Here is a 57,671-nt window from a genome sequence, read left to right on the forward strand (position 1 = left end):
AGTTGGCCAAATGGAATCGTATATTTCTGGCTAAGTGGACAGTTACTATGCAAGGCACAACGCAGGGAGCATAGCCGTAGCTATGTGACCGGAGTTGTAACGCCGCAGAGTGACTGTTCACTTAGTCAGAAAATATGATTTCATTTGGTTAACTACTTAACCGCTACTGAACTGTCAGCCCCTTCTCTTTCGGATTTCCAAGATCCCGCAGGGTATTTTCCAGCTGTTGCAGCCGCAGAGAGACCTGGCTCTGGAAAGCGCCCAGCTTTTTACTGAGTTCATCCTGGGTTTGCGCAGAGGCTTTTATTTGCTGCTCGACACTCTGTTGTGCAGATAAAGTGCTCTTTAAACCATCAATTTCAGCTTTCAGTGCTTCAACACGGCTAACCATATCCGAATTGGCAACCAACTGCTCAGTGGTCACCGCCTTAATGACCTGGTCCAGCTCATTCAGCTTTGAGACCGCCTGCTCGGAGGACTTTTTAGCCGCATCAAACTGTTTGACAGCAAAGTCGACTTTCTTTGCCCCCTGGTCAATCTTATCTTTATTCTCATTAATCCATTGACGGTTTCTTTTGTTAGCAACATCCCAGAGCTTGCGAATTTCAGAGTTCACTTCTTTAAGTTCTGAGCGGAAGATGGAGTCACTCTGGTTAATGGACTCACCGGTTTGAGAAACCTGCCCGGTCACCAGGCCCAGTTGATCCCGGGTTGCCTGAAGCTCCTGCCGGGTCTCCTTCAGGGCCTTGTGCAGCTCAGTCACCTGCCAGTAACCCCCGGCAGAAACACCGGCCAGAAGCACAAACAGAACACCCGAGACCAGATAGCCCATACCGCTGCTTTTACCGTTGGCTGCGGATTTACTGAAACTTTTTGGCCCGGAGCCTGTGGGACGGTGCCTGGAAGGACGCTGGTCAGCGGTTATGGATAAGTCCTGGTTTGACTGATAAATCTTGTTATCCTCTTGCATACTCACTGCTTTCCATCAAAAACACCGATCAATTTGTGTATTTTTTAGACTCGGACGAAACGGTGTTCCCGGCTCCTGACTGTTCTGAAAAAATGAGGGACCATTGTAGAAGAAAGAAATCCTGCCCCCAACCTTTTTATTCAACGTAAAGGAGTGCGTTGGACTTGAAATTTCTGCGGCAAATCTCAAGATACATTCCACATGGATTCGTAGTAGCCACAATGCTACTATCGCTTTGCGAAAAATCAGGTCTCTGAACGAAACCAATACTATTCCAACCACAGCGGGAGAACACAAATGGCTTTTCAACTGCCTGAGCTGCCCTACGAGCGCAATGCCCTTGAACCACATATCTCCAGGGAAACTCTGGATTACCATTACGGCAAACATCACCACACTTACGTTGTCAAACTGAACGGTCTGGTTGAAGGCACCGAGCTGGAAAACAAGAGCCTGGAAGAGATCATCAAGACGTCTGAAGGCGGCATCTTCAACAACGCTGCCCAGGTATGGAACCACACCTTCTACTGGAACTGCCTGAGCCCCAATGGTGGCGACAAGCCTTCCGGTGAACTGGCAGCAGCTATTGACAAAGCCTTTGGCTCTTATGATGAGTTTGTTGCCAAATTCTCTGACATGGCCGTTAACAACTTTGGTTCCTCCTGGACCTGGCTGGTAAAAAACACCGACGGTTCCCTGGAAATCGTCAACACCAGCAACGCCGGTACACCAATCACTGGCGACCAGAAGCCTCTGCTGACCTGCGACCTGTGGGAGCACGCTTACTACATTGACTACCGTAACGTGCGTCCAGACTACCTGAAAGGCTTCTGGGCCCTGGTGAACTGGGAATTTGTTGCGGCTAACTTTGCGGCTTGATCAGTCAACTGTCAGATACCCAATTAAGTTGGGAAACACACCTGACCAATTGGCAAATAAACCTGTTGAGTTAGGAAATATTTCCGAGACAGGGGTCTATACCGCCTGATAAGAACGCTTATCAGGCGGTATCTAGAATACTTAAAAGAGATAATAGCAACTTTCCTTAATTCCAGATCGTAAAGAAAATATCCTCTTGGGAAAAGCAAGGTCGTTGCACTGGCTCAGACTATATCCCCGGACTTTTCATCACTGAAGCGCCTTCATTACACGGTAACCAGAAACACTCTGTTCCCGGCAATCTTCCTCTTGGCCCTTGACGACGAATCACCTTAATTGTGAAACCCTGATTTTCAATGCCTCCGTACCGGGAATCTGGCCAATCTGAGAATGCTGCAAGGAGCCTGTATTTCCATCCATAGCCTAAGCATTAAGAGCAGAGCAACCTTTGCTTTGCAGGTTTGGATAGAAATAGATAGCAAGCTGGCGCAGAGCAAACTCTGTACTAACCTCAATGAATCTGAAGACCTGCAAAATGGATTTAGTGAATGTTTCATCTATTTTTACGGTTCGCAAGAGTATTGGGATAAGTAATATGCAGACGACAAATTCCACACAAACAGAATCCAGTAAACCCTGGTCGATAAGAAATACTGATTACAGCGACACGGGATTTTTACTGGGCTGTGCTGCGGGTTGTTTCCTGGGGCATTCTGTAGTCGTTTATAGCGGTGCTGGATGCCTTGCTGGCGCAGCCATTAATACGCTCTGCCAAAACGATTATAACGATAAACATTGTAAAGATCTTAAAATTATAATCCTTGGATCAGAAGAGCCTGTCAGCAAAAGATCAAACAGTATTCCTGTTACTAACCAACCGAAGCATTGAACAAAACCGGGGCGCAATTCCACTCACTTTTGGATAGGAGCAATTACCGTGTAGGGCAGTCTATTCTCGGACGCCTTTATGAATCAGGGCTTTTAATGGCTGCCAGATGTTTGTGGTTGCCATCCATTGAATTCTGGTGAACAACCTTCTTTGCCTGGTGCAAAGTGGTCAGGCTTGTTCCTTACTTAGGGATTTGAACAACAATAATCTTGTTCCAGGTTTTGTTTAATGGAATTTTCTCTGCTGATTTTTGTCCTACCCACAATTGAGTCTTAAAGCAGGCGAAGTGATGAACGCGGCAGGTTTTGCATTTAGTTGTCCTATTTGTTTCGAGGACGGCCATATTGGAGGCCCGCCTGGCGGGAATTCGCTGGTCAAAACCTCTTGCCCGGCATCCCACGTTTTCCACCTGAAATGCATCACCGAATGGCTTGAAAGTGATCAGCAGAAGATAAAAAGACTTGATGAACGCCAATGCAGTCAATGCACGGAACGGGCACTGCCATTGCTTCTTTTGGACAGGAGCAACGTTATTGACAACGAATCAGCTTATTGTGAGTCACTGATGTTTAATGTCTGCCGTACCGGAGATCTGGCAACATTGAAGATGTTGCTGCGCGAAGACGAGACCCTGGCAAACCGGACTTACCGTTCGGTGCTCACCGGTCATTCTGAACACCTGTTAGTTGTCACCATCAATTACGGCCATTCTCATTGTGCCCGGGCTTTGATCGACTACGGTGCCGATGTCAATGCCGCTGGTCACAATGGTGAGACGCCCCTGCATGTCGCCATCCGGAGGGGCCGCGCCGAGGTCGTCGACATGTTGATCAGGGCCGGTGCCGATGTCAATGCCGCTGGTCACAATGGTGAGACGCCCCTGCGCATCGCCATCCGGAAGGGCCGCGCCGAGGTCGTCGACATGTTGATCAGGGCCGGGGCGAATATCAATAACGTACTTCGCACCGCTGTCCGGGAGGGCAATGTTCGACTCCTTCGATACCTGATCAGCACCCAACCCAGTCAACCAGCCCTTAATACCGCCCTGCGCGATGCTGCCGAACGGGGGCAGGCGCTGTGCCTTTACATCCTGATCATAGCGGGAGCGAACGACCTTAACGGTGCCCTTTACGCTGCCGCCGAGCGGGGGCATACACAGTGCCTTGATATTCTGATCACAGAGGGAGCAAACGACCTTAACGGTGCACTGTACATTGCTGTTCTGACGGAAAACATCGCGGGCCAGGTTGTTCTGACCCAACAAGGAGCAAATATTGCTACCGTACTGCACACTGCTGCCAGACAAGGTTCCTGGGAATTTTTCAACCTCCTGAACGACCCGACACACATCAATGACACCGATGCAGAAGGTCAAACGCCGCTGCATATCACCGTTGCCAACGGGCATTGCAAATGCGTGGAAAAGCTGCTTGAAACCGGGGGAGTAAATATCAATAGCACTGATAGCCTGGGCTATACGGCTCTCCACCTCGCTGCCCGCAATGGCAACACAGAGATCGTCAACGCCTTGCTGGCCGCTAACAGCATCAAGACCAATGCCCGGAATAAAGATGGCTGGACGGCTCTCCATTTAGCGGCCCGCAGAGGCCACACAGAGACTGTCAAGGCGTTACTGGCTGCTAAAGGCATCAATGTTAATAAGAAGGACCACGATGGCTGGACGGCTCTCCACATGGCTGCCTGGAATGGCCACTCAGAGACCGTCATGGCGTTACTGGCAGCTGACGGTATCCAGATTAATGAGAAAGATCTCGATGGCTGGACGGCTCTCCACCTCGCTGCCAGATACAATCATCCAGAGTCCGTCAAAGCGATACTGCAGGCTCCGGGTATCCACGTCAATGCAACAAATACCAATGGCTGGACGGCTCTCCACCTCGCTGCCAGATACGGCTGTCCAGAGTCCGTTGAAGCGTTACTGGTCGCTTTCGACATCCTGGTCAATGAGATGGATAAAAATGGCGATACGGCTCTGAGCCTGGCTACAAGGTTTGGTCACACCGCCAGTAAGGAACTCCTTATTGAAAATGGGGCAATGAATCCACCGTTCTGCCATCTACTATGAGCGATAAAATTCGGAATTATTAATTAAACGGCTAAGATAGCCTAATCAAAAACGCCTCGTTCAAAATACTGTTTTAAGGAATTTTCTCTAACGATTTTTGTCCTAACCACATCCCTTATTGCACAGAAAGCTTCAACCATGCACAGCGTCAGCGGCAACACCACAGATTTTTCCTTTAATTGCTCTAACTGTATAGGCGACGACAGACATATCAGAGGACAACATGGCGGACATTCACTGGTCAGAGCCTCTTGCCCGGCGTCTCACGTTTTCCACCTGGAATGCATCAGCAAATGGCTGGACAGTGATCAGCAAAAGGTAAAAAGGCTTGATGAACGCCAATGCAGTAAATGCATGCAACCGGTACTGCCATTAACTCGTCTGGACGGTAGCAGAGTCCTTGACGATGAATCGCCCTATTGTGAATCCCCGATGCTTAATGCCTGTCGTACCGGGAATCTGGAAACGCTGAAAATATTGCTGGCCGAAGATGGGACTTTGGCTAACCGGACTTACCGTTCGGCGCTCACCGGTCATCCTGAACACCCGATAGCTGTCGCCATCAATTACGGCCATACAGATTGCGTCCGGGTCCTGGTCGACTGTCATCCTAATGTCAATGCCGTTGGTCACGATGGTGAGACACCTCTGCAAAATAACACCATCCGGCAGCGCCACACCATTGACTTGCAAATGCTGCTGACCGGGGCTGGAGTGAATATCGATAACGTACTGCACGCAGCTGTCCAGAAGGGCAATGCCGAACTCCTTGATTACCTGAACAGCACCCAACCCGGCCAACGTGCCCTTAACAACGCCCTGAATGAAGCCGCCGGGCAGGGACAGACGCAGTGCCTTGAACCCCTGATCAACATGGGAGCAAACGACCTAAACGGTGCCCTGCGCGAAGCCGCCGAGCAAGGAAAAACCCAGTGCCTTACCACCTTGATCAACATGGGAGCAAACGACCTTGACGGCGCCTTGCGCGAAGCCTCCAGATGGGGGAAAACGCAGTGCCTTGAACTATTGATTAGCAAGGGCGCGAAAGATCTTTACGGAGCCTTGTATATTGCAATCCTGACGAAAAATATTGAGGTACGGCGCGTTCTGGTGAGTAAAGGAGCGGATATCACTACCGTACGGAGCACTGATAACAAAGACAATCCTATGAAAAGTTTCATTAGCCGGATCATCTTTAGTTACATCAATACCAACGATGAAGCAGACATAAAACCACTGCATTGCGCCGCTGCCAGGGGCTATACCAAAGGCCTTAAAAAGCTGATTGAAACCAGGGGAGTGGATGTCAATGCCACTGATTACCATGACCATACGGCTCTTCGCATCGCTGCCTGCTGTGGCCACACAGAGACCGTCAAGGCATTACTGGGCATTTCCGGGATCCAGGTCAATATTGAGAATACTTCCGGCGAAACGGCTCTCCACTTTGCTGCCTGGAGTGGCCACACAAAAACCGTCAAGGCATTACTGGCCGCTGACGGCATCAAAGTCAATCTGCAGAATTGCATTGGCTGGGCGGCTCTCCATTTTGCCGCCAAATTCGCCAGTCCAGAAACCATCAAGGCGTTACTGGAAGCTGACGGCATCAATGTCAATGAGAAGGATGACGGAAACTGGACGGCTCTCCACGTAGCTGCCGCATACGGCAATGCAGAGAACGCCAAGATGTTACTGGCTGCTGGCGGCATCAAGATCAATGAGAAGGATGACGAAGGCTGGACGGCTCTCCATTTAGCGGTCTACGACGACGAAACAGAAGTCGTCAGGAGGTTACTGGAAGCTGACGGCATCAAGGTCAATGAGAAGACTAACGATGGCTGGACGCCTCTGCACCAGGCTATCAGATACGCCAGTGCAGAAACTGTCAAGGTGTTACTGGCTGCTGACAGCAGCGGGATCAATGAGAAGAATAACAAAGGCTGGACGGCTCTCCACCTGGCTGTTGGATTCGCCAGTGTAGAAATCGTCAAGATGTTACTGGCAGCTGACGGCATCAAGGTCAATGAGAAGAAAAACGATGGCTGGGCAGCTCTCCACTTAGCTGTCCATAGAGGTGACACGGAGATTATCAAGTTGTTACTGGATGCTGACGGCATCGAAGTCAATGTGAAGACAAACAAAGGCTGGACTGCTCTGCATCAGGCTGCCAACAATGGCAACACAGAGATCGTCAAGATGTTACTGGCTGCTTCAGGTATACAGATCAATGAGCAAACTAACGCAGGCTCGACGGCCCTCGGCCTGGCTACCAATTACGGCTACACCGATTGCGCAAAACGCCTTGCTGAAAGTGGGGCAGTGGATAATCCATCGCCCTGCCCGCTACAGTGAGCAATGAAATAGTGGAACTCCGTTATTGAACACTTAGCGTCCTTTTTCAGTTCCATAAACACAGACTCCACGATAAGGGAGCAGTCATGAATATCCCGCAAAGCAATCGTATTACCAATTACCTGTTTGCCACAGATCATAATGTTGTTTTTCAGGAAAGCACCGGAAACTTACTGCCACCTAATTTAAAACATGAAATGCTGAAAATTTACCAGCAGAGCCCTGCCCGCTTCAGTGAAAATAATCACAGCATTCCCATTAATTTAAGAAATATTGAACTGATCCATGTATTGCCAATTCTGGCTCAAACCGATTACTTTTTTGAGAAACTAAATAGCCATGCCCTGGAGTTCTGTAAAAACATCAACAAAGTTTATTCAATAGATATACAAATGGCCCTCTGGGATACAGGCCCCTTCAAAACATTATCAGATATCGGGAAATTCATGGAATCCATTATTGCCAAGCACAATGTTAGAAGTGATATAACTCATAATGAAAAAATAGCATTCAAATTTGTGCTAACCGGTTTATTAAAAATGGATCATGACTTGGATGTTTACAACTCAATCCGAATATTGAACACATTATCGAAATATTTTCACCCCGACAAAAGTATCAGACACTGTGAACTCTACTCATGCATCTTAAGCAAAGGACCACGACTTGCCATGGTGATATATGATGTGTGGAACTTAAATAATACACCGAAACTCTCACTTCTAAAAAATGAGGTTTTTGGTATGTCTGTTTACCGGTTAATTACATTAATTGCCCAGCTAAATGAAAGTAAAAATGAAATCCCAGGAGTTGCAGATCGATACCAGCTTCGGCAAAAGATACAATTAAGATTAGAAACACTCAAATGCATTAGCCTGAAAGAAACCCTGTTAAAGACACTTATCAAATACAATGAACTAGCAATACTGGAAGCATTGATGAATCGTGAAGACTTCAACATCAATGAACTGCGTATTAGTGGAGAAACACCACTGATCTATGCCATTAAACATAGAAGCCAATGGATTATCGATTTTTTAATAAAAAAGCAAGATGTCAATGCGCTTGGCCTGGAAAAAAAAACACCCCTTCAAATAGCCATTGATTGCTACAGTAAATATCTTGATGAGAATGAATCCGTTGATTATTGCAACCCCTACAAACCCGTCGTTGAATCTTTATTAAATTGTCCTCAACTCGACGTTAATGCTCAGGATTCACTGGGCATGACCGCTTTATGCCATATTGCCATGCTACCAAAAACCGATTCTACATACTTTTCGTTTATCGAGAAGCTGATTGCCAAGGGTGCCAACATTGAAAAAGCTGTTTATGGTTATGGAACAGTGATTAGTTTATTAGGGCAAAGTAAAACATGACCAACTCCAAGGTTAAAGATTATGTGTGATGTCGCCAACCTGTCAGTATGGCAAACCAGAATAAAGAATCCAGATGAACCAGAGGGAGGGGCGCACTGTTCGCACCGAGGTTTGGCGATTTCGCTCTTGATGAACGCCATATACCCTTACGGGTAAGGTTTTTGGGAATCGGCGTCAGGTTCATCTTGATAAAGTCTTTATGCGTATAATCGGGGTAAACTGACCTGGGGAAGCGCTTTTTCCTGATATCCTGCACATAGCGGACGTCAGGGTCACACCAGTAACCACACTCAAGTGCTGCCCTCCTCAGTGTTTCTGCCGGTAGTTTCTGGTGAATTATCTCCTTCATTGCTTCCGGTTGCATGCCAAAAGCGGTGCCGAATAAGTCTGCGGCAATTGCAACCAACTCCCCGGCCAACTGATTCATCTGCTCTGAATTGGTGTAATCCAGTTGGCCAGTGTCGTGGCGAACTCTCAGCCAGTTGATCGCCAGCCCGTAAAAAGTTTTCCCGAGTTCAGAGATTCTGAGCAGTTGCTGACTCTCGGCACTGGTTACATCAACGTGACACCTGGTAACGAAAAGGTCGATGGTGTGTTCATTAAAGGAACGTATATCAGCCCAGTCTCTCATTCCTACGGGGGCTGGTGCGATATTTGGATAATCCTGACGCCACTGGCCCATGTTGCCGGGACAGCGCTGCTTGCTAAAAAAAGGGGTCGGTGACCAGGCTCTGCCTTCAACCGTGTCATGAAACATGGATAATGCATCCGGTGCCTGCAAGTTTTCCCGCCACAGGCGGCCAGCATCTCTGGCAAACAGTCCGAGCCCAGCGAGTGATGCCTCAACACCGAGACCATCAACACCTTCAGTCTCGTAGGGATAATGGTGATAGAGCGCGCTGTTTTCTTCGTCATCAAATACCTGGAGAAAAGCGGAGTTGTCGGGTTCAAACGCAATCATTGCCAGGGTTGACTCAGGAACACCGGCCCGCTGCAACTTACTCAGGGCATCGGTCAGGCGAAAGATTCCCATGGGTTTAAGCAGTGCACTTTCCAGTCCCAGTTCCGCTTTATGCCGGCGAAAAAATTCAAGGTGTGGTTGCTCTCGAATAAAATCTCCCCAGGGCTCTCTGCCACCGGGCAACTGTTTCAGGAACTTATAACGCCGATAACCGTTTGGCGTTGCTGCACAGGGAAAAGCTAGGCTGCGCCCGTAAACCGTTATGTGGCTATTGGCAAAGAACGGTTTTTCCCAGGGTTCAGGAAGCCTGGGAATGTTTTTTTCCGTATGTCTGGCGGCAAATTTTTCAACCACACACAAAAAGGCGGCGCTGCAAGCCCTGGGCGCTGGGATACTGTCAGCCCCGAGTGCAAGACCAATGAGATGCCAGGGATAGTAAGACTCATCAGGTGTATCTGCACTGCCCCGTTTAATAAACATTGACTTCCTGTCGGCCCGTGTTTTGGTCAGATACGCAAGCAGAAAATACTGCATGTCCGGCACCATAACTCTGATCACTTGCGCAAGATATTCAATCGGTAGCTCTGAGCGCTGTACAAGCCTTGTTAATTCCAGCCCTGCTTGGAAATTCCAAAAAATATCGGTGTTACTTGCCAAAAAGCTGATAACACGTTGAAAAAAATGGTTCGTTGATTCCAGAGTGTGGTGGAAATTTGCCTCCTCGCATCTCTCGGGCAAAGGCGAAGCACTGGGAAAGGCAGTCGGAGTGAATGTCAAGGATGGTCGTTGGTAGTAGAGGTGCTTAAATAGGTACAGATACTCACTGAACCAGGTAACACTCAATGGGTGACCAAATGCAATCAGGCTTTGTATGCAGTCGATAAGGCTCTCCCCGGAGGTTAGCTTTAGCAGGCTACTGCGCCGACTTCTGACAAGGTTCTGGTCAGGTGAGATCAGTGGTAAGTCAGATACCTGATACGGGTGTTGATGATACAATCGCATCAAGGGAGTAGCACCACTGTCGTCCTTCATATTCGCCAGATCTCTGGCGGGCAGCAACTGGAACAGGTCATCATAGGCGACCCCATAACGGTTGAGAAAGGTAAAGTGTACTCCTTCACAATAGTCAGGCAGTGCTGTAGCCAGAACGTGCAGTATGTTTGCTCCCTGATTAAATCTTTGATTGAGAATGGCCTGCCAGGAGTCTACCAACGTCTCCTTCAGCAGACCGAACATCTGCTTCTGGCCCAGAATAAAGGCGCACAAAAATAATCGTTCTCGCTGTGCGGCGTCCATGTGCTGCAATTCTTCTTTGATCAGCTGTTGATATCGTGAAGCGTTAACCTCGAGTTGATAAAGATTTGCTATAAAACGTTCTGAGTTGAGATCCGTTATGATGGATTGACTGATATCCTGTTCAGTCCGGGAGTCGCTCAATGTGTTACCCAACACCGCAAAAAGTCCGGTTATCAGATAGTGTGCAGCACATTGGGAAAATAGCAGATTGGGATTGTTGCTTAATGGAAAATAGCTATTATAGAATTCCGGGTTGTTGTTAAAACTGTGAACGGCCTCCTTGATCTCAGCGTGAGTTAAATATTTTTCCACCGTTTGCGTACTGGTAGAATCAGCCATGTAAATCATTCTTACGGCATTTATGTCCAGAAACGCCATCACAGCCTCATCGTCACTGTTGTCCAGCACCTGCCTCAGTAACAATGGAGGAACCCTTGGGTCGAATTTATAGAACCCGAGCTCTTTCACCACACCCACACCCTCATCAGCCAGTACTTGCAACACCGATAGATTGCCAGGATAGACACAATCATGAATCAGGCTTCTGACAACTTCTTGCAAGACCGCCCGCGAGGATTCAGAATTTTCAACGCGTGACAGCTCCTTTTGAAGCCGATCCATCTTTTTCTTAAAATTGGACCTTAAAGGCGCATCCAGCCTGGCCACGGCATTTTGAATGATCGTCAGGCGGTTTTGCTGGTCATGGTCAGCTGTGTGGATACGACGTTTTTTCAAAGGAGGCTCAAGCTGGTGATCAAGACCAGCTTGCTCGATTTTCTTTTTTTGCCATGGTTGTTGAGAGCGCAGTTTCCTATTAGATACGTCTCTAACCTGCCTTGTCTGGATTTGGTCCTGCCTGGCCGGACCTGGATTTATCTGAAGATCTAATCTCTCTGGCTTGACGTTACGACTGGAAACAGGCTTTTTCGATAATTTATTCCATGCTAATGAGCCCACATAGAACGTTGTCTTGACCGGGGTAGCAATGGCATAGAGAGTGTTCCAGAATGCCCAGGAAAAAAAACCACCATTTTTGACGTTTTCCAGATTAAACCCGGGAGGAGGATAAAAAGGGGGCAATGGAGATTCAATTCCATTCATAGGGCGGATCCGTACTTTATCGTTTTAAATAAAGTACTGACAAAAAAGTTATGGTTTAGTTTCATTTCTTAACCCGGATATTAATTAATCCCCCCAAAACAAAGGTACTTGGTTTCCAGGTACTCTTCCAGACCTTCCTGTCCACCTTCCCGACCAAACCCAGACTGTTTAACTCCACCAAAAGGTGCCAGCTCTGAGGAAATAATGCCTTCATTAATGCCCACCATGCCATATTCCAAAGCCTCGGCCACCTGCCAGATACGAGTAATGTCCCGACTGTAAAAATAGGCTGCCAGACCATAAATCGTATCATTGGCCTGATGTATCAGCTGTTCATCAGTGCTGAATCGCACTATTGGGGCAACAGGGCCAAACAGCTCTTCCCGGAGAAAGCTCATGGAATGCTGAACATCGGTCAGAACCGGTAAATGATAACTTTCTGATCATTGGATGATGGGTAAAGATATCACCGACCTTTTCCGGTGAATGATGCACAACAACCTGCAATACATCTTCTGGCATACCCGCCTGTCTGGCCAGTTCATACCATCGGTACAAAAAATGTGAGCGCTCTTTTGCGGGTCGTTTTTGCCAGAGTTTCTGAGCCAGGCGGGACTTCCTGATACATTCGTCAATCTCTGTTTCAGACTGCAAAGGGATATAGCCCACCACCGAGCCATCAGCAGGATTATCGATGGCCAGAGTGAGCTCTCCGGGTTCACACAGAATACTGAGCAATGATTTATTTTTGATGTTATCCATTCGCCAGTACCTCTCTACTTATTATGGCAGGAATAGTTCTTGATCCCTTCAATAGTAAACCAAACGTGCCTCTGAAGCAGTGACAAATACCTTGTTTTAATTGTTTACCATCAATGGAGTTTGAATGTCTTCTAAAAAGCTGCTCAGCATATCGACAACATTTTGCTGCAACGGAAATTTCTCCATCTTGCGTATGCGTTCAACCATCCCTTCAATGGTACCGGGCAAATCTGGATTATCGGTTTTGATAAAGCGTAAGCAGGCGATCAAATCATCAAGAAAATAAGGATCGGTGTGTTTACATCTTTTTATAACATAAACCTGATCCAAAATGTGATAGTTAAACATCCTAATGTCCAGATAAGCATTATATTTGCTGTTCAGCTCACTTGCCCAGGGAATATCTTTGTTCTCAAGAGCTTTTTTCAGGAGTGTATCAACAGCCTTTTGGCTCGTACAACCGCTGCTTGCCAGCCGTTGTTTACAGGCGTTTTTGGCCATAAGATAAATGTAGTAATAACGCGGATCAAGCTTGCTTGCCAGCTTTTCCAACACCCTGTTATTCGCCGTGTCGGTGTCATCACTGGCAAACAAAGGGAAGATCAGTTCAAGCAGAAAAAACTGACGTTCATCTACTGCCTTATTCATCGCCACTTCGAGTTTCCCAAAATCTATCGATGCCTGGTAGTTGGTCTTCAACTGGCCTGCCCACTCTAAACCTTGAGAACCAAGGGTACTGACAGCTTTCGTCATTGCAGCATCGACGGCAGTTTGATCCCAGACACCGTGACTCAGCAGCGTGTTGATAAATATCATATAATTGTCAAAAAGATTGCCATAGTTCCGATCAAAAAGCTTCGAAGAGTGATCCTGCGGTTGCATCGCAACGGTTTTTAAAACTTCACGCAGGATCACCGTACAAGACTTGTTATCTTTATCGTATAAATTCAAGATACGTTGCAACTGATAGCTTTTTTTTGGGGCCTCATAAGATTTAAAGAGTTGTTCCTTCAATTGCGTACTATTAAGAGAGATGCCATATTGCTCTTTCATGGCTTTTGCATAATCGAACCTGCCTATTGAAACAAAGAAGTCAAAAGCCTCTTTCTGCGCGTTTTCATTGAGCATTTTTGATTCAGCCAGTCGGTTGACCACATCCTCCGGATAGCCTTTTGCCTTCAATACTTCCTGCAAAAAATCAGAAACAATCCTTTCAGAGGCATCATCATGGGTCATTAAATCCAGCGCCATCCGAATTTTATTTTCAGCAGAGGGTATTACATACACATGGAAAGATTGTGGCAGTGCCTGCCATAAAACGTCCTTAAATTGAGCGGCACTGAGTGTGATTCCATATCGGCTTTTCAGTTGCCACATTGCGGGAAAGTTATTTCTTCTTACCGCCTCGTCCATAAGCACCCTCACGGCATCCAGGGTCAGGGGGGCAGTATTCACAGGTGTTTCCAGGAATGATGGTTTTGGGTCCTTGGTTTCGGCTTTTTCACTATCCAGAGGAAAATCACGATCCAGCCCGTTTTTCGCCCGATTACCCTCAGATATTATCGTTTTACAGGCAGGACAAGTAGGAACGGACGGCAGGCTCGGATCTCGATCAGACAGATCCCGGCAATGACTATCCCAGTTGTCAGAGCATTCCCCGTGCATCAGGTGCTTACATCCCGATAATATAAATACATATTTATTTCGCCAGGAGTGACTGGGTACTTCATCAGCATGCTGGTAATCAGTAATGGAGTTCAGACATACTGAGCACTCGTGTTTTCTGGCATGACATATCGAGAGGTATGAAACTGACATAATCTACATTCTCAGTTTAGAAGCCAGTATTCTACAGGATGGTTGGGGTTTATCTCCGACGTTGGATTTAGCTTTTTCAAACGTTTGGTTTTGTTTTTCATAAGCCTTATCCCTGAAGTTGAACAGTGCACACATACTGCACAATTATGAAAGCACACAGCTTCTCAGTTGAAAAGTTATCAGACAATGTATTCACGAGCCTAAAAGGTAGACTGTAAAGATGGTACTTCCCTCAAAATAAATATTAGTTTTCTAGTACATGGGACTTAAGGATTTGCCTCGGAATAATTTCCTCTTTTTGCCACGGAGACACGGAGTCACGGAGAAAAGAAAAAATCTTTTCCTCTGTGCCTCCGTGTCTCCGTGGCAAGGTTTTCTCCTCACCAAGCAAATTGGAAATGTGGAAGTTATTTCCAGACAACTCCTAAGTATGGCAGGAACAGCTCATGATTCCTGCCATTTTTAAACCATTACATATCAAAATTTAACCCGGGAGGCTGTCCGAGAATTCTATCAGCTTATCGATGATACATTGCTGCAAGGGAAAATTCTCCATTCTACATATTTGGTCAACAGCCGTTTGAATGGCATTGGGCAAACCAGGATTATCACGTTCGATTAATTGTAAGGGGGCGAACAAATCGGCAAGATAATCAGGTTGGGTGTGTCCTCTTCTTTTTACATAATTGGCCTCTTTCAGAATATGATTTTTAAGTGTCTCAGGGTCCAGACATGCATTATATTTTCTGTTCAGCTCATTAGCCCAGGAAAAATCATTGTTCTCAACAGCTCTTTTAATGAGTGTATTGACAGCCTTCGAACTCCAACAACCGATCCTTTCCAGTTGTTCTTTCAAGGTTTTTTTTGCATCACGATACCCACCAAAATACTGATCGGGTTTGCTTGCCAGACTTTCCAGAGACCCGATAATCGCCACCTCGGCGTCTTTACCATTGGCGAACAGTGGGGTTATCAGTTCAAGCAGGAAAAGTTTGTCTAGATCTACTGCCCTATCCATCGCCACTCTGAGCTTCGCAGGATCCATCTTTGCCTGGTAGTTGGTCTTCAATTCGTAAGCCCATTTTAAGCCTTTGTGAGAAAGAGTACTGACGGCTTTTGTCATCGCGACATCAACAGCCATCTGCTCCCTGACACCATGGCTCAGCAGCGTGTTGATAAACCCCATATAATTGTCAAAAAAATTGCTATGATTCTGACCAAGAAGCTCCGGGGAGTAATCCTGCGGCTGCATTGCAACGGTTTTTAAAATGTCACGCAGGGTCACTATGCAAGGCATGTTATCTTTGTCGTACAGGCTCAAGATGTGTTTCAGATCCCAGGTACTTTTTCCTGATTCATAAGCTTTAACCAGTTCTCCCTTCAATTTCGCACTATTAATAGAGACATCATATTGCTCTTTAATGTCTTCTGCATCATCAAACCTGCCTTTTGAAATAAAGTAATTAAGAGTCTCTTTTAGTGCGTTTTCACTAAGCATTTTTGAGGCTACCAGCAGTTTGACCACCGTCTCCGACTGGTCTCTTTTCAATACTTCCTTCAGAAAATCACAAACAACCCATTTAGAGGCGTCATCATGGGTCATTAAATCCAGTGCCATTCGAATTTTATTATGGGCAGAGGGTGTTACATACCAATGGAAAGATGGTGGTAGTGATTGCCACAAAAGCTCTTTTAATTGAGCTGCACTGAGTGTGATCCCGTAACGGCTTTTCAGTTGCCACATTGCAGAAAAGTTGTTTGCACTTAACGCCTTGTCCATAGAAGGCTTCACGGTATCCAAACTCTGGGGGGGGATTTGCACAGGTGTTTCCAGAAACGAAGGTTTTGGATCCTGAGTTTCGGCTCTATCACAGTGGTCCAAACAAAGAGTACTATAGACCATCCTGTTCTCCGGTTCCTTCTTAACTTCCGTTTTACAGGTAGGACAACAAGTTACTAACGGAAGGCTCGGGTCTCGTTTTGACAGATCCTGGCAATGCTCTTGCCAATTCTGAAAACAATCCATATGCATCAGGTGTTTGCATTTAGCTATGATAAACACATCTTTTTCTTGCCATGAGTGAATGTTTTTTGGTTCACCACGCATTCTGTAAGGTATAACAGTGCTCAGACAAACTGTACAATAGTGTTTATCGGCTTGACATATCGAGTGATATGAAACTGACATAATCTACATCCTCAATACAAGCAGTCAGATTTTAATGTTGTTGACAAGCTATTCCGGATTGATACTGTCGTCTACATTAAGAACAGTGAGGTAAGCAATAAAGTTCCATTTATTTCCAGTCCATTCATCATCCGGAACTCAGCCTGATTAAAATACTTAATCATTGTTCTTAATGACGCTCAAGAATAGTTGAAAATTAGATTATGTGTTTTTTTTTGACCTGTCAGAAAGCTTGTACGACTTTGTTCCACCAGTTTTAAAAACCTTTCGCTCTTTATGTTTATCCAGTTCTGCGACATTGTTATATGAATGTAAGTACCAGTTGTTCAGCTGGTATAAACGTTCGTGACGGATTAGTGGGTATCAACAGGGACTTTGTTGTTATCCCGGTTCTTAGTCAGAAAATACGATTTCATTTGGTTAACTACTCAGGATTTTTTCAGCGGTAAACATACAGAGAATACCGAGCTGATATAAGTCTTCCTGATTTTGCGGTGCGATGAATACCCTTTGATCATCCATAACAACTTGATCAATCACCGGTTGTTCATCATTCTCTGGTAATCGGTCCCTGCCATTTATCAAACACCGGTAGTGACGTGTTCTTACATCTCTGTCCTCAACATAAAACACTTTGGCCACAATCCTGTACCTTTGGATAACGTCTTCTGGCGGAAGAGAGGCGTCAGGGCTGGCTTTTCTGCAGGTTATCTGAAAATCCTGCGTAACATCATGGGCTAATTTTTCCGCAAATTTTGCCCGGTCACATGGATCGGAGAGCATCTTTAGCTGAACCGTGATCACCTCCGGAACATCTTCCACCAATAGTACCTGCCGCTCTTGCAGAACATCCCACAGGAGGTCTCCTGTGCCCGTCTCTTTTGCCCTGGAAAGGGGGTCCGGGAGGTTATTGATTGCATGCCTGAAATTATTACAATCGATGGTTATTTTCTGGCGCTCATTGTCAGGTATACCTTTCAGGGAAAGCGCATCATCCAGCAGCATTTGAATGGATAAATCATCTCTTTCAGCCTGCTCAGGAGACACCGAGACGGAATAAATCAACGTGTCAGGTTGAACTATATCTTCTATATGAGAGACTCCGGAGATGTTCACGGGAGTTGTCCGTGGGTCATCAGTGATCATTAATATATCGGAATCTCTCATAATCTGCCGTTCGGTTAAAACCCTGAATGCACACTTTTTCAGCTGCTCTGCGGGGATAACCAATTCTAATAGTGGTGCTAAAAACTCGGCTGAATCCTGGGGTGGTAATTTGTTCAGGGGTAAAACAGGTAGTTCATTATCCTGATCAAGTTCTTGAGAGAACAAACTCTCTGCGTGTTTTTTGTTTTCTGCCTGCCGCAGGAGTCGGGTAGTTATATAATCCACATAATTTTCATGAAAATTTTCAAAGCCCATGAAAGTATTATCAGAAGCACAAGCGGAGCATAACGTTAACAACAGCTCATAGGTTTTTTGCATTTTCGAGTACTGTTTTTTTAAATACTGGTTTTCCATAGAGACCAGACACTTTCTGAGCGCGTCAGTTAAAAGCTGTTTTTTTACTTTTATGTCTGACGCATTTTTGATCAATGTCAGGCATACTTCAGGAGTGAGTTTTTTCAGAGGAATTGCTTTTTTTCCAGGACCCGGGGATATATAGTGATCCAGCGCAGTATCGCGGGTACCCCCAACCGCCTGTGGATGCAAGGGAGCTGCAAGTAAATGACTATAGTGTGAAACCAGAATTTGCCAGATCGAAACGGCTGCAAAGCAGGTATTGCCAAAGTTTGTAAATCCTTCCATAGAGTTGACTGACGAGAGGAGCGCGCCCAGCGGACGATGAGTGAACAACTTAAGAAGCCGTTGTTGTTCTTTTCTCCCGGCCATTTCCTGCATAACTTGTGCATCAAAGCCAAGGATTGTTTCTATCGCCTTTACTTCGTTTTTCAGTGCCCATAACACAGGAAGGTATGCTAACGTTGCTGAGGTTGGAGCGAGTAGCCTGGTCAGGGTTTTGGGAATAACATCATAGTGATACCAAGGTATGGCGCTGTATTGCGAAGGATGAGTCATGGTTCTTTTCATGTATGTGCCAGGATCTAAAATCTGACAGAACGATTCTTCACCAAACCTTTGGTAATATTTCTTTAACATCTGCTGTATCCCATTATTCAGATTACCCAGATGTCCAGGATTTACGTATGGCATTGATCCTTTATAGCGATGAAGTGTCTTTAACGTTGTGTAGATTATCTCCTGGATAATGGAGCGCAATGCTCTGGGGCAATAATTCCAGTATTTTTGGGGGTTTTCATCAATCGCCTGAATTTTTACACTCATATAATTAAGCCACTCTTCATCTTCTTCCCCTTGATCCAGGTCAGCGAAGCATCTGATCAATGAATGTGTAAATTTTTCCCATACGCCTTCTCCTTTTATGATGGCCTCAAGGCTATTTATTATTTTCAGGCTGCCGATTTCCAGTTCCTTTTCAGGCTGTGATTTTTTGTCTTTGGTTATTCGGGATTTTCCTGTTGTTCCCGGCTGATCATTAAGCCTTACTTGTTCAATAGATATATCTACAGGAAGGGGGGATATATCTTTCTGCTGAGGTCGTGATGACGGTATTCGTACCCCACATACCATTTGGTTACTGGTTGAGCGCTGGCAAAGTCTTGCATGAAGAGTCTCTTTTATCTCTTTTAGATTGAGCAGGCTGCTTGTTTTTCTTACACAACATTCCTCATTACTCCGCTTCAATGCCCGCTTCGGATAGAATGCAGTGGTCGTTTTATCGTCAGACTTTTGTTCAGGTAGCAGGGGTTCATGTGAACCGGAGGCAGCGTAAGTGCATTCAGGTGAAATTTGGGAATCCATATTACAGTTCTTTGTTCAAGTTTGACCCCCATAGTGTAGTTCTGTAATTAAGCTCTATAGATATAACAGCTTGTTGTAAGTAATGTGAAATTTATTGGCAGGAAAAAGCGGATAGGGGCGGCAGTGTGATTTATGCCCACCCTCTGGTTTTTAAAATAGCCGTCTGGATAACCACTATTTTAACCATCAAGGACAGGCACTTTCAGACTCACTCGGATTTTTAAACAGACAAAAGTACTATCAGATAATTATTTCTCAACGAAAGCCCTTTCAATCACATAATCAGCCACATCTCCGGTATGCGCCGATGCAGTAAAGCCAAGGTTATCGAGAATATCACAGGTATCATTGAGCATGGCCTGACTGCCACAAATCATGGCTTTATCGGTTTGTGGGTTCAGTGGTGGCAGGTCCAGGTCATTGCACAACCGACCACTGGTAATCAGATCTGTCAGTCGACCGGTATTTCTGAAAAGCTCGCGGGTAACGGTGGGGTAGTAGACCAGCTTCTGACGAATCTCTTCTCCCAGGTATTCATGGTGGGGCAATTCATCCAGCAGGTAGTCATGATAAGCCAGTTCACTGACGTAACGAACGCCATGAACAAGTATGACCTTCTCAAACCGCTCATAGGTTTCAGGATCTTTGATAATGCTCATAAACGGCGCAAGACCTGTACCGGTGGCAAACAGGAACAGATTCTGGGCCGGCTTCAAATCACCCACCACCAGGGTACCCACCGGCTTGCGACTGACCAGCACGGAATCCCCCGGCTGTAAATGCTGAAGTCTGGAAGTCAGAGGCCCATCAGGCACCTTGATACTGAGGAACTCCAGGTGCTCCTCATAGTTAGCACTGGCGATACTGTATGCCCGCATCAACGGCTTCCCATCCACTTCAAGGCCCAGCATGACAAAATGACCATTATGAAATTTGAGCGATGAGTCACGGGTGGTGGTGAAGCTGAACAAAGTATCATTCCAATGCTTCACGGTTAACACGGTTTCTTGATTAAATGCTGACATACTTTGCTTCTTTTTCGTTGTTTGCGTCCTTACCAAAGATGACTTCGGAATCCATATCCGACGGTGGAGCAAGGTCCTTTTTATCAGCGACCTTAAAAACCAGAGGTAACTTTAGCAAAATTCGGGAAAAAATGCTGGCCTCATTCTCTGCCAACAGGAAATGAGTCTGAATGAATAACAAACAAAAAAAAAGGAGAACCGCAAAAGCAGATCTCCCTCATACAAACCGGTATAAAAACTTAAGCCAGAGCAGCTTTCGCCTTTTCCACCAGCTGGCCAAAAATCGCCTTGTCGTGAACGGCCAGATCAGCCAGAACCTTACGGTCGATTTCGATAGCCGCTTTCTTCATACCAGCGATGAAACGGCTGTAGGACAGGCCATTCATGCGAGCACCGGCATTGATACGGGCAATCCACAGAGCGCGGAACTGACGCTTACGCTGACGACGGTCGCGGTAAGCATACTGACCAGCTTTGGTAACTGCCTGCTTGGCTACGCGGAATACACGTGAACGTGCACCGTAATAACCTTTAGCCTGCTTCAGAACTTTCTTGTGACGACGGCGCGCAATGACGCCACGCTTAACACGTGCCATGAGTTATCTCTCCTGTAAAATGATCAAAAAAGCGATTAGTCGCGCAGCATACGCTTAACGAGACCCTGATCGGCCGGAGATACCAGTGAGGTACCACGCAGCTGACGCTTACGCTTGGTGGTCATCTTGGTCAGGATGTGACTCTTGAAGGCACCTTTACGCTTGTAACCGGAAGCGGTTTTCTTGAAACGCTTCGCGGCTCCACTGTTGGTTTTCATCTTTGGCATGAAAAACACTCCGCATTCGCGACCACTGATCTGCGAAACCAGCGTCGGGACAATTAAAAATACTGCCGCCAAAAGCCGAAGCCATCAACCGGCACGAAGCACTAAAAAAAACGGCCAGACCCGATACCCTCAACGGACACCAAACCCAAACGCCGTTTTTTTAATTACTTCTTCTTTTTAGGGGCAATCACCATGATCAGTTGACGGCCTTCCATTTTCGGATGCTGTTCAACGGTTCCGATTTCTTCCAGGTCTTTTTCAACCCGTTTCATCAGTTCCATGCCCAGCTCCTGGTGAGCCATCTCACGACCACGAAAACGAAGGGAGACCTTCGCCTTGTTGCCCTCGGTAAGGAAACGTATCAGGTTGCGCAGTTTTACCTGATAATCCCCTTCTTCGGTACCCGGGCGAAACTTGATTTCTTTCACCTGGATCAAAGTCTGCTTTTTCTTGGCCGCAGCCTTCTGCTTTTTCGATTCGTACTGGTGCTTACCATAATCCAGGATCTTACAGACCGGCGGCTCACTGGTCGCATTGATCTCAACCAGATCCAGCCCCGCTTCCACAGCCATGCTTAACGCATCTTGTATATCAACTACACCGACCTGTTCTCCGTCGGCCCCAATGAGGCGGACCTCTTTTGCACGGATATTTTCATTAATCGGAGCCTTTACTGGGCGACGATCACGGAAGCTGTTGCGTCTGATGGTTGTATCTCCTGTGTAAGCAGCATAGTAAGTCCCGCGAAGCCTCTTGGACTAAAGAGTTGCCAGACCATCAGGCAACCCGGAACAGTTTTCTCGAAGTGCATCGGAAAGCGGCATAACCACTCAGCCAGTGCGACCACGCTTGAGGACATCTGCCTGCAAGCGTTCCCGGAACGCTTCGATGGACATTACGCCCAGATCTTCACCAGTGCGGGTACGGACCGCCACGGTATTATCTTCCATTTCCTTATCACCGATCACCAGCAGATAAGGAACCTTCATTAAGGTATGCTCGCGGATTTTAAAGCCGATTTTCTCGTTTCTCAAGTCCGCTTTTGCCCTGATACCCTGTTCAGAGAGGTTTTTTTCCAATTTTCTGGCGTAATCGGCCTGACGATCAGTGATATTGAGGATAGCAGCCTGCATGGGAGCCAACCAAACCGGCATGGCACCTTCATAATGCTCGATCAGAATACCGATAAAGCGCTCGAAGGATCCCAGGGTTGCGCGGTGCAGCATAACCGGCGTTTTGCGCTCTCCGTGTTCGTCCACATATTCCGCACCCAGTCGCCCCGGCATGGAGAAATCCACCTGAATAGTGCCACATTGCCACACCCGGCCAATACAGTCTTTCAGGGAAAATTCGATCTTCGGTCCGTAGAAAGCACCTTCACCGGGCAGTTCGTCCCATGGCAGCTGCTGGGCATCCAGGGCTTCAGCCAGGGCTTTTTCGGCTTTATCCCAGATTTCGTCGGAACCTACGCGCTTTTCAGGGCGGGTAGACAGCTTGTAAATCAGGTTTTCACGGGCAAAACCGAAGTCGTCGTAAACGCTGTGCAGGAAGTCGATGAACTCACAGACTTCTGACTGAATCTGGTCTTCCGTGGCAAAAATATGGGCATCGTCCTGGACAAAGCCACGCACACGCATCAGGCCGTGCAGGGAACCGGAGGGTTCGTTACGGTGGCAGGAACCAAATTCTGCCAGTCGCAACGGCAGGTCACGGTAGCTCTTCAGGCCCTGGTTAAAGACCTGCACGTGACAGGGACAGTTCATGGGCTTAATGGCCATGTCCTTGTTTTCAGAGCTGGTGGTAAACATGCCATCGGCGTATTTATCCCAGTGACCGGACTTCTCCCACAGGCTGCGGTCCACCAGCTGAGGGGTCTTGATCTCTTCATAACCGGCCAGGCGCTGTTTGTTGCGCATGTACTGTTCCAGTTCCTGGTAGATCACCCAGCCGTTAGGGTGCCAGAACACCATTCCCGGCGCTTCTTCCTGCATGTGGAACAGGTCGAGCTTCTTGGCCAGTTTGCGGTGGTCGCGTTTTTCCGCTTCTTCCAGACGGTGCAGGTAGGCCTTCAGGGCTTTCTTGTCTTCCCAGGCAGTACCGTAGACGCGGGTCAGCATTTCATTATTGGAATCACCGCGCCAGTAGGCACCGGCGACCCGCATCAGTTTGAACGCTTTCAACTTACCGGTGGAAGGCACGTGTGGACCACGACAGAGGTCCATCCACTCACCCTGGCGGTAGACAGAGATCTCTTCGCTGGCGGGCAGGTCGTTGATAATCTCAACCTTGTACTCTTCGCCCATGGCTTTAAAGGCGCTGACGGCTTCTTCACGGCTCATCACCACACGCTCGATAGCGAGATCCTGTTTGGCCAGCTCTTCCATGCGTTTTTCAATTTTGGACAAATCGTCCATATTGAAAGCGCGCTCGTAGGAGAAGTCGTAGTAGAAGCCGTTTTCAATCACTGGCCCAATGGTCACCTGGGCACCGGGAAACAGGTCCTGCACCGCCATCGCCAGCAGGTGCGCGGTAGAGTGACGAATAACATCCACACCCTCTTGGTCACGGGTGGTAATGATGGATAAATCAGAATCTTCGGCAATTTTGGCGCTGGCATCCACCAGTTCACCATTGACGCGGCCGGCGAGGGTCGCCTTGGCCAGCCCCGGACCGATGTCCTGGGCGACTTCCATTACGGATACTGCATCAGCAAACTCACGTTTGCTGCCATCGGGAAGCGTAATAACAGGCATGAAGGAGTCCTTACATTGTAATCACTATACAGTGGCAACCGGTACCGGAGGCTGCTTGTTCTATTGCTCGTGCCAACCCATACGCAGGGCTGAGAGCCAAAAACCAGTGGCAATCCATACCAGGGATTGCATGAATTTTCTCAACGTTCATCAGGAACTGTTGGTTGATAAAACCGGGGGAGAAAATTGCAGGTCCAGGAGCCTGTCGGACTTAAGACTGTCCTACTGCGGTTGCGATAAATTGGTCTAAAAATTCCTGCTTCTTCGTCAAATAGCCCCGCTATTCTCCTCAGAAGCAGAAATTTTTATCCTCAATTTCTCGCAATCCTCGCTACGGACGCTTAAGTCCGACAGGCTCCTAGCGTTATATCATTGTAGTGAATACACGAATATGTCAATAAAAGATCTTCAAAACGCATTTACACTTCAGAAGACTTTATTCTCAACTGACCGATACGTTCCATTAAGTTGCCCCATTTCGTCAAATCCGCTTCATTAACATCAAATTGTGCAGCTTCCCTGCTCAAGCGCTCACGCAGCTGAGTATAAACGCTCTTCTGATAAGTGATGGCTGCTTCTGTGCTGGCACTGGACCCGGAGCGAGGAGCATAAAAGCCGAGTTTCTTCATAAGTTCAGAGCGGGCAGTCATGACACTGGCAACCACCTTTCTGATGGAGAGCAAGTCATCCTGCTGATCAAAAAGGCTATTCAGGTCACTCTCCATAATATGCAAGATAAAATCCCCCGTATCCCGCAACTGCAAGACAGAGCAATCATTCATCAGCTCTACCGCCTTTTCATACATCTCCACAGTCGACCTGAGCGCCTTAAGTAAAGAATTCATCTCATCTTGTGATGGCAAGCTAATGGCTAATGATAAAAGTGACGCTTCGTTTGGTATTTTACATTTGCTTTTTGACAGCCAGTTTTTTGCATCGCCAGATTTTTTCACCACGTCATCGGGAATATGTTGTGCAATAAGATCCAGTTGACGTTTAACCGGAGTGACTTTTGCTGTGACCGTTACCACCCGGGCAAGCAAATCGTGATACGGTTCCAGCAAGGCATTGCCACAGTCCGCCCATACACAGGCCCGGTCAATCTTATCTTTACAGGCTTTCAGTGCAGACGCCCTGCTGGCTTCAGCCTCAGCAAGCTGGCCATCTTTATACAGCGATACGGCAACGGCCAATTTCTGTTCCCATGGACTGAGTTCCAACTTGATAGCATCGGCTGCCGTCTCCCTGATGGGCGCGGTCACCAGACAATAACGCGATTTCTCAGATTGCTCCTCATTTTGTTCCTCTGGTTGCTCAATGTCCCGGCCAGGCTTTTCTAGCGGATGGCTCTCTTTTTGCTGCATTCTCATCCGCGCTTCAAGTTGCTTTCTGCGTATATCCTCCTGCGCCATACGTTTAGCCCGGACTAACTCACGGCACGCCTTCTTGAATGACAGCTCATCGTCGCCCAATATTTTCTCAGCAGAACGAGCAGCCATGGCGATGCGGTCTTGCTTCGCGGGTGCCGGTGAGAACCACGATAGGCTCCGGCTATCTTTACCTTTTTTCTGGAGTGCATGTAATCCATCCCTCAAATCCATCACTGCCCGGGCAACTGTGAGACGGTTTACCCGCAAAGCCCCCGGAAAATCCATCAATTTGTGCAAATAACCAAAGGTTTCCTGAATCTGTATTGCCAGGTTGTTAACTTCCTGCCAATTCAAATCTTGCAGAGGCAAATCAATCGGTAACCGGTGAAGCGAGCTAATAATTGATGCAGAAATATCGTAGCAGCCATGATGATTAGACGCAGACATAATGGTGGCAAGAGTACTGACTAAGCGCTGCTGAAGGTTTACCGGAAGGGTTATTTTTTCCAATTCAACTGAGGTCAATACCACCAGAAAAGTCTGCGGCAACAACTTCAGGATCGGTGAACCGGTCCCCGCTTCATAGTGCGCAATGATTCGGCAGTCATGCTCAATCATGTCTGTTAATTTGAACAGAAGCGCACTCATTTGATTTTTTTCTTTGGTCATATAGACCAGATATTTAAGCATTAATGCCGCAATAATCGCCCTGACTTCATTCTGGCTCGCCACAGAACACTCACTCTGTTTCAGGGAGTCACATAATTCATGAACTATCTTTTCAATAATGCCAGCCAGCCCTTCATAACTGTAGTTAAAGCCCTCTTCAGGTTGTTTGACGTAATAGCATTGGGCTCTGCCAAGGAAAGGACTGCGCCTGAAAGGGTGGCGCACTAATTCAGCGCTTTTCTCAGTGCTGATAAGGTTGTTTAACCCGCTAATCACCTCATCAGGTACAGACAACTTCTCCAACCGTGCCCTCTGTTCGTCAGCGACAACATTAGTGACTTTGGTTAAAGCCTGAATCGCTGCAGCAAATCCATAACGATCACTTCCTCTGGCACGCAGCCCCCTTGCACTGCCTTTTTTCCGGGCATTTTTTGTTCGTTCAGGCGCATTAACTCCGCGTCGTTGCCTTCTTCCCCTGCTTTTGCTGTCACCGCTGCTTTCGTTATTTGCTTCAGACTGTTCAACTTTCGAGCCCTGGTGCGCAATTCCAGCTCCCGCCGGTTCAAACGATGGCAATATGTCTGCAATCAGGGAAAAGCCAAGATCCTGAATGGCATCGGTATCTTTTGTTAGACTGTCATCATTGTTCAACACCAAATGTGCAGGACCTGATCGAAGTGCGACTGGTGTTACGGTTTCACCTGTAGAAGACGGTGCCAGATTACCAGTCTGATCTTCAACTACTCCCTGTTCACCGGGCTGCATTACCGATGATATAGCCGACACCTCAAGATCACCTGGTACATTTATCTCAAATGGTTGCGAAAAAGACACTGTTGGAACATGTGGAGTACCAGGACAGTATTGGGGTTGCCAATCAGTTGCTAATGGCGAATAAACGGGTTGGACCATATTGGCTGCGCAATAGGCATAAAAAACCGCTGGATGCAGATAAACCGGCTGTTGTGAGTAGATCCATTGCTGAATCTCAGGACAAAGGCACCACGCTTCCTCATCGGTTATTGCCTGGGATTGGAATTCGGTCTCAATAATATTGTACGCATAGGGATTATTAACCAAACCTGCAAACTGTTGATTCAGCCATGCGCCCCAGGCTTCAGTGGATATTCTGAGTGTTACAGGCTTTCCCTCAGGGGGTTGATAGGTGTGATCTCCAATGTTCAGGTTTACGGGGGCGTCAAGCGTTAATAACCTGATTGAAAAGAACTCTTCGCCATTGAACAGATAATGAAACTTCTCTTCCTGAAGTGTCCCTGCGCCAGAAAAAGAAGAAACACGAGCGTCTTCTTTTTTCTCTTTATGCAAAAAGCGCCCCATTAACCTGGTTAAATCCTTGCACTGCCCGGGGCTTACCACGACATCCATCTGCCAGCTATTGAGAAAGTCTTCATCCCTGAGAGCTGGCACCTGAGCTACTGAAGCCTGCATTTCTGAAACCATGGGCTGGCGAAACGCCCTGACAAATACGCCCGTTACCGCCGGCAGACCGGATATATCTTTACTGACAATGGATAAAAAACCGATAGCCTGATTAATCAGCGCTGCGCGTAAGTTGCCAATATCATGATCAGGGGGAGTAATAACACTCTGAATTTTATCAGCAGGCGGTAAAGCCGTAACCTGCCTGTCATGCAGAGTTCCGGAATCATCCATTGCACCAGAATTACTGGCACCACCCACGATATTGACGCCCAATGTCTCATAAGTATCTTCCGGCAGGGTTTGTGGGCCAGCAGAGTAGCTGTGAACGGGGTTATTATTAGAGGGTTCCATCCGGTTATATCTCCTGAATCATGAACTGATTACAGTTTGAGTACCATAAAATGGGTTTAGTTCCTTTTTATATCTGAAGATAAATATGTCAGTAAAACTAACGTTCTTGTTAGTGACTGAACTGATCTCTGTTCTATGTTCCAAAACTTCTCAGCAAAGGCCTTATAAAATACTCAAGCACACTTTTGTTCCCCGTCACAATATCGGTTACCCCTGTCATGCCAGGAATCAACAGCAAGGAGCTATTATTACCCGACAGCACTATTCGAACCCGGTAATACGGCAGCCCTTTTTCATCCTCCAGCGTGTCAACACTGATCGTATCCACAGTTCCTTTCAAACTTCCGAAGGTGGCAAATTCATAAGCCGTTAACTTAATCAGAGCCATTTGCCCTGACTGCAGGAAGGCAATATCCGCCGGTTGAATGCGGGCTTCAAAAATAAGAGGGTCTTCTGCCGGTACAATCTCAACGACAGTGCTTCCTGGTTGAATAACACTGCCTTCTGTATGTACCTTTACCGTTTTGACTAACCCATCCACTGGTGCATACAACGCCGCCTTGCGAACCCGATCTTCCAGGCCTGCCTGCCCCTCCAGTAGTTTGCCGGAACGATCCCGTGTATCCTGCAGCTCTTTTTGTAAGTCTGCCCGGTAACGAATCACCAGATCATTACGACGCCCGATGGCCTCCTCCAATGCAGACTCAAGACGAGCAACCATCAACCGGGCATTGGTCAGATCCCCCTGAAGTTCATTTGCCCTTCGCTCAAGGTTAATAATCTCTACGCGGGTAATAACGCCATCATCCGTGAGCGGTTTCTTCAGTAATAACTCCTCATTGGCAAGCTGCAAGCTTCTGGTCAGCGTTTTTACTTTTTCCTTTAGTTCATTCAGTTCATGCTGCTTCTGAATCACTTGCTGGTCGAGAATAGTAACCTGACTGTTCAGTGCCGCCATTCGTTCATTCATCAGTGCTTTTTGTTGCAGTGCCTGTTCAGGAAAATGTTTTTGAAAGTGTTCCGGGAAGTTGATGTCACGTTGTTCATCAGACCATAAACCACTTAGCATCCCTGCCAGTGCCGATAATTCTGATTCCAGCCTGGCCACAGAGCCCTGCAGGCTTTCCAACTCAGATTCATTCACCCGAAAGGAAGATTGATAGCGCGTTTCATCAATCTGCAAGAGCAAATCCCCGGCATGGACAAACTCACCTTCCCTGACATGGACAGATTTCAGGGTGCCACCATCCAGACTCTGAACCTCCTGAACTCGACTGGAAGGAATAACTCGCCCATAGCCTGAGACGGTCTCATCCATCATAGCCAGACAACTCCAGGCAACTAATGAAGCAACAAAAAAAACCATCACCCAGATAAACCAGCGTGAAGTGACGGTAATGTCCATCAGCTGAGCCTGCTGCCGGTTACTGGCGGTTAACTGCAACCATTCCGACCATGATTTTGCTTTCATGCCTGAGGTTCTCTGATTTGAACAGGCTGATCAGATACCAGTTTGCCGCCGTCCAGCATAATGACCCGATCAACCACCGACAACAGACTGCTTCTATGGGTGATGATAATCAGAGTTACATTTTTCATTAAGCCCTTGAGTGTCTTCTGAACCCGGGCATCCATCAGGCTATCCATATGAGCAGAAGGCTCATCAAGAATCAGGATATCCGGTTTGGATAGCATGGCACGGGCTAATGCAACGGCTCGCCGTTGACCACCAGAGAGTTGTCGTCCACCTTCGCCCACGGGGTATTCCAGGGCAGCCAAAGAGTCGCCGGTGAAGAGTGTCACACCGCAGTCTCTCGCAGTGGTCAGCAGATCTTCCCCGGAGAAACTGGAAGCCCCCATTGTGATGTTATCCATCACTGAACCATGAAATAGCCAGGGATCCTGGGCCAGAAAGCCTATTTTCGCTCTCAGGGTTGCCGGATGAATATCCTCCTGGGCAATGCTGTCCAGAAATACCTGTCCCTGGTCGGGTTGGTAGAGCGCCCCCAGAATACGGGCAAGCGTTGATTTCCCCGAGCCAGAGCGCCCCACCACAGCCACCTTCTCACCACTGTTGATGAACACGGATACATCAGAAAGCGCAGGAATGACACTATCAGGGTAAGAAAACGACAGCTGTTTTAACTCTAGATTGCCATGAATTTTTTTAACCCGGCGATAGGCCATTTGCTTACCCTGCTCGTCAGGTGCTCGCATCAACTGGTTTATCACCATAAAAGCACTGCGAGCCTGGTAATATCGTGTACCCAACAGGGCCAGTTGCATAAAAGGCGCTATCGCCCTGCCAGAAAGCATCATAACGGCTATCAATGCGCCCATATTCATTGCGCCAGAGCTGATGAAGATCACGCCGAAATAAACAATGGCAACAGTTGCCAATTGCTGCAGCCAGGTAGCCAGCGCAGTAACATTGCCGGTCATTGCCCGGGTTTTAAGCCCCCAGGTTGCCATATGCCCGGTTGCCTGCTCCCAGCGTTGCTGAAAACGACTCTGTGCACCGGCAAGCCGCAAGCTTTCAAGGCCGTTAATACTTTCCACAAGATCCCCATGCTTTCGGGCCGAAAGTCGTTCACTCTCTTCGATACTCTGACGGAGCCGGGGCTGGACTGCGGCACTGATAAACGACATAACAACAATAACCAGCAGGGGAATCCACACCAGTTGACCACCCATAAGCCCGATAACCACCAGAAACAGAATGGCAAATGGTAAGTCGACCATGGCTGTTAGCGTAGTGGAGGTGATAAACTCCCGAATAGCCTCAAAGTCCTGAATTTGCCGTGCAAATGAGCCTGTGGCCGCAGGAATAAACGACAGTCGAATTCCCATAATTTTGGCAAACAGCTGACTGGATATCAGCAGGTCGGATTTTTTCGCAGCTATATCAATAAACCGGGTGCGCAGCTGTCGGCAGATCAATTCGAAAGAAATGACAACCACCACACCGATGGTCAGTGTATTCAGCGTGGTCAGTGCCATACCGGGAATCACCCGGTCATAGATCAGACGAACAAACAGTGGCACCGCCAGGGCAAAAACATTGATCAGCAGAGACGCTAACAACACTTCCCGATAAATACGACGACATTCCAGTAACGAACCCCAGAACCAGTGATCTCGCCAGTCCGGTGGATAGTCCGGATCACGATCATCCTCAAACCTGGCGCGACTGAAAAAAACAATGCGGCTGTCAATACTCTGGAGAAAGTCGTCAGGATGCAGACGCTCAGCGGTCATACCAAGTTTCGGTTGACGGAACTCAACATACTCTTTGGTAATCTGCACCACAACGACGGGTGACTGTGCCAACCAGACAATACAGGGAAGGCACGAAGGTGGACAGTTTTCTTCCAGTGATCCATGGGATACCAGCGACCTGGTAAACAACGTAAGCCCTGCATTCACGGCAGCCCGCTCCAGATATTCTTCTGGAAACTTGTCCGGTTGAACGGGCAACCCCGTCAGTACACTTTCTGCAATGACCCTGATTCCATGAAACCTGGCAATCCAGATCAAGCTGGTCAGTAAAGGGCTTTGCGCCATTGCAACTCCATCCAGAGACAGGTTCTGTATTAAGCAAAACAGAGCCTAGAGTAGAAATGCCTCCCCCGCCATTCTCAGCCCGGCACAAAAAAATCATCTATTCTTACTCAGAGTTTTTATCCTTGGTTCTTGTCAGTTGTTAATTGTCAGGTAGTTCACCTTGTTTGCCTGAACCTCACTGCCCCCGCTACGGGAAAGATCATCCCCGGAACATTTTCAACACGGTTATGAGTATGAAGCGTCCTGCCGGTATTCATCATCTGCGCTTCTGGCTGCCTGTGCTGATGGTTGCTGCTAACATCCCGTCAACAAGTGGGCAAAGTTTGGCAGAAGCCGTCTCTACTGCACTGATGACGAGCCCGGAGCTGCACCTGGCCATGCAAAAAGTGCAGACCCGCGTTCATGAGCAAAGCATTGCCAAATCGGGATTCCTGCCAACATTGCATGTGCATGGAGGCTCTGGCTATGAATGGACCTCCAACCCGGCAACCCGTGCCGGTGGGCCTGACAGTGATGACCGACTTCATCGGTATGAGTCCTCTATCGCGCTTCGCCAGGTGCTTTTTGCCGGTTTTTCCACAATACACGACAGTAATAGATCTGAAGCCAGCACACGCTCTGCACAGTACCGACTGATAACCACCGCTTCCGAGATGGCACTCAAAGTCACCCAGACCTATCTGACTGTGATCATGATGGAAAGGGCATTGGCCATGTCCGAGCAAAACCTGAAGATTCACCAGGATATCTACTACAACATTTTCAAACGTTCTGAGTCCGGTGTGCAGAGCACTGCAGACCTCAGTCTTGTCAGTGGCCGACTGGCGAGGGCCCAGTCCAATACCATTGCTGCTGACAACAATTTGCAGGATGCCCGTTGCCAGTTTGCCCGGCTGGTGGGAGTCCCAACCAGCAATCTTCACGAACCTGTGCCTGATTTTGACCGACTGCCAGACACTATGGAGCAGGCAGTACTACTGGCTGGCAAAAACTATCCATTACTCAAATCAGCGCTTCAGGACAATAACGCTGCAGAGAGTGAGTACATGGCCAGCAAGGGACGCTTCTACCCGGAAATCTCCTTTGAGGCAACCCGGTCATGGCACTACAACACGAATGGCGTGATCGGGCGTGATGATGATTACAGCCTGATGTTCCATGCCCGCTACAACCTGTTTAATGGTGGTGCTGATTCCGGGCGTATCAAGGCATCCCTCAGCCGCTGGAATGAAGCGAAAGATATATACCACCAGGCATTGCTGGATACCCAGCAAGAAGCCCGTCTCGCATGGGAAGCCCATACTCAGCTGAACAGACAAATTCCGCAATTACAGAAACACGTCGCCTACAGCCTGGATATGGTATCTGCCTACCGGAGACAATTTGCTTTTGGAGAACGGTCGTTACTGGATGTATTGAACGCAGAGAATGAAAGCCTTGAAGCAGAACTGGCATGGAACCGGGCATGGGCTGCACAGCTCGATGCCTTCTACCGGCTGCTTCATATTACCGGCCGACTGCTTGAGTCGCTGAGACTGACGCTGCCGCCGGGTGCCACACCATGAATAAACTCGTGTTGCTGCGTAATGATGGCAGGATCATTAGCATTGTCGGCCATGCCTGGAAGCTGTTGTCAGGCCAACGTCGTCAGTTGCTGGCAGAAGGAGAACGGCTGACTGCTGGTGAGCTGATTGAGCTTGAAGGCAACGCAGATATCCTGATTCATCCTATAGCTGCCGGTGCTTTATCCGTCAGTGAGCTAATCAACGCCAATGATTATCTGTTGTCAGACACGCCATCAATCACGTTGGCTGGCGATAACATAAGGGACGCAAACGAAAAGACCGCCGATGAAGGACTGATGACTCCCACCATCATTCCCCTGTATACGCCGACAATCACACCCGATGCAGGCATTGGAACGAGGCCGGATCATCTGCCGGAGATCACGGAAACGTTGCATGAGGGCGACAGTGACCAGACCACTATGGATAGCCTGGCACTGATTACCATTAATACACCAATCACCCCGGATAATATCGTCAACGACCGGGAGTCCCGGGCGCTGACCATCGCTGGCCGGGTGGTGAATGTCGAGCCACTGTGCCCGGTTACCTTGACCCTGACGGATAAGGTCGGCCATCAATTGCAGCTGAAAACAACGGTGAACAGCCATGGCAGCAGCTGGCAAATTGAAGCACCGGATCTTACCGGGAGAGGGTTATTCAATGGCCCCATTACCATAACAGCAGAAACCAGCGATCTAGCTGGTAATATTGCCAGAGACAGCACGACGTTTCTGCTGGATACCGTCACCGAAATCACCCTTGAGCTAGCTCCCCAGAGTGACTCCTGTTACGGCAAGGCAGCCGATACGGACGACAATCCTACCAGCGATAACACACCGGTGATGACCGGTACCGGTGAAGTCAACGGTACGATAGCACTTTTTGCTGATGGCCAACCACTGAAGAGTGGCATTCCGGTTGCCAACAACGGAACCTGGTCTGCACAAATTACCCATCCCTTGTCTGATGGTTCCCATACTGTGACAGCGCAAATTACCGATATGGCCGGTAATACCGCCACTGCTGAGTTGCTACTGTCCATTGATACCGAAGCAGGTATCTGGATCAACGATATCGACACCTGCGGCATCTATTCCTTTGATACACCCATAACCGGTGAGACCACAGGTATTGACAATGGACAGCCGGTTACTGTTTTTTTTGGCCCCGGCTTATTTCAAAACAGGATAACGACCGAAGTCTCAAGCAAGGTCCCGGTAGAGGATAACCACTGGAGCCATCCCCCTTTTATGGCACCTATAACCGGAGGAGCCAATTACCAGGTTCTGGCATCCGTTGCAGACTGTACCTGCACCATCGCCACCGATCATCTGATGCCCCTCGGTAACCCTTCGGACATCAACATTCAGGAAAGCGTTGATCTGGGAGCCAGCAAGAACATAGATCCCATTTCAGCCAGCGGCACAGTACTCTCTATCGAGCCCGGTTACCTTACCGATCTACCCGACAATATCAGCATTATTGACAACGGCTCCAGCTTTCCGGCCAGCTGGCAGATCACCAGCCACAAAACGTTGACTGCCGTCTACCATGATGGGACATCAACCCAGACAGCCCTCACGTTTACCCTGCCGGACTCAGGCACAGGCCTGGCCACTTTACAGGTTGACCGTCCCTTTTTTCATCCGGGTGGCAATAACGAACTCGGCTTTACCCTGCCCTATCAGAAAAGCCTTTACTCACCAACCTATCAAAGAACCCATTACTCCAAGGCAGGATTGAGAGTCACCATCACGGATGATGTGCCAACCCTGGTGGATCATACGCCAGTTCTTGTGCAGGAAGGCACTACAGCAATGTGGAGTGAGCATAACGGCAAATTATTTACCCCTGTACAAGCCGGAAGCGATGGTGGTCTGCTCACGGCCATCAATGGCACTCCGTTAACCAGTGGCCATAACCTCAGCGGTGACATAGCGGATTTTTACCCATTCCCCGGTCAATACGGCACCCTGTATGTCAATCCCGATGGCACCTGGAAATATACTGCAACACCTGACCAGTTTCATACCACCGACAGTACACTGACAGAGACGTTTACCTTTACCGTTACTGACACGGATGGGGACAGCAATAGTGCCACCATCTGCTTTACGGTTCTGGATGGCACAGCACTGAGCTTTTCAAACGACACGGTCAGTACCATGTCAATCGACCAGGAGTGTGACCAGCCCGGCCCCATTCCGGATTACGGACAGATTACCGTTTTGAAAGGTTCCGACCCCCTGCTACCGAACCAATTGCAGTTTGATATTAATGCAACCACAGAGCAGCTTCACAACGCCCTGGCCAGTCGGCTGCCCACGAGTGATGGAGAAAATCTGGATCTTGATAACCTGTATCCCGGACCGGGAAACCAGAGTCTGGTGCTAAAAACACTGTCCGACAAAAAAGAAGTGCTCAGCATTCAACTGGGCAATATCAGCACCGACACCTCCGGCAACCTGTCTGCCAACCTGGTGGTTCAACAGCTGGCCAACCTGGATGTCACAGAACCTGAGCCGGCGATAATACCCCTGGTACTCACCGCCAGCGATCATGACCTCAATACCATCAGCCATACCGTAACGCTGGCGGTGATTGATGGTGGCGTTACCCTGAGGGATGATCATATCGAGGTCACTGAAGGTCAAACGGTGACCGGTAATCTGCTGGACAATGATGTGCAATGTCTTGAGACTCTCACCATCACCAAGGTCTCCCTTGACCGGTTTTATCTGGATAAAAACACCACAACAAAAACCGGGCAGGTGTTCGATTTCCAAACCGACACCAGCATTGAAACCCTGTACGGCACGCTCACCGTTAAACCGGATGGCAATTACACCTACACGGCCCTGGACTCTCTGTATCATCCTGGCCAGCAACCCCTGCCTCAGGAGTTTACCTACACTGTCACCGACAGCAGTGGCGATACCGCTCATGCGGCTGTTTCTGTCAGAATTAAAGATGGCCCGCCCGCCACGGGAAATGAGCAGATCAACCTGACCTTTACCGAAAACAACCTGACCACGTCTCCCCGTTATCCCGAGTATTACGCTGGCACTATTGCCACCCTGCATGGCGATGGCTCTGATGCCATCGCCCCCCAGAGCCTGAGATTCACTGCAGATCCTGACAACCTGAACGGTATCCTGACCTCACTGGGCACTCCGGTCAGCTTCACGTCAGCTGGTAATCAGCTTCGGGGCAGTGTTATCGAGAATGGGCAAAACATCGATATCCTCACTCTGTCACTGTCGGCTGTTAACAAAAACAACAAAAATCTAATGGTCAGGGTTAATGGTGAGCTGGCTCGTCCCCTGGATCACCTGGCCGGTACCGTCGGCAATAATTCAGTCATGGTGAATGGCGAGCGGATTATCCTTTCCCTGCCCTTTACCTTTGACGATATTGACGGCACACCGGCAGTTACAGAGAGTAAGGTTAAGGCGACCATTATTGACGGTGTATCCCCGGTATTAAGCAATCCCTCGAGGGTCAACATCAATGAAGTAAACCTGCCGGTCACCGCCACCGGGACAATTACAGCCACCCCGAAGTCCGACCAGATCGTACCAGACAGCTGGCGATTTTCAGCCATCCAGCCCGGACTGGATGGATTGTTCGCCAACCAACAGCCACTGATCTGGAAAGCCCAGGGGCCAACCCTTTCCCTGTACTGGCCTGCCCAGCCGGAATCCCCGGTACTCACCGTGACGCTGGATGATCACCCACTCCCCGCACTGTCGGCCTCACTGCACTACACAGTAAAACTCTACCATCCCATGGATCAGGATAAGGGCAGCTGGCCCTTAGCCATCGCGGTGGCCATCACGGATTCAGACGGTGATACCACGGAAAAACAGATTCCGGTTCAGATCAATGATGTCAGTAGCAATCTGGAACTGAAGCTGGCGATAAATGACCTGGAAATGACCGAGCCCCTGTATCAAAGGACACCGGCCAGCGAGCGGATCAACGTCGACATCCGTGCCGATACCGATGCCGTGATCAAAGTCTGGTTTCTGCCCCCTGTCGTCGACAGCAGCGGCTTTGCCCTTGACGTCCTGGGCAACCAGTTGACAGCAGATGGTCTGCCCATTCGGTACTTCGGACCCACGGCAGGAGTCCGCTACCCTGAAACCTGGGAAGCCTGGTCCATTCAGGATGGCAAACAAAAGGATCAAATTTTCAGTCTGACCACGATACAGCCTGATGGAAAGGTGATTTATGTGCCCTCAGGCACCTCAGTAACCGCCACCATTGGCATCACCTGGTATCATTACCTTGATCACCTGACGGCGACCGGACTGAACACCCCGATGCTGCCCGTCAGCTATACCCTGGAGGCCATAGATGCCGATGGCACTACAACCCGTGACGTCCTGACCCTGTCACTGCTGGACGGTGAATACCCAACCCCCGGCAAGATCACCCAGCCACCGGCGACCACGGACATTAACAAAGGCAACGACACTTCCGTAACCGGTACCCTCCACTATATCCCGGGTTCTGACCGCCCCGTCCCCGTGTTTGATCGATTCATCATTGCCCAGGAGGTGGCCGGGTTCAGTTCCGATGGTAAGCCACTGACCGGTATTACTGTGTCTGGTCCGGACCAGTCAGTGCTGACCATCAGCCGGGCCAATGATAACCTGCCGGTTTTCCGTTTTTCAGTGAATGATCCACAACCGACTGCGGCCACTATTCAATTTGAACAGCTGGACAACCTCGATCACCCGCCGTCGCTTGCCAGCCAGAGCAACTCGATTACCCTGACCATACCTGTATTGATGAGCGACAGTGACAATAGCCTCAACAGCACACCCGTAAATTTTCTCTACACCGTCGTGGATACCGTACCTGTGGCCAACGGCAACTATTATTGGAAAAATAACCAGCCCATTGGGGAAGAAGGCCAGACTTTCAGTGATAATCTGCTAAGAAACGATTCCCTGAATGCCGATGCCGATAATGCCAGGCTCACCGCCATCACCTACCAGAATATGGTCTATCCAGTCAGCCCAACCGGTAAAACCACCATTACCACGGATGCAGGCATACTGACCGTTCAGAGCAATGGCAGATGGTGGTTCCCTTCCTATCCTCATATTAATCACAGTGCGGGACAGAACTTCACCCTGAAGATGTTCCACACCATTGTGGATGGCGATGGTGATAACAGTTCGGCACCTTTCCAGATCACTATTGCTGACCGGGCTGCAACGTTCACCAGCGTCATCAATACCGAAGGCCCTGAAGACACGCAAACGCCTATTGCTCTCTCCTTTGCCATTGATCTTGGGGACCCGGACCGGCAGGAAACCCTGACCAGCCTATCGGTCAGCACCCGCGATCTTCAGGGAGGAACGCTGATCTGGAATGGCAAACTTCTCAGCGCCACGGGTGATACCGTACATATCCCCCTTGCCGCCATGAGCCGGAGTATGGTTTCCGGCAGCATCATCCTGAGCGCTGTCAATCTTGGCTATCTGCCCGCAGCCGATGCGTCGGACTTTACCCTCCACAACCACCAGGTCACGCTCAACCTGAATGCCACCATCAGCAACAACCAGGGGCCGGTTCAAAGCCTGAGCACTCCGGTGGTTATTCATGTTAAAGGCGTAGCGGATCCCCCCACCTGGCCCGAACAGATACCTGTGGTCACCGGCGAGGAGGATCAAAGTATTCCCCTTGGCAACAGCATAAAAGCCGGTCTTAAGGATAAGGATGGATCGGAAGTCCTTTCATACCAGATAATGCAATTACCAGACAGCATGAAACTGTTGTGTCATGGGCAGGAAATTAATGCCGGGGCCACGCTTACGCCAGAGCAGTTTGGGCAGCTGGTTGTCCAGTCTGATGAACATTGGAGCGGCAGACTGGAAATAAAGGTGGATGCCATCGCTACCGAACAAGGTTATTTTGCTGTTGCTATTGCACGATCACCGGCAACGATTATTGTCAATGTTCAACCTGTGGCAGACCCTCCCACACTGGTGGTTATGCCTGCGGGTGCTGCCCCTGACACCGTTAAGATAACGGGAAATGAAGATCAGCACATTGCCATTGGCAGCCACATCAAGGCAGCCCTGGTGGACACGGACGGTTCTGAAAGCCTGTTCCTGAAAGTCACACCATTGGTTAAGCCCGGAGAAGCTATAGGCCGCCTGTGGATTCAGCAGGGAAGCGCCTGGACAGAAATAGTGCCCGGCTCAACGAACAGCTTTGAAGCCACTGGTCCGGATATTGACCGTCTCTATTATCAACCGGGAAAAGATCGAAGTTCGGCAAACTTTGACGATGTTCGTTTGCAGATAAACGCCATCAGTCGTGAATCTCCTCAGGATGGTATCGCACCGGCGGCTGGCAAAGAAGAAGCCATGTCGCCAGACCGGTTTATGCAAATAAGCATCAAAGGGGTTCCGGATGCGCCGGAAGTGACGCCGAATAATACCTGGACCATGAATCCGGATACTGCCAATGAGTTGACAGGCCACGGCAAAGAAGACCAAAGACTGCCCCTGGTGTTTGATCTGCACTCAACAGATATGGATGGCTCCGAAAGCCTGAACTCAGTCGTTACCCTGAAAGACAGCCGGTTTCGTCTGGAAGATAATCACGGACGGCAGCCGCCCATCGCTTATCTCGTTAATGACAAACCGTTTTTCCAAATAACGGCAGCTGATCTTATCTCCGGCAAATATCGGTTAACACCACCCCCGGACTATGCCGGTGAGGCACTGGTGCCCATGAAGGTTCTGGTGACAGAACTGGACGGAGCCCATGCCATTTTTGACTACCAGCTGCGAGCTATCTTTGCCCCGGTGGTGGATACCCGGGATCAAGCCATCGCACCCATCCGGGGTAAAGAAGTTGAACTGGACAGAGCCGGTAAATTTCTCTCGGGTGGAGCACCACTGGCCCTTACCGGGTTCACCCCGGGCGACAGTGATGGCAGCGAAGCCATGACCGATATTACCGGATTCAATTTGCCCGATGGTTTCCAACTGATGGTAAATGGCGCATTGCTGGCCAACCAGTGCGGGTCCCTGGTTGATCACACGGGCGGCCTGGATGCACTGAAACGGGCGCTTGCTGCAGGTGATATCCGCATAGTACCGATCCATTCAGATGGAACGATTGATCATGATTACCCGACACCCACCCGTCAGAACACCGACTTCAGTTTTACTATAGACATCACGGATCAGCAGAATGATTTAACGGCGATAAAAGAGGTAACCGTCAGTGGGCATATTGACTGGCGAGGTGAAGTTGATGGAGAACAGCCTCCAGCCACACCGTTCAATCCTGATGAAAACACCCGGGTCATTATTGATAACCCCGGGCCTTTTACAGGAAATGATGTGCCACTGGCGGCATTACAACTGGTTGCCACCGATAAAGATGGCAGTGAGCAGATAAAAAACGACAAGCGACCTCAATATGAAATCGAGGTTTATGCCCCTGCCGGAAACAAGGTGACAGGAGGCTGGCATCTGCACACCTCTGGAGGACAGGAGCTGATCTTTGATAACGATAAATGGCTGATTCAAAGTGGCGAACTTGATGGCGTCTCGGTTCATTTTACCGAGAAGGGCAGGTACTTTGTCCATACGAAAGTCATTGTTGAAGACGCTGGGGATGAGGAAGCACGCTATGCACGGATGGAGGTCATTGTCCAAGAGAATACCGGTTGCCCGGATCAACCGATACCACCAGAGAACCTATTTGTCTGCCGAGAACCGGTAGAGGGTAAAGAGGATTACTACTTCACTATTCCAGACCGTTGCATCAACCTCGACCAGACCCACACCTCTTCAGCGGAAGAAACCATATTCCGTATGACGGTGACTGATCTTCACGGGTGGAGCCTTAAAGGTTTCACAACGGTGTACTGGAATAACGATGGTGAGGTCACCGAGTACCTCACCAGGCCGGAAGACGTCGGAAACCTTCAATTTCGCCCCCCCAGGGACTTTTCCGGAGAGGACAGTATTACCTATCACATATTGAAGAGAAATACCGATTCCGACCAGACCAGCAAAACAGACTTCAAGATCCCGTTCAAGGTACTGCCGGTGGTGGAAAACTCACCGGATGAACCACCGGAAGATTCGATATATGACTTGAGAGCCTGGACAAAACCGGCAGCGGAGGCCGATGAGTGGAAGGATGCGGATCATCCCGAACCCATGCACCTGCAGTTAAGAACAACCGATATTGATGGTTCGGAAACCATCGAAAAAGTTGTCTTTAAGCCACCGGACAATATCGTTATCGGTGGTGATGGGCTGCAACCGGACAACTCAGTAGCTCGACAAATATCCGAAACAGAAGCGCAGTTTGAGCAACGGATAGCACGCTTCACCTTCACTCCCGGAGCGGGACTTCCAGCGGGAACCTATACCATGCCGCTGACTGTAGAAGTAATGGATACCGCTCCGGGAACCGGAAATACCGACAGCAAGGTATTTAGCAAAGCGATTGACCTGATAGTCAAACCAGTCAATCACTGTGCCACCCTTACTGCACCCAATCAGGAAGGCCATGAAGACTCAGATATCCCTATTAAAGGGCTGATTGCTGCCCTGAACGATAGTGATGGCTCTGAAGTCATCTCTGTTGTGCTCTCTGGCCTCCCTGATGGCAAGGTGGTCAAGGACAGTTCCGGCAACCCCCTGCCCTTTAACGGGAGCGGGAAGTGGCAGATTCCAGCACACTTAATGGATAACAACGGCCATGTACAGCCACTGTTCCTGAGGCCGGTGAAAGACTTCAGCGGTGTCGTGCAACTGACCCTGAAAAGTCACAGCCACGAACAGAGCCTGAGTACGGTTTGCAGTGACGAGCAGGCATTTCAGATTACGGTACAACCTGTGGGTGACCCCATCACACTGGATCACATTCCCGGGGCAATGACGGGGGATGAAAACACTCCCATCGCCTTTCGTCTGAATGCCAAAACCACAGACAGCCATTCAGACAAACATGATCATCCAGAAGAACTTCAGGCCACATTGACGATTTTACCGGGCAGCACCCCCACGTTGATGCCTCCTGAGCCAGAGGCCATCAAACCCAGCCTCACTATTCCTGACCAAACGACAACCATATTCTCAGCCAATGACTCAGGCGGTTACACCGCAACCATAGCAACAGCGGATACCACATTACCCGAGCTGGAATTTAATTCTGGCGATGGTCATGGAACACTGCTGATGTCGTTGGCCGTCCGGTCTGTGGATAAAACCGATGGACTGACAACAGCCTATGGCCCTGAAGTTGTGATGGATAGCACCATTACCATTGCGCCAAAGTCTGATAAGCCCTCACTGCAGATTGATCGCAAAAGCATCATTACCACCGTAGAGACACCAGCGCCTGTTTTTATCCGGGCTTCAGTGATCAATCCGGCTGAGACGGTCAGCAATCTGGTCGGCACGGAGCTCTACACCCTTGTTCAGGGACTGCCAGGCAGTGCATCGCTGGTTAACCATACCGGAACACCAACCGGCACGCCTTCCTCCAGCCCAGCAGGTATTGCACTGGTCAGCAGTGCGCTGCCAAACCTGTACCTTAAAGATCATCAAACCGGAAGTTATACCCTGAATATTGAGGCCATCTCCGATGTTGGCGATGGGAATAACCAGAGCAGTGATGTCATTGCCCTGAACATTGTGGTGGTTGAAAAAAGTCAAGACATCAGCGGCACCCCAAACAGCGATATTATCATTTCCGATGGCACAACGCCGAAGATCTCCGCTGGTAATGGAGATGATCTCATTGCCGGGGGTAACGGTGAAAACCAGATACTTCCCGGGTCAGGAAACAATACAGTTTGGGGGGGAGCGTACTCAGGCTCAGGCGATGGTCGCCGTGATACGTTCCTCTTTGAGGCTGGCGATACAGGCACAACCGCTATCCGGGACTTCGAGCCCGGCGTGGACGTTATTGATTTGAGCCAGCTGCTGAACCTTGACGAGGTGTGGTCCGGTAGTGATCTGGCGAACCAGGTCACCATTGATGAAATGGATGGGAAAGTGCGGATCACTGCACTATCCGAGGTGATTACACTGGATACCATACCGCTGGAAACGCTGTTGCCCGGGGGAAACACCATGGATACTGCAGAACGTTTAAGCTCGCTGGTTGAACAGGGTCACCTGATTGTCTCCCATCAGTTTGGTCACCAGGGAAAAGATACCCTGTATGCACCACCAGCCGCTGAATTAAAGGGCGATGGCATTGTAAATGCCGGTGCCGGAGATGATCACCTGTATGCCAACAATGAGGGCAGCAAACTGAGAGGCGGGTCTGGCAACGATATTCTGGAGCTGAGCCGAACCAGCCATGCAATAGACAGGCTCTACTGGCGGAAAGAAGACGCTGGCAGTGAAGCTGCACCCGCTTATGACCGGGTATTCAATTTTCACAGCGCAGAAGATGTTATCGATATCTCAGGCTTCCTGCCTGCAGAAGCCAGCGCCCAGCCTTATGATTACATGGCGCTGAACAGCAACGGCAGCAGTACCAACCTGAACCTTGCCAGTACCAGCGCCCACCACTGGACCAATACCATTGAGCTTGCAAATGTCGACTGGTTACAGGGCAGCAGTTCGGAAGATGCGCTGAAATACCAGCTGGAACAAGGTTACCTGATCACCGGGTTTCCTATCTAGCGGTACAATCATTAATCACCTTGAACAACTGCAAATTTAGAATATCCTTCATCTTTTCGCTCAAGCGCTGTGGTGACGTTCCAGTAGGGGTAGTTACGGTTACTCCTGCACCTGTTCACACTTGCCAAATCACTGCTACGGATACGAAACTATGCAGTTTTGATCAGCCACAGCAGCCCTCAATGACGACATCCGAAAATCAAGAAAGAGCCAACACTGAAGACTTCCTGTCTATTTTTCTTCAGGACATTCCGTTGATGGATGTTCGTGCCCCTGTGGAGTTCGCCAAGGGCAGTTTCCCCCTGGCGATCAATATCCCCATTCTGGATGACCACCAACGGGAACTGATTGGTACCTGTTATCAAGAAGAAGGACCTGAGGCGGCTGTTACCCTGGGCTACAGACTGGCTACTGATGATATCCGGGCTCAGCGACTCGAAGCCTGGCAATCACTTATCAGGCAACAGCCAAAAGGGTACCTGTTCTGCTTTCGTGGTGGACAACGCTCCCATATTACCCAGCAGTGGCTGAAGGAATCTGGCTACCCTTACCCATTAATCAAAGGTGGCTATAAAGCCCTGAGACGTTTTCTGATCGATGAACTGGAACGCTCCATTGATGAAATTCCATTCATTATCCTCAGTGGCAAAACCGGTACCGGCAAAACCTGGCTGATTCAACAACTGCCTTACAGCATTGACCTGGAAGGCCTCGCCAACCACAGAGGCTCCAGCTTTGGCCGCCGATACGGTGGACAGCCGGGCCAGATCGATTTTGAAAACCGCCTGTCCATCGCGCTGCTGAAGCACCGTCACAGACACCCCGGAATGCCGGTACTGCTGGAAGATGAAAGTAAACTGATTGGCCGCTGCAGCCTGCCCCAGACGATGCGGGACAAAATGCAGCAATCCCCGTTAATTTTGCTCGAAGAGACCATGGAAGAGCGGGTCAGGATTGGTCTTAAGGAGTATGTAACCGACAATCTTGCCGAGTTTATTGCCGCTTATGGTGAACCACAGGGTTTTGAGCAATTTGTCGAAGGCCTCTCTGGTAGCCTTTACCGTATTCGCCGCCGACTGGGTGGAGAACGCTATCAGCAATTAACCGACATTCTGGAAAACGCCATTGTGCAACATAGATCGGGCGGAGGAATAGCAGGCTACAGCCCTTTGATCGGTGATCTGCTCAGCAATTATTACGACCCCATGTATGACTATCAGCTGGGGCAGAAGGAGGGTAAAGTGATCTTTCGGGGGGATCGTGAGGCTATTGAGCATTACTACAACTCATCGCTGATAAACTAGTTCAGGCCGACATTGGCGTTAGCAAGGCTTTTAATACAGAGCCTTGCCTGAAATTGCCATATCCATAAGGAGCTTCGAAAAAAAGCACTATTACTGAGATGCCTCTTTGGAGTTGTCTGGAAATAACTTCCCTATTTTCATTGCCTGACTCCGTTCAGCTTGTCGAAGTTCGGTGGCACGATCCTTCGACAAGCTTCAGGGTGAACTGAAATCGGGAACTTATTAAAAGATAATTCCTTTAAGACGCTGATAACTATCGATGGCCTGTTGTAATGACTCCAAAATGAGCCGGGTTCGAAATAGCTTCGTGCCATGATGAATAAAACTGTCACCATCCTCATAGCCCTGCTCCCGCTCTTCATCAACGCCCTGAATTTGCAGGCTCTGATCGTACCAGGGCTGTTGCTTGACAAATGAATCCCTTTGGTAGGTATTGAGATTGAGCCCCTTGGTCCTGACCCTGTTTGGAACTATCCTGATCAAGTTAAGGTCTTTGTTGATTGGGGCAAATAAGAAACCATGCTTAACGAGGTATTTCAATACACCCTGCTCGTGCAACGTATGATTTTGCGGTTGATAGCCATGCACCCGGTCATTACTGAATAACGACCACATATGCAAAAATGACCGTGCTTTCTCGGTCTTTTTCACCAATAGTATCCCGGTATTAAGCAAGGCCCAGCGGTTGTCTCCGGCAACAAGCAGATCAGCGTTCCCAAACTCTTTGATATACTTGTCGAGCATTCCGGAAATACCGGCAAAGTCATTGATAACAATATCATCATCAAGCCACACCACCCATTGACCGGCAGGCACCTCTTCACACTCCAGGACGTTTTTAAGAGCGAAGACTTTCAGCCAGTACAACTGCTTTGCCCCCAGTTCTTCGCGAAATTCAAATGGATATACAAATCGGTAATTGATACCCCGAAGCCTGGCGTAAGCGGCGTGATTTTCTCTGGTCAGCTGGGCGGTCGCCCGGGTGCCACCGGATAGAATAAGGGCAACGTTTGAGCCCTCCCGGTTGTTAAGATCAAAGCTCATTGACCGGTAGGCTTGAATGATCTTCTCCTGACGGTCTTCGTTAATAGTTGGTAAGAGCTGATCAAGAAACGATTTATTGATCCGTTCAAATTCATGGAACATTGGATGTCGATTGGTAATGGCCTGACAGACTGAATGGGTAGATTTAACCGAAAATGATGTGTCAGGATACCCCCTCACAGGACAATCGTCAGCATGCGAACAGATCAAATCTTCCGGTTTCTCTCTTTCAAATCTGGCTTCCTGACAGAAGGCTATTTCCAGGGCGTCGTCAGTCAACCTGCAGTTATTGCCCCTCCTGTGAACAGGGAACACCACAGCGCCCGTACCGGAAAGAATATACACAAGCCCAACTAACATCGAGGTAAGGCCATTCAGCCTGAAAGGCTTCACGCTTCTTTCAGCGATTGTGGCGTGTTGGCAAGCACTCCTGCCAGTCATAGAATCCACCAGCGAGGCGAACTCTCTCTCTTCCAACCGCTCCTGATCCGACATCGGAGTCCCATCAACATGCAGGCCAGGTGGGTGGATATAGGCATGGATAAACTCAGTCATATTGACGCATCGCCGGGAGCCAATTTGAGAATGACATGACCAGAATGCAATCTGATCCTGCGACAATGCTGATGAACGCTGCTGAGCAAAATTGTTTGGTTCAGCTATTCCACTGGTGGCTTGTTTTTCACACAATGGCATCGCTGGCAGAATATGGCTGGAAATAAAGCTTGATATCATCCTGACTCTACTATGTTAGTTTTTATATGACTAAGCAGTAGACAAAAGTTTTAGGCGGTTGTTCCAATTTTATTCCAAAAGCCAATTAAAAAACTGAATATTAATAAGATACCCAGAAAATAAACACTGGAAAACAAACACTGGATAGCGCAATGAACATCGATTTCGACAAAGTGGTGGATCGAACCAACACCTCCAGCCTTAAATGGGAGCGCTTCAGCCCTGACGTTCTCCCCATGTGGGTAGCGGATATGGATTTCCAGTCAGCACCTGAAATCATCGAAGCACTGCACCAGCGCATCGACCATGGGGTTTTTGGGTACACCGAGCCAGACAGCGAACTGGAACAACTTGTCGTTGAGCGCTGTCGCCATCTCTACCACTGGGATATTGAGCCAGAATGGATTGTCTGGATGCCGGGCCTGGTTTCTGCCCTTAATGTCTGTGTTCGTGCCTATGCCGACAAAAGCGAAGGCGTCATTTCCCCCGTTCCTGTCTATTATCCCTTTCTTATGGCACCCAAACTGGCTGGGCGTGAGCTAATCGGTGTGGAATGGATTAAGCAAAACGGCCAATGGGTACTCGATCTCCACAGCCTGGAGCAGAAAATCACCCCCAGCTGCAAACTACTGATGCTCTGCAACCCGCAAAACCCGAACGGTCGGGTATTTACCCGGGCAGAACTGGAGAAGCTTGAGCAACTCTGTAAAAAACATGGCCTTGTGGTCTGCTCCGATGAAGTGCATTGCGACCTGATTCTTGATCGCCATGCGGAACATATTCCCTACGCTGCCATCAGCGAATTTGCCCGAGACAACTCAGTGACGCTTATGTCACCATCGAAAACCTTCAATCTGGCCGGTTTCGGCTGCGCATTCACGATTATTCCCAATCATCAGTTACGTCATCAGTTCAACCAGGTTCGCACCGGTATTGTGCCGTCAGTGGACAGCGCCCTGATTGGCTACACCGCTGCGAAAGCGGCCTATCGTCATGGTGAACCCTGGCGTCAGTCATTGCTGGATTACCTCCGTGGTAATCACGACTACCTGCTGGAAACCATCAATAACATTCCCGGCCTGGCCATGGAACCACTGCAGGCAACCTATCTGGCCTGGATTGATGTCAGCGGACTGGGGCTGGAAGATCCTCATCAGTTCTTTGCCCAGGCCGGTGTTGGCCTGTCCCCCGGAAAGCAATTTGGCGATGAAAATTACCTGAGGCTTAACTTTGGTTGCAGCCGATCTGTGCTGGAAGAAGGCGTGGCACGAATAGCCAGAGCCGTTGCACAAATGCAGTCAATGGATTAAAAACTTTCACCACAGAGACACAAAGAAATAATTTATTCTTGAACTCTGTGCCTCTGTGGTCACAAAGCCTAATTGCTTATAACAGCACCTGCGGTCATTATATCCAGCCCAACAACTTGTCAGACTCACCGTGAAAGAGATCACCAACCACTCATTTCAGTTTGCACAGTTAGGTGTTATTCACTCCTGCTACCGCCAGAAATTTGGAATCCCCCGTCAGCCCGGCATTGTCACCGCCGCTGAAGCAACACTGGAGCTTTTCCCCCCTTACAATCAGGAAAACCTGGTTCGTGGTCTGGATGGGTTTTCACATATCTGGGTACATTTTATCTTCCACAAAACCATGGATGAGGGCTGGCGTCCAACCATTCGCCCACCAAGACTGGGAGGTCGGCAGCGCATGGGGGTATTTGCTACCCGTTCCACACACCGGCCAAACCCTATGGGTATGTCCGTGGTTGAACTGCGCGGCATTGAGTCCGGCAATGGCAAGCTGATATTGAAGCTGGGGGCGGTGGACCTTCTTGATGGTACTCCCGTTATTGATATCAAACCCTACCTGCCCTATGCCGACGCCCTGCCTGATGCCAAGGGTGGCTTTGCTCCCCTGCCAATGGCGATGGCAGAAGTGAAGTTCACCGATCAGGCCATGAACCAATGCCTGCGTTATCAACAACGAACCGGCAGGCAGCTGATTCTGCTGATCGAACAGGTACTTGGCCAGGACCCGAGACCCGCCTACCTGAGGGAATCCTCCGGACGACGCCATGGCACCGCACTATGGGACCTGAATGTGGTCTGGGAGTACACCAACCAGCACTTTCTGGTTAAAGAGCTGGAACCTCTGAAGCTTGACGTGAAAACAGTGGAAGGTAATGGGTAATGATTATTCCCTACGAAATGATTGAGCCCGAGACGCTTAAAAGTCTGATCGAAGAGTTTGTCAGCCGTGAAGGGACGGATAATGGCTATGACGACGCCCTTGCAAAGCGAGTGGCGCAGGTATTATCCCGCTTGAAATCCGGCGACATGGTGATCGTATTTGATCAGGAAAGCCAGACACCGAATATTCTGCACAAAGACGTTGCCAGACAAATCCTCAGCGAGCAGGATGTCTGATCATCCTTTTTCCAGAAGGCTGCCCGGAACAACAGATCCATTATTCTGGACAAGATCCCCCAGACAAAGTTACCCGGGCGGGCAATATGTAAAACGTTGTCTTTTACTTGAAACAGCGCGTGTTCCACCCTTTGTCAACGACGTTTATCTGTCTGCAAAACCTCATGGCTGGTTATGTCAGCCGTGCTAATTTGTATGAAAACTTCGAGTGGCAATGTCAAATGTAACTGAGACAGGGCCTTCTTCAGTTCTGAGGACATTAGCTGGATCAACATTAAAAAAATTCTGTGCCAACTCATCAGCAACGGGACCACATAAATAGGTGGTTCCAGGCTTTCTCTGCACTTCTTCCTGCCAATAGCCAGCATGATTTTCAGCAGCACGGATTTCTTCTGGAAAAAATATCGCAGCCATGGCTCGCCGAGTGGGGTTCAGTAAAAAGGTCACATCGGGAGGTTCCATATGCCAGGCTACATAACCCCTTCCATCATCAGGAACATGAACAAGGCATAAACTACCATCCATGTCTACAGCTTGAATATTCCTGTTGATGGTAACCCGTTCATAATCACCAGTTTCCAGCTTTAGAATGCCATTACCACCACCTTCAGACTCATCATCAGAAGACTCAATGGAATATGCTGCTAACGGTTTAGCTGCAGCACCATGGTTCTCTGGGTTATCAAGGCCAACGGTTTTAGCTGTGCCAACATTTTCAGGGGTAACAGCATTGGTCTCCTGGGAAATTTCCGGTAGATCCGGTGTCGAAGGGGTTGGTAAGGAAGAAGAAGGAATCATAAGTATTGCCTTTATTGAATACCTGTTCTCTTGAACAGACAAAATAAAGCTTGAAAGGTTCAAAAAATATAATTCAATAAATCAATCAAACCACGGTGAACGGACAATCCAACGATTCAATACCCCTGACCAATGATCAGTTAACGTCAGCCCGGATATTTCATAAGCTGCCCCGAATCTCGTACGACCACATGGGTGTGAAAGGCAGGGCGACGCAGGATGCCAAAGCCTGGCACACCATTTCAATGAGTTTGAGGTGTATAATCCCCGTTCACCCTGAGCGTCCTTCGGCTCCGACTCAGGACGAACGGCATTTGGGCGTCATTGATAGAAGGAACCCATCAAACTCATCGAAATGATGCCCACTATATCCACTACAGGCTACAGCGGCGCAACTGCTCACCATAGTTACTGGCCCTGCGCTTTACTGTGCTGGCGGTGCTTAACAACCATTTCTTTTTCTTATGGGTTCCCTTGCGGTAACCGTTCCAGCCTTCATGGTAATTCAGGTACTGCTGATCGGCAGCCCACAGTGAAGTCCCATTCAGCTTGCGGGACTTGTGGGTATACCAGCCAATAAAGTCAATCGCGTCGCCAAAGTCTTCACGGCTGGGGAAGAAACCTCCGGCTTCGCTAACATATTGCTCCCAGGTGCCATCCTGCGCCTGCGGGTAGCCATAAGCGGAAGAGTTACGGGGTAATGGAATGAAAAGGAACCATGGCCGTGGCGGCTGGGCATCGTGCCGGTAAGATGATTCCTGATACATAATGGCCATCATAATCTGGATGGGGGTACCCCAGCGCTGGTTGGCTTTTTTTGCATCTTTATACCAGCCGCGTTTTTCCTTGAAGACACTGCAAAGGTTGTGGGGCTTCTCGGGTGGTGCCTTACTGGCACAGCCTGCCAGCACGGCAGACAGGATCAAAATAAACAGCTTTCGACTCAGGTTTGACATTCAGCCGCCATCCTCCAATGTTCAGCCACAGAGATCACCAGGAGCACTGAGAAAAGATAGCCTTTAGCTTGCTTCATCAGTCCAGATTTTCTGGAGTGTTTACAACCTCTGAGGTTCAGCTCCAATCAAATTGCCGCAGACGCTACACGCCCCAGGCCTGCCTCATCTGCATAAAGTCATCCTCAGTGACGACACGCACTCCCAGCTTCTCTGCCCTGGCCAGTTTTGAACCGGCCTTGTCACCGGCCAGCAAGGCTGATGTTTTTGCTGAAACTGAGCCAGTCACCTTGGCTCCCAGTTTTTGCAGGATGGCCTTACCTTCGTCGCGGGTCATTGTGTTTAACGTCCCGGTTAACACCCAGGTTTCACCTGCAAGCGGTTGATCGCCTCTTTCTACAACCGGCGATTCCGTTTCCCATGCAACACCTTTCGCCAGAAGTGCTTCAATCACTTCGCGGTTGTGTTCCTGACGGAAAAACTTCTCAATATGACCAGCAACCACAGGGCCAACATCATCCACGGTTTGCAAGTCTTCCACCGAAGCGGCCATCAATTTATGCAAATCGCGGTAGTGACCTGCCAGCCCCTGTGCGGTTGCCTCACCCACTTCGCGAATGCCCAATGAGTAGATAAAACGGGGAAGCGTGGTTTTTCTGGACTGATCAAGCGCATTAATCAAGTTCTCGGCCGACTTTTTCCCCATACGTTCAAGGCCGGAAACCTCCGGGGCATTGAGACTGAACAGGTCTGCCACCGTTGCGATCAATTGACGATCGACCAGCTGCTCAACCAGTTTATCCCCAAGACCATCAATATCCATCGCCTTGCGAGAAGCAAAGTGCTTGATAGCCTCTTTGCGCTGGGCTGAACAGAACAGCCCGCCAGAACAGCGCAGGATGGCTTCTTCACGTTCCAGCTCAGAGTCGCAGACCGGGCAGCGATCGGGAAAGATGATATCCCGAACATCATCAGGACGCATGGAGTGGATAACCCGGTTCACCTTGGGAATAACATCACCCGCCCGGAGGATAACGACACTGTCGCCTATTTTGATATCCAGCCGGGCAATTTCATCCATGTTGTGCAAGGTCGCATTACTGACCGTCACCCCTCCCACAAACACCGGCTGCAAACGGGCAACTGGAGTGATAGCACCGGTTCTGCCTACCTGAAACTCCACATCCTTAAGAGTCGTGATCGCTTCCTGTGCCGGAAATTTACGGGCGATGGCCCAGCGCGGCGCCCGGGCAACAAACCCCAGGGCCTGCTGCCGGGCAATGGCATTCACTTTATAAACAATACCGTCAATCTCGTAAGGCAGCCCCTGACGTTTTTCAGCCATGGCTTGATAGTAGTCTTCACAGGCCTGGACACCTTTGACCACCTGCAGTTCGGGGCTGACTCGTAAACCCCATTGTTTCAGACAGGCAAGTATCTCACCGTGGGTGTCAGGCAGTGCTCCGCCATCGACAACACCAACACTGTAGCAATAGATCGTCAATGGTCGTTTAGCCGTTATCCGCGAATCCAGCTGGCGCAAACTGCCAGCCGCTGCATTTCTCGGGTTAACAAAGGTCTTCTCACCTTTGGCACTGGCCCGCCGGTTTAACTGTTCAAAGCCAGCCTTTGGCATATACACTTCGCCCCGGACTTCAAGGCGTCGAGGCCAGCCATTGCCCATCAACTTGAGTGGGATTGATTCAATCGTACGAATGTTCTGGGTAATATCTTCCCCGGTAGTGCCATCGCCACGGGTAGCTGCCCTGACCAGAAGACCATCTTCGTATAATAGGCTGACAGCAATACCATCCAGCTTGGGTTCGCAGGCGTATTCAATGTCTTCAGTGGTGCCCAGCCGCTCTTTAACCCGACGATTAAAGTCCGCCTGATCTTCTGCATCAAAAGCGTTATCCAGGGAGAGCATGGCCAGTTCATGGCGAACCTGACCAAACGCTTTCAGAGGCGTGCCGCCGACCCGCCGGGTGGGAGAATCTTCAGTTATCAGCTGTGGGTATGCAGCTTCAAGGGATTTCAGGCGGATAAACAGCTTATCGTATTCACTGTCGGGAATTTCCGGCTCATCCAGGACATAGTAACGATGGTTGTGCTCGCTGATTTGCTGACGCAGCTGAAGTATCTCTTGCTCTGCAAGCTCAAGGGAAGGAACCGATGGGATATCTGAAGAAGTCATGCTCATGGAATTATCAAAGGCCAGCGGGTTCTCTGCCTGAGAACCCGCTGAAGAAAACATTAGATAGCAATGGCCGGGCCAGCAGGAATATCAATGCACCGGCTGTTTCGCCAGCTGCTTGCGCTCATATTCACGAATACGCTGACGACAGTGTTCAAGGGTCTGCTGAGTCATCACGCTGAACTGCTCATCTTTCAGCTCACCGCCCAGATCAAGGGCAAGACGACGGGCCGTCTCTTCCATCAGGGCAAAGGCCTGCATGGGTTTTTCCGGCCCCGGCAGACTCATGAACAGACTCAAAGCCGGTGTTTCAGTGGCTTCCAGATTATCAATGGTAAAGGTACCCGGCTTTACGCCGTTGGCCATGCTGAACAGGATTTTTCCGGTATCATCGGCATTGGTATATCGATGGAAGATCGACATATCACCAAAGCGCATGCCGGATGCCAGCATGGACTGCATCAGCTGGTCACCGGCAAAAACACCGCCGCCTTTGGCCAGCACATTGATCACAATCACTTCACTGGCGGGCGGGCGCTCTTGTAGCTTCTCTGCCTTCTCACGCCCCCCCAGGTTGAGTTCTTTCTGTGGGTTGGAGCTCTCTCTGGCCGAAACGTCACGTTCCTGAATCGGTGCCTTGCCCTGACTGGTTGCCGCTCTTGGCTGACCAACAAACTCTTCCGGCTCAGCATCCAATCTGGACGTTTCACGGGAGCGAACAGAACGGTCAGCGCCTGCTGTCCGTGAAAAGCCGCCAGACTGTAAATGATCCTCAGCAGACGACGGGCGTTTACTTCTTGAGGGTTGCTGTGACTCGTCCAGATTCATCAGCACCGGAACAGGCTCATCCAGATCAAGCGCTCTTTGAACTCTCGCTTTTTCCCCGGCGTCGCTTTGCTCTGTATGCCGTTCAGCTTCTTCAGGGTGACGATGGCGCTGTCTCAAGGATTCAGGGTACACGGGCGGTTCTTCGATACCCTCTTCCGGGTAGTCATCGAAATAGTCGCTCCCGGAAAACCCGGGTTCAACACGGGGCCTGGCAGGCTCTTTTTTGGCAAACCCTTCTTTCAGAAAGCTCTCTTTCAGAGTGCTTTCTTTATGCGCACTGGGCCGGGCACCGCCATTAGGCAGTTCACTGGAAAAATCATCGTCATAGCCTTTGACTTCCTCCAGACCAAAGCTGATTTCCGATGACCTTTTTCTGGCCAATCGCATCCTGCGATAACCGTCGGCCAGTACGCCGGCGATTACCAGTATTCCTATGAGTATCAGCCAATCTCGCAAACTCATGTCCTTGCTGCCCTGTAGACCTTGAAACAACGCCCGAATTGCAGTCTGCTTCCCTGTGATAACACTTGATGACAACAGACCACCGTCATTTATCACATCTGCATTAATTACTGCTGCAATCGACCAACGTTGCAATATTACAATAAAAAAATAACAAATTAAGCCATGAACGTTTACTTTACGTGCTTTATATACTGCGTAATGTCAATGTCATAGCTTATTTATCCAACTCTTAAGCATACCGGATAGTTACAACTCAGCCATCGCCGCCGCCTGCTCAATATCCACCGATACCGGTCTGGATACACCCGGCTCATGCATGGTGACACCCACCAGCTGACTGGCGGCCTGCATGGCGATTTTGTTGTGAGTGATGTAAACAAACTGCACTTTATCACTCATCTCAGAGACCATTTTGGCATACCGCCCAACGTTGGCATCGTCCAGAGGGGCGTCCACCTCATCCAGCATACAGAAAGGCGACGGATTCAACTGGAAGATGGCAAATACCAGGGCAATAGCCGTCAGGGCCTTTTCACCACCGGAAAGCAGGTGGATCGTACTGTTTTTCTTGCCGGGGGGCTGAGCCATTATAGCCACTCCGGTATCCAGCAGGTCTTCTCCGGTTAAGGCCAGATAGGCCTGCCCACCGCCGAATACCCGGGGGAACAACTCCTGGAGACCGGCATTGACCTTATCGAACGTCATCTTGAACCGTTGACGGGTCTCCTTGTCGATCTTGCGAATGGCATTCTCCAGGGTATTCAGGGCTGACTCCAGATCATCATTCTGGGCATCCAGATACTGTTTGCGCTCTGACTGGGTTTCGTACTCCTCAATGGCCGCCAGGTTAATCGCGCCCAAACGCTCAATGCGTGCGGCGATCCGTTCCAGCTCCTGCTCCCACTGCTGCTCAGATGCGTCATCCGGAAGGTTCTCAAGTACCGTTGCCAGATCAAACTGATCTTCTTTCAGCTGTTCAGCCAGTGTCGTTCGACGAACCTGCATGCCCTGCCAGTCCATCCTCAGCTTTTCCAACTGTTCGCGAATTTTCTGCGCCTGCTGCTCAGCACTGTGACGGACCTTCTCACCAGCACGAATCCGCTGCTCCACTTCTTCAAGTGCCATCCGGGCCTGCTGCATCGTCTCTTCCTGCTCAAGACGTCTGGCCAGCATCTCTTCCAGCTGTTCCCGCAGATCCCCCTCTGGTGAGTTGGATTCAGACATGGACTCCCGGAGAAATTCCCGCCGTTCCCGGAGCTTGGTAGACTGCTGGCTTAAACGCTCAATGGCTGCTTTCAGAGAGCCTATCTGGGTATTGATGGATTGCTGGCGAAGGGCAAGTTGATGGGCCCGCTCTTGATCAAAACGGGCCTGATGACGTACTTCTTCGAGACGAGCCTGAAGCTTTTCACGCTGCTCCTGCATCGCTTCCCGGCGACCAATGTCTTCTTCCATATGATCCAAAGCTTCCTGCAGGCGCATGCGGGACTCGCCAATCACCTCCTGCTCCAGCCCATACTGCTCCCTGACTTCCTGCAGCTCCTGCTCAAGCCGTCGACGGCGCTCGGAAAACTGTTCTAACCGGACCTTTCGGGCACCAAGATCCGCCCGCACCTCACCCTGGTTCCGGTTGAGTTCGGACAGCTGCTTTTGCAGCTGCTCCCGCTGAGTCTCGTGCTGTTCGAGTTTTGCCCTTGCGCCTTCCAGCTGTTCTTTCAATAGCAGGCTGCTTTCTTCCAGAGTTGTAAGCTTGTCACCCAGCGCGTCCATCTCTTTCTGACGTTCCAGCACACCGGCATTATTATCGACACCCCGGTTAACCCGGAGCCAGCCGGAAGAGAGCCAAATGCCATCCGGTGTAATGATCGATTCGCCAGCCTGGAGTTTTGCACGCAGGGAGAGCGCCGTTTCCAGTGAATCTGCGGCATAGATTCCAGCCAATAAGGGCAGAGCTTCCCGACCGCTGATCACTTTGTCGGCCAGCAGTGGCAACTCACTTAACGAAGGGGTGTGTTGCTGGCCTGCACCAACCTCCAGCAGCACCAGCGATCCCTGCTCTAACGCACCCAGTGCATCAGCGACAGGATCAAGGCTATCCAGACACACGGCCTGGAGGCTATCGCCCAGAACGGTTTCAACCGAACGTTCCCAGCCCGCATCGACCTGAAGCTTATCCATCAGACGGGTGTGGTTATTGAGCTGGTGCTGCTCAAGCCACTCAATGGTGCCCGTATCCTGATGCAGTGATGCCTGGTGCAAAGCCTCCAGAGAAGCATGACGACCTCGCACCATGCTGAGTTCATCCCGGTTGCTTTCCAGCTCCGCCGTCAGGTTCTGCACCTGATCACGCTGTTGTTCAACTGCATCAACACACTCTTCGATGCGCAGTTCAACGGTTTCTGCGGTCAACTCCAGTTCGGTCAGTTTTTCCGACAGGAGCGTCATCTCTTCCTGGTCTTCAGTTCCCCCGAGCGCGGCGGACTCTTCCTTCAGGCGACCTTCCCGCTCCTGCAAACGCCCCATCACCTGCTCGGCATGGTGGATGCGGGACTGCTCAACTTCAGCGGTTCGTTTTGGTTCATGGGATCGCTGATTGAAGTGATCCCACTCCTGCTGCCAGCGCTGCATGGCCTCTTCTGCCCGGGTCAGGACATCACCAGAGTCCGCCTCCTGATCCTGCAGCATGGCCAGCTCCGGCTCCAGCTCGATCAGCTCTTCCTGGAAAGACTCCAGTTGTTGCTGATCATCCGCCAGCTGTTCACGGGCCTCTTCCCAGCTGTGCTCCACCTGTTCAAGGTCGCGACTCAACTCTTTGGAACGTTCTTCCCGGTGCTGCAGAGTCTGTTCAATACGGGTGACTTCATTGCCCGTGCCGTAATAACTGGATTGCGCTTCATGAAAACGGTCACTCAGCTCCATCTGCTGAACACGATCATCTTCCATGGCGGCATCCGCTGAACGCTGTTGGCTGATTGCCGCTTCCAGCTGAACCTCGAACTCACGGATGGCCTGTTCCTGGGACTGGGCTCCGGTATTGATGGTCTGCCACTTCAATGCCTGCAGCTGGGCCTTTTTCAGCCGTTCCTCGGCTTTGTACTGTTTG

31 protein-coding genes and 1 pseudogene (1 of these 32 running past the window's edge) are annotated in these 57,671 nt (G+C 49.5%); 11 read left to right on the forward strand and 21 right to left on the reverse strand.

Annotated features, from left to right (window positions below; all coding sequences use genetic code 11):
• Positions 1–163: 163 nt before the first annotated feature.
• The gene (locus CX664_RS00865; protein ID WP_101744888.1) at positions 164–970 is read right to left on the reverse strand and encodes a hypothetical protein; all 807 of its coding nucleotides are present in this window, start codon (positions 968–970) and stop codon (positions 164–166) included.
• 297 nt (positions 971–1,267) lie between these two features.
• Here CX664_RS00865 and sodB point away from each other — a divergent pair, with 297 nt between their 5' ends.
• The 5 genes from sodB to CX664_RS00890 all read left to right on the forward strand — a co-directional run bounded on the left by sodB (position 1,268) and on the right by CX664_RS00890 (position 8,555).
• Positions 1,268–1,849: a superoxide dismutase [Fe] gene (gene sodB, locus CX664_RS00870; protein WP_101744889.1), complete on the forward strand. Its 582-nt coding sequence runs from the start codon at positions 1,268–1,270 to the stop codon at positions 1,847–1,849.
• 535 nt (positions 1,850–2,384) lie between these two features.
• The gene (locus CX664_RS25470) at positions 2,385–2,738 is read left to right on the forward strand and encodes a hypothetical protein (protein WP_145999739.1); all 354 of its coding nucleotides are present in this window, start codon (positions 2,385–2,387) and stop codon (positions 2,736–2,738) included.
• A gap of 289 nt (positions 2,739–3,027) precedes the next feature.
• Positions 3,028–4,824, forward strand: coding sequence for an ankyrin repeat domain-containing protein (locus CX664_RS00880; RefSeq protein ID WP_101744891.1), 1,797 nt, complete (start codon positions 3,028–3,030; stop codon positions 4,822–4,824).
• A 138-nt stretch (positions 4,825–4,962) separates the two neighbouring features.
• The gene (locus tag CX664_RS00885) at positions 4,963–7,176 is read left to right on the forward strand and encodes an ankyrin repeat domain-containing protein (RefSeq protein ID WP_101744892.1); all 2,214 of its coding nucleotides are present in this window, start codon (positions 4,963–4,965) and stop codon (positions 7,174–7,176) included.
• A gap of 86 nt (positions 7,177–7,262) precedes the next feature.
• Entirely contained in the window at positions 7,263–8,555 is a 1,293-nt protein-coding gene (locus CX664_RS00890) for an ankyrin repeat domain-containing protein (protein WP_101744893.1), read from the forward strand.
• Positions 8,556–8,574: 19 nt separating this feature from the next.
• On the opposite strand, the gene CX664_RS00895 is transcribed toward CX664_RS00890, so the two are convergent.
• The 14 genes and pseudogenes from CX664_RS00895 to CX664_RS00960 all read right to left on the reverse strand — a co-directional run bounded on the left by CX664_RS00895 (position 8,575) and on the right by CX664_RS00960 (position 31,562).
• Positions 8,575–11,913, reverse strand: coding sequence for a hypothetical protein (locus tag CX664_RS00895; RefSeq protein WP_101744894.1), 3,339 nt, complete (start codon positions 11,911–11,913; stop codon positions 8,575–8,577).
• A gap of 80 nt (positions 11,914–11,993) precedes the next feature.
• Positions 11,994–12,335 (reverse strand): annotated as a pseudogene (locus CX664_RS26910) (aldehyde dehydrogenase family protein); the annotation flags it as partial.
• A complete protein-coding gene (locus CX664_RS26915) occupies positions 12,250–12,675 on the reverse strand; it encodes an aldehyde dehydrogenase family protein (protein ID WP_206679382.1) in 426 nt (141 codons plus the stop codon). The pseudogene CX664_RS26910 and the gene CX664_RS26915, both read right to left, overlap by 86 nt.
• Positions 12,676–12,771: 96 nt before the next feature.
• Positions 12,772–14,340: a hypothetical protein gene (locus tag CX664_RS00905; protein ID WP_145999740.1), complete on the reverse strand. Its 1,569-nt coding sequence runs from the start codon at positions 14,338–14,340 to the stop codon at positions 12,772–12,774.
• 637 nt (positions 14,341–14,977) lie between these two features.
• Positions 14,978–16,273 (reverse strand): hypothetical protein, encoded by a 1,296-nt coding sequence (locus CX664_RS00910; protein WP_180966341.1) that lies wholly within the window; start codon positions 16,271–16,273, stop codon positions 14,978–14,980.
• A gap of 828 nt (positions 16,274–17,101) precedes the next feature.
• A complete protein-coding gene (locus CX664_RS00915) occupies positions 17,102–19,564 on the reverse strand; it encodes a hypothetical protein (RefSeq protein WP_101744897.1) in 2,463 nt (820 codons plus the stop codon).
• A gap of 248 nt (positions 19,565–19,812) precedes the next feature.
• On the reverse strand, positions 19,813–20,589 hold the full coding sequence (locus CX664_RS00920; RefSeq protein WP_101744898.1) for a ferredoxin--NADP reductase: 777 nt from the start codon (positions 20,587–20,589) through the stop codon (positions 19,813–19,815).
• Positions 20,590–20,828: 239 nt separating this feature from the next.
• On the reverse strand, positions 20,829–21,185 hold the full coding sequence (rplT, locus tag CX664_RS00930) for a 50S ribosomal protein L20 (protein WP_066018014.1): 357 nt from the start codon (positions 21,183–21,185) through the stop codon (positions 20,829–20,831).
• A gap of 35 nt (positions 21,186–21,220) precedes the next feature.
• Positions 21,221–21,412: a 50S ribosomal protein L35 gene (rpmI, locus tag CX664_RS00935; RefSeq protein ID WP_066018013.1), complete on the reverse strand. Its 192-nt coding sequence runs from the start codon at positions 21,410–21,412 to the stop codon at positions 21,221–21,223.
• A 164-nt stretch (positions 21,413–21,576) separates the two neighbouring features.
• Positions 21,577–22,119 (reverse strand): translation initiation factor IF-3, encoded by a 543-nt coding sequence (gene infC, locus CX664_RS00940; RefSeq protein ID WP_101744900.1) that lies wholly within the window; start codon positions 22,117–22,119, stop codon positions 21,577–21,579.
• Between the two features lie 123 nt (positions 22,120–22,242).
• Positions 22,243–24,165: a threonine--tRNA ligase gene (gene thrS, locus CX664_RS00945; RefSeq protein ID WP_101744901.1), complete on the reverse strand. Its 1,923-nt coding sequence runs from the start codon at positions 24,163–24,165 to the stop codon at positions 22,243–22,245.
• Between the two features lie 419 nt (positions 24,166–24,584).
• Positions 24,585–27,998 (reverse strand): hypothetical protein, encoded by a 3,414-nt coding sequence (locus tag CX664_RS00950; protein WP_101744902.1) that lies wholly within the window; start codon positions 27,996–27,998, stop codon positions 24,585–24,587.
• Between the two features lie 133 nt (positions 27,999–28,131).
• Positions 28,132–29,469 (reverse strand): HlyD family type I secretion periplasmic adaptor subunit, encoded by a 1,338-nt coding sequence (locus tag CX664_RS00955; RefSeq protein WP_101744903.1) that lies wholly within the window; start codon positions 29,467–29,469, stop codon positions 28,132–28,134.
• Positions 29,466–31,562, reverse strand: coding sequence for a type I secretion system permease/ATPase (locus CX664_RS00960; RefSeq protein WP_101744904.1), 2,097 nt, complete (start codon positions 31,560–31,562; stop codon positions 29,466–29,468). The genes CX664_RS00955 and CX664_RS00960 overlap by 4 nt, the downstream gene beginning before the upstream one ends.
• A gap of 233 nt (positions 31,563–31,795) precedes the next feature.
• Here CX664_RS00960 and CX664_RS00965 point away from each other — a divergent pair, with 233 nt between their 5' ends.
• The 3 genes from CX664_RS00965 to mnmH all read left to right on the forward strand — a co-directional run bounded on the left by CX664_RS00965 (position 31,796) and on the right by mnmH (position 45,122).
• Entirely contained in the window at positions 31,796–33,127 is a 1,332-nt protein-coding gene (locus tag CX664_RS00965; protein WP_163370471.1) for a TolC family outer membrane protein, read from the forward strand.
• Positions 33,124–43,818 carry an Ig-like domain-containing protein gene (locus CX664_RS00970; protein WP_101744906.1) on the forward strand — a complete coding sequence of 3,565 codons (10,695 nt, stop codon included), beginning with the start codon at positions 33,124–33,126 and terminating at the stop codon, positions 43,816–43,818. Before CX664_RS00965 ends, CX664_RS00970 begins: the two co-directional genes overlap by 4 nt.
• Before the next feature lie 182 nt (positions 43,819–44,000).
• Positions 44,001–45,122 (forward strand): tRNA 2-selenouridine(34) synthase MnmH, encoded by a 1,122-nt coding sequence (gene mnmH / locus CX664_RS00975; RefSeq protein ID WP_101744907.1) that lies wholly within the window; start codon positions 44,001–44,003, stop codon positions 45,120–45,122.
• A 222-nt stretch (positions 45,123–45,344) separates the two neighbouring features.
• On the opposite strand, the gene CX664_RS00980 is transcribed toward mnmH, so the two are convergent.
• Positions 45,345–46,721 (reverse strand): hypothetical protein, encoded by a 1,377-nt coding sequence (locus tag CX664_RS00980; RefSeq protein ID WP_145999743.1) that lies wholly within the window; start codon positions 46,719–46,721, stop codon positions 45,345–45,347.
• A gap of 332 nt (positions 46,722–47,053) precedes the next feature.
• On the opposite strand from CX664_RS00980, the gene CX664_RS00985 reads away from it, so the two are divergent.
• From CX664_RS00985 to CX664_RS00995, 3 genes are all read left to right on the forward strand, one after another.
• On the forward strand, positions 47,054–48,211 hold the full coding sequence (locus tag CX664_RS00985) for a MalY/PatB family protein (RefSeq protein WP_101744909.1): 1,158 nt from the start codon (positions 47,054–47,056) through the stop codon (positions 48,209–48,211).
• A gap of 130 nt (positions 48,212–48,341) precedes the next feature.
• Positions 48,342–49,094 (forward strand): tRNA (N6-threonylcarbamoyladenosine(37)-N6)-methyltransferase TrmO, encoded by a 753-nt coding sequence (gene tsaA / locus CX664_RS00990; protein WP_101744910.1) that lies wholly within the window; start codon positions 48,342–48,344, stop codon positions 49,092–49,094.
• Entirely contained in the window at positions 49,094–49,330 is a 237-nt protein-coding gene (locus CX664_RS00995; RefSeq protein ID WP_101744911.1) for a YheU family protein, read from the forward strand. Before tsaA ends, CX664_RS00995 begins: the two co-directional genes overlap by 1 nt.
• A 186-nt stretch (positions 49,331–49,516) precedes the next feature.
• Here CX664_RS00995 and CX664_RS01000 read toward each other — a convergent pair whose 3' ends face one another.
• From CX664_RS01000 to smc, 5 genes are all read right to left on the reverse strand, one after another.
• Positions 49,517–50,128: a hypothetical protein gene (locus CX664_RS01000; protein ID WP_101744912.1), complete on the reverse strand. Its 612-nt coding sequence runs from the start codon at positions 50,126–50,128 to the stop codon at positions 49,517–49,519.
• 374 nt (positions 50,129–50,502) lie between these two features.
• Positions 50,503–51,084, reverse strand: a complete 582-nt coding sequence (locus CX664_RS01005; RefSeq protein ID WP_101744913.1) for a transglycosylase SLT domain-containing protein — start codon at positions 51,082–51,084, stop codon at positions 50,503–50,505.
• A 142-nt stretch (positions 51,085–51,226) separates the two neighbouring features.
• The gene (ligA, locus tag CX664_RS01010) at positions 51,227–53,281 is read right to left on the reverse strand and encodes an NAD-dependent DNA ligase LigA (protein WP_206679383.1); all 2,055 of its coding nucleotides are present in this window, start codon (positions 53,279–53,281) and stop codon (positions 51,227–51,229) included.
• Between the two features lie 84 nt (positions 53,282–53,365).
• Complete coding sequence (zipA, locus tag CX664_RS01015; RefSeq protein ID WP_101744914.1) at positions 53,366–54,565, reverse strand: cell division protein ZipA; 1,200 nt, start codon at positions 54,563–54,565, stop codon at positions 53,366–53,368.
• A gap of 249 nt (positions 54,566–54,814) precedes the next feature.
• Positions 54,815–57,671, reverse strand: partial view of a chromosome segregation protein SMC gene (gene smc, locus CX664_RS01020; protein WP_101744915.1) — the 3' portion only. The gene runs 653 nt beyond the window's last position; the window shows 2,857 of its 3,510 coding nt (coding positions 654–3,510); the start codon falls outside the window, past its right edge; the stop codon is at positions 54,815–54,817.

Origin of the sequence: Endozoicomonas acroporae (assembly GCF_002864045.1) — a bacterium.
GTDB classification, from domain to species: domain Bacteria; phylum Pseudomonadota; class Gammaproteobacteria; order Pseudomonadales; family Endozoicomonadaceae; genus Endozoicomonas; species Endozoicomonas acroporae.

What these genes read in the sequence shown, in the direction of transcription:
- CX664_RS00865 (WP_101744888.1), bottom strand. Translation starts at nt 970, where the DNA reads ATGCAAGAGGATAACAAGATTTATCAGTCAAACCAGGACTTATCCATA.
- sodB (WP_101744889.1), top strand. Translation starts at nt 1,268, where the DNA reads ATGGCTTTTCAACTGCCTGAGCTGCCCTACGAGCGCAATGCCCTTGAA.
- CX664_RS25470 (WP_145999739.1), top strand. Translation starts at nt 2,385, where the DNA reads ATGGATTTAGTGAATGTTTCATCTATTTTTACGGTTCGCAAGAGTATT.
- CX664_RS00880 (WP_101744891.1), top strand. Translation starts at nt 3,028, where the DNA reads ATGAACGCGGCAGGTTTTGCATTTAGTTGTCCTATTTGTTTCGAGGAC.
- CX664_RS00885 (WP_101744892.1), top strand. Translation starts at nt 4,963, where the DNA reads ATGCACAGCGTCAGCGGCAACACCACAGATTTTTCCTTTAATTGCTCT.
- CX664_RS00890 (WP_101744893.1), top strand. Translation starts at nt 7,263, where the DNA reads ATGAATATCCCGCAAAGCAATCGTATTACCAATTACCTGTTTGCCACA.
- CX664_RS00895 (WP_101744894.1), bottom strand. Translation starts at nt 11,913, where the DNA reads ATGAATGGAATTGAATCTCCATTGCCCCCTTTTTATCCTCCTCCCGGG.
- CX664_RS26915 (WP_206679382.1), bottom strand. Translation starts at nt 12,675, where the DNA reads ATGGATAACATCAAAAATAAATCATTGCTCAGTATTCTGTGTGAACCC.
- CX664_RS00905 (WP_145999740.1), bottom strand. Translation starts at nt 14,340, where the DNA reads ATGCACGGGGAATGCTCTGACAACTGGGATAGTCATTGCCGGGATCTG.
- CX664_RS00910 (WP_180966341.1), bottom strand. Translation starts at nt 16,273, where the DNA reads ATGGACAAGGCGTTAAGTGCAAACAACTTTTCTGCAATGTGGCAACTG.
- CX664_RS00915 (WP_101744897.1), bottom strand. Translation starts at nt 19,564, where the DNA reads ATGGATTCCCAAATTTCACCTGAATGCACTTACGCTGCCTCCGGTTCA.
- CX664_RS00920 (WP_101744898.1), bottom strand. Translation starts at nt 20,589, where the DNA reads ATGTCAGCATTTAATCAAGAAACCGTGTTAACCGTGAAGCATTGGAAT.
- rplT (WP_066018014.1), bottom strand. Translation starts at nt 21,185, where the DNA reads ATGGCACGTGTTAAGCGTGGCGTCATTGCGCGCCGTCGTCACAAGAAA.
- rpmI (WP_066018013.1), bottom strand. Translation starts at nt 21,412, where the DNA reads ATGCCAAAGATGAAAACCAACAGTGGAGCCGCGAAGCGTTTCAAGAAA.
- thrS (WP_101744901.1), bottom strand. Translation starts at nt 24,165, where the DNA reads ATGCCTGTTATTACGCTTCCCGATGGCAGCAAACGTGAGTTTGCTGAT.
- CX664_RS00950 (WP_101744902.1), bottom strand. Translation starts at nt 27,998, where the DNA reads ATGGAACCCTCTAATAATAACCCCGTTCACAGCTACTCTGCTGGCCCA.
- CX664_RS00955 (WP_101744903.1), bottom strand. Translation starts at nt 29,469, where the DNA reads ATGAAAGCAAAATCATGGTCGGAATGGTTGCAGTTAACCGCCAGTAAC.
- CX664_RS00960 (WP_101744904.1), bottom strand. Translation starts at nt 31,562, where the DNA reads ATGGCGCAAAGCCCTTTACTGACCAGCTTGATCTGGATTGCCAGGTTT.
- CX664_RS00965 (WP_163370471.1), top strand. Translation starts at nt 31,796, where the DNA reads ATGAAGCGTCCTGCCGGTATTCATCATCTGCGCTTCTGGCTGCCTGTG.
- CX664_RS00970 (WP_101744906.1), top strand. Translation starts at nt 33,124, where the DNA reads ATGAATAAACTCGTGTTGCTGCGTAATGATGGCAGGATCATTAGCATT.
- mnmH (WP_101744907.1), top strand. Translation starts at nt 44,001, where the DNA reads ATGACGACATCCGAAAATCAAGAAAGAGCCAACACTGAAGACTTCCTG.
- CX664_RS00980 (WP_145999743.1), bottom strand. Translation starts at nt 46,721, where the DNA reads ATGACTGAGTTTATCCATGCCTATATCCACCCACCTGGCCTGCATGTT.
- CX664_RS00985 (WP_101744909.1), top strand. Translation starts at nt 47,054, where the DNA reads ATGAACATCGATTTCGACAAAGTGGTGGATCGAACCAACACCTCCAGC.
- CX664_RS00995 (WP_101744911.1), top strand. Translation starts at nt 49,094, where the DNA reads ATGATTATTCCCTACGAAATGATTGAGCCCGAGACGCTTAAAAGTCTG.
- CX664_RS01000 (WP_101744912.1), bottom strand. Translation starts at nt 50,128, where the DNA reads ATGATTCCTTCTTCTTCCTTACCAACCCCTTCGACACCGGATCTACCG.
- CX664_RS01005 (WP_101744913.1), bottom strand. Translation starts at nt 51,084, where the DNA reads ATGTCAAACCTGAGTCGAAAGCTGTTTATTTTGATCCTGTCTGCCGTG.
- ligA (WP_206679383.1), bottom strand. Translation starts at nt 53,281, where the DNA reads ATGAGCATGACTTCTTCAGATATCCCATCGGTTCCTTCCCTTGAGCTT.
- zipA (WP_101744914.1), bottom strand. Translation starts at nt 54,565, where the DNA reads ATGAGTTTGCGAGATTGGCTGATACTCATAGGAATACTGGTAATCGCC.